The following is a 55,461-nucleotide window of genomic DNA, read 5'->3' as shown; positions in this document are numbered from 1 at the left end:
AGCGGCAGTTGCAGCAGGGCCTGGGTCAGGCCATAGATGCCCATGGCGATGCCGACCAGGGTGTGATTGTTCCCCCCGGGCAGCTTGGCCGCATACAGGGCGAACACCGGCAGCACCAGGAACATGCCAAGCATGCGCAGTGCGTAAAGGCCGGACAAGCCGGCAGAGGCGCGGAGTTCTAGCGGGGACATGGTGCTTGGGGGGCTGGAGGGTGTTGCCGGAATGCGAAAGGCGGGATTCTAGCAAATCTGTCGCGATATCCCCGCCTGGTGTGCTGATTTAACGATTTAACTGCCAGCAGGCGCTAACGCTCATGGCAGGAGGATGGGGCGGCGGCGGCGGGCTCGATGGGCGGCAAGCCTTGATGGCTGCGGTACTACCGGTGCGGCCTGGGGCGGGTTTGGCAGGAGCTTGCAGTAGTGCCGTGCGGCGGCAGAACTTTTGCCGTGTAACTCCGGTAAACTCGCGGATTGCCTTACCCGCCCAGTTAGAGCCCGGCCATGAGCTACCATCCTGTCGACCCGAACAATCTGATACGCATACGGGGTGCCCGCACCCATAACCTGAAGAATGTGAATCTGGATCTGCCGCGTCACCAACTGGTGGTGATTACCGGCTTGTCTGGCTCGGGCAAGTCGTCGCTGGCCTTTGATACGCTCTATGCGGAAGGGCAGCGGCGCTATGTGGAAAGCCTGTCGGCCTATGCCCGGCAGTTTCTGCAATTGATGGAAAAGCCGGATGTGGACCTGATCGAGGGGCTGTCGCCAGCGATCTCCATCGAGCAGAAGGCGACCAGCCACAATCCCCGTTCCACAGTGGGCACGGTGACCGAGATACATGACTACCTGCGTCTGTTGTATGCGCGGGTGGGTACGCCTTATTGCCCCGATCACAACCAGGCGCTGGAATCGCAGACTGTGAGCCAGATGGTGGACCATGTGCTAGCGCTACCCGAGGACACCAAGCTGATGATCATGGCGCCAGTGATCATGGGCAAGAAGGGTGAGAACCTGGACCTGTTCGACGAGCTGCGCGCCCAGGGCTTTGTACGGGTGCGGGTGGATGGCGAAGTGCATGAGATTGATGCCATACCCAAGCTGGACAAGAACAAGAAGCACACCATCGAGGTGGTGGTGGACAGGCTGAAGGTGCGGGCAGACCTGAAGCAGCGGCTGGCCGAGAGCTTTGAGACGGCGCTGCGCCATGCTGACGGCCGTGCCATTGCGGTGGAGATGGACAGCAACAAGGAACACTGGTTTTCGGCCAAATTTGCCTGCCCGGTCTGCAGCTACAGCCTGCCTGAGCTGGAGCCGCGCCTGTTCTCGTTCAACAACCCCATGGGCGCCTGCCCCAAGTGCGACGGCCTTGGGTCCATCCAGTTCTTCGACCAAAAGCGGGTGGTGGCCTTGCCTCACCTTAGCCTGGCGGCTGGCGCCATCAAGGGCTGGGACAAGCGCAATCAGTTCTATTTCCAGATGCTGCAGGCGCTGGCCGAGCACTATGGTTTTGATGTCGATGCGGAGTGGGATGCCCTGACGGCAGAAGTGCAGAAGGTGGTGCTGCATGGTTCGGGCAAGGAAGAGATACGCTTTATCTACCTGAACGAGCGGGGTACCAAGTTCGAGCGGGCGCACCCCTTCGAGGGCATCATCCCCAATCTGGAACGGCGCTACCGCGAGACCGATTCGGTCGCGGTGCGCGAGGAATTGTCGAAGTACCTGAACAACCAGCCTTGCCCCAGCTGCCATGGCGCCCGCCTGCGGTTGGAGGCACGGCATGTGCGCATTGCCGACAAGAATGTATTCGAGATCAGCCAACTGGCCTTGCGTGATTCCAGCAGGTTCTTTGCAGAGCTGACCCTGCAGGGCAACAAGGCGCAGATTGCCGAGAAGATCGTCAAGGAAATCGGTGACCGGCTGGGCTTCCTGGTCAATGTGGGGCTGGATTACCTCAGCCTGGATCGCTCGGCCGATACGCTGTCGGGCGGCGAGGCCCAGCGCATACGGCTGGCATCGCAGATAGGTTCGGGCCTGACTGGCGTCATGTATGTGCTGGATGAGCCTTCCATCGGCCTGCACCAACGCGATAACGACCGCCTGCTGGGCACGCTGATGCGCCTGCGCGACCTGGGTAATAGCGTGATCGTGGTGGAGCATGATGAGGATGCCATACGGGCTGCCGACTGCCTGGTGGATATGGGGCCGGGGGCTGGTGAGCACGGCGGCCAGGTGTTGGGGGTGGGCAGGCCGGAGGAAATCATGGCCAACCCGGATTCCATCACCGGCCAGTTTCTCTCTGGCGTGCGCAAGATCGCGGTGCCCACACAGCGGCGTCAGCCGCAGCCAGACCGTTGGCTGACCTTGAAAGGCGCCCGTGGCAACAACCTCAAGGGCGTGAACCTGGCCTTGCCGTTGGGCATGATGGTCTGCATCACCGGGGTGTCTGGCTCGGGTAAATCCACACTGATCAACGACACCCTGTATGCCGCTGCGGCCCGCGCCATCTATGGCAGCAACGAAGAGCCGGCGGCGCACGACGAGATAGTGGGGCTGAATCAGTTCGACAAGGTCATCAATGTGGACCAGTCGCCCATAGGCCGCACGCCGCGTTCCAACCCGGCGACCTATACCGGCCTGTTTACCCCCATACGCGATCTGTACGCTGGCGTGCCGATGTCGCGCGAGCGCGGTTACGGACCGGGGCGTTTCTCCTTCAACGTCAAGGGTGGCCGGTGCGAGGCCTGCCAGGGTGACGGCGTGATCAAGGTGGAAATGCACTTCCTGCCGGATGTGTATGTGCCCTGCGATGTCTGCCACGGCAAGCGCTACAACCGCGAGACGCTGGAAGTGCAGTACAAGGGCAAGAACATCACCGAGGTGCTGGAGATGACGGTGGAACAGGCGCGCGAATTCTTCGATGCCGTGCCCAGCATAGCCCGCAAGCTGCAGACCCTGATGGACGTGGGCTTGAGCTATATCCGGCTGGGGCAGAGCGCCACTACGCTGTCTGGGGGCGAGGCACAGCGGGTCAAGCTGGCCTTGGAGCTGTCCAAGCGCGATACCGGCCGCACGCTCTATATCCTGGATGAACCGACTACCGGCCTGCATTTCCATGATATCGACCTGTTGCTGACGGTGTTGCAGCGCCTGACCGAGCATGGCAACACGGTGGTGGTGATCGAGCACAACCTGGATGTGATCAAGGTGGCCGACTGGCTGGTAGACCTGGGCCCCGAGGGCGGGGCAGGTGGCGGCCAGATCATTGCAACCGGTACGCCCGAGGATGTGGCGGCCAACCCGGCCAGCCATACCGGCCACTATCTGAAAAAGCTGCTGGGCTGATCCCATGCCGGCGCCCCCCGGCTGTATCTATACAGCGGGGGCTGCGCTGCCTAAAGTGGCGCCGAATGCAGCACCCAATTCAGCGCCTATCGAATTGCTGTCGCGACCGGCTCAACAGGCCGGTCGTTTTCCTATCCCGTACAGGAATCGCCATGAACGCCTCCAGCCAGAATCCCGTCGTTGCCCGTATTGCTGCCCTGCGTAGCGCCATGCTGGCGCAAGGCCTTGCGGCCTATATCGTGCCCTCGGCCGACCCTCATCTGTCCGAGTACCTGCCGGGGCGTTGGCAGGGCAGGCGTTGGCTGACGGGTTTCCGTGGCTCGGTGGGCACGCTGGTGGTGACCGCCGATTTTTCCGGGCTGTGGGTGGATAGTCGCTACTGGACCCAAGCCGAGGCCGAGCTGGCGGGGTCGGGGATTGCGCTGATGAAGATTGCGGTGGCCAGTAGCCAGGCACATCTCGATTGGCTGGCGGGCAATGTGGCGGCGGGCGCCAGCGTGGGCGTCGATGGCGCCGTGCTGGGCCTGGCGGCAGCCCGTGCGCTGCAAGCTGCGCTGGATGCCCAGGGTATCGTGCTGCGCACTGAGTTGGACCTGCTGGAAGCGGTCTGGACCGATCGGCCCAGCCTGCCCGATGCCGCGATTTACCAGCATGAAGCCCCTTATGCCACGGTGAGCCGGGTCGACAAGCTCGCCCTGCTGCGTGGTGAGATGCAGCGCTTGGGCGCCGACTGGCACTTTGTCTCTACCCTTGATGACCTGGCCTGGCTGCTGAACCTGCGTGGGGCCGATGTGAACTACAACCCGGTGTTCGTCGGCCATGCCTTGATAGGCCAGCATGGCGCCACCCTGTTTGTGGCGGCCGGCAAGGTCGATGCGGCCCTGGCCGCCAAGCTGGCCGTGGATGGCGTGCAGGTGGCAGCTTATGCCGAGGCCGCCGCTGCCCTGGCGGCGCTGCCAGCAACCGCCAGTCTATTGATCGACCCGCGCCGCATCACGCTGGGCCTGCGCCAGGCCGTGCCGGCAGGTGTCAGGGTGATCGAGGCCATCAACCCCTCCACCTTTGCCAAGTCGCGCAAGAGCGAAGCCGAGGCCGGGTTTGTGCGCCAGGCCATGGAGCAGGACGGTGCTGCGCTGTGCGAGTTCTTCAGCTGGCTGGAGGGGGCGCTGGGGCGTGAGCGGGTGACCGAGCTGACCATAGACGAGCAGATCACCGCTGCGCGCCAGCGTCGTGCCGGTTTTGTCTGCCCGAGTTTTGCCACCATTGCCGGCTTCAACGGCAACGGCGCCATGCCGCATTACCGCGCTACCCGCGAAAGCCACGCCGCGATAGAGGGTGACGGCCTGCTGCTGATCGACTCCGGCGGCCAGTACCTGGGCGGCACCACTGATATCACTCGGGTGGTGGCGGTGGGCCAGGTCAGCCCGGCGCAGCAGCGGGATTTCACCCTGGTGCTTAAGGGCATGATTGCGCTGTCGATGGCGCGTTTCCCGCAAGGTACCCGCAGCCCGTTGCTGGATGCGCTGGCAAGGGCGCCCATCTGGGCGGCCAATATCGATTTCGGCCATGGCACCGGCCATGGTGTGGGTTACTTCCTCAATGTGCACGAGGGGCCGCAGTCCATCTCGCCCCATAGCCCGCCCGAGCCGCATACCGCCATGGAGTTGGGCATGATCACCTCCAATGAACCGGGTATCTACCGGCCGGGCCAGTGGGGTGTGCGTATCGAGAACCTGCTGCTGAATGTATCGGCCGGCGGTGGCAAGTTTGGCGAGTTCCTGGCCTTCGAGACGCTGACCCTGTGCCCTATCGACACCCGTTGTGTGGACAAGGCGCTGCTGCGTGCCGATGAACTGGCCTGGCTAAATGACTACCACGCCACCGTGCGCAACCGTTTGCTGCCACTGGTGGATGGTGCAGCGCGCGACTGGTTGCTGCAGCGTACCGAGGCAATCTGACACAGCTTGGGGGGTGATCTAGACTGGGTGCATGCCCAATGGAGACTCCCCATCCATGTACCAATGCCTGCTGGCCCTGTGCTTGCTTTGTGCCGCGCAGGCCGAGACCCTGGAGGTGGGGGCGTTTTCCGTCGCACCCTGGATCATTGCCACTGGTAACGACAAGGTGAGTGGGGCGCTGGTGGATTTCTACAACCAGGACGTGGCACCCCGTGCCGGTGTGACCTTGCGCTGGCATGGCGCGGTCACAGTCAGCCGGCTGGTGGAGGATCTGCGGTTGGGCAAGCTGCAGTTCTCCCCCATCCTGACCCGTACCCCGGAGCGCCTGCAGCAGCTACGATTCGGTAGTACCTTGGTCACCCGTTTCGAGCCTTGCCTGGCGGTGCTGCCATCATCGCCGCTCAAGCAGCTGAACCGGCCGGAGGATCTGGACGGCTTTACCATAGGCTGGACCGTGGGCGGCAAAAGCCCGGATTTTCTCGATAAGCCCAGCATCAATATGGACAGGACCGGGGTGCCCGAGTGGGAGCTGGCCAACCTGGGCAAGCTGCGGCTGGGCCGCATCGATGCGGCGTATTTTTCTAATCCCCTGACACCGCTTTTTTTCCGGCCCATTGCCTCGGTGCAGTATCGCCTGGTGAAAATACCGGTACCGCCGATCGCGCTCTACCCTGTCTATCCGCCGGACACCGACCCGGCACTGGTGGCACGGATGGATAAGGCTATCGCCAAGGCTTTGTCCGAGGGGCGGCTGGAGCGGCATCTGAGTAACTATCTGCCGACGGAGTAATATCTGGGCCAAGTTGCTGCTTGCGGTTTTGTTCCCGCCGTTGGGCCAATCGTGGGTCCTGTTCGGAATCACTCGCCTATTCCACGTCCCGGTTCTAAGATTGCGGCCGTTCATGACCGCTATCGAGAGCTGTAACCATGCAAAACCCGTTTGCCAATCTACGTTGGGGGCGCTGGCTGTTAGGCCTGCTGCTGCTGGCTGGGCTATTACTGGCCGGCTATCTCTGGGTGGTGACCAGCTGGAGCTATGCTGAGGGCGAGCGGGCAGGCTATGTGCGGAAGCTGTCCAAGCAGGGCTGGATCTGCAAGACCTGGGAGGGCGAGCTGGCCATGATCAATATCCCAGGTACCTTGACCGAGAAATTCACCTTTACCGTGCATGATGAAAAGCTGGTGCAGGCCATCAATGACAGCATGGACCAGAAGGTGACGCTCTACTATGAGCAGCATGTCGGGGTGCCGACCACCTGTTTTGGCGAGACCATGTATTACGTGACGCGGGTGCGTACGCTGGAGCGATAGCGCGGGCGCCTGGGCCGCACTGGATATTGGGTGCTTCGCCAGCAGGGACGCTGCTGGTGGCGTGGGCGACCATGGATAGGCGCAGCCACAAACGACAACGCCCTCCGGCATGGGAGGGCGTGGTTTTTACTTCGGCGCGGCAGCTTACTTCTTGCGGATGATCAGCTCGAGTATGCGGTCGGCCAGGTCGGATGGCGTGCCGCCGCCTTCCGGGCGATACCACATGATGGTCCAGTGCAGGCCGCCCAGCAGCACCTTGCGCAGCAGGCGGGTGTCTTCGTGCACCAGGCCGGCAGCGGCGGCTTCGTCCAGCACCTGTTGCCAGTCGCGCTCGTAGCTGTCGCGCAGCTTGATCAGCTCGGCGCGGGCCTTGTCCGACAGGCTGGGCCATTCGTACAGCAGTACCGACAGCGCGCCCTTGTCATCGCCTAGCAGCGTGTCGAGGTGGACACGGCAGACGGTGCGCAGTTTATCCATCGGCGTCTTGGCCTGGCCCAGTGCTTCTTCCAGGCGATCGGTCAGATCGCCTATGCCGGCAGCCATCACGGCGACCAGCATCTCTTCCTTGGTGCGGAAGTGATAGAACAGGCTGCCCGATTGCATGCCTACCGCCTGGGCCAGGTCACGCACGGTGGTGCGCTCATAACCTTGCTCCTTGAACAGCCGGCTGGCGGCTGCGATCAATTCGGCCCGTCGTGTCTTCTCTTCTTGTGTGGTCATGATGCTTTTCTAGTAGGTGCTGATGTGTCCAGACGATGCGGTATTTTATACGTAATCGTCCGGTCAAGCGCACGCTTGTCATCGGGCATTCCTACGGCATATGCGGGGCGGCCTGCTACCATGTAGCAAAATCAGAGCTACCCCGGAGGTCTACCCATGCGTCCAGCCTTGTTTGCCGCCCTGTTGTGCGGCCTGGCCACCGCTGCCGAAGTCGAATCATTTTCACCACAAGGTGCGGTACGTAACATCCGCCAGGCCAAGGCCATATTCAGCGATGCCATGGTGCGGTTTGGCGATCCACGCCTGCCCGACCCATTCAGTATTGCGTGTGGTGATGAGCAAGGCACAGGCCGCTGGATAGACGACAAGACCTGGGTCTATGACTTTGTGCGTGACCTGCCTGACGGCAAGCAATGCCAGTTCTCGCTCAAGCCGGGGACCAAGACCCTGAAGGGCGAGGCCTTGGCAGCCGTGCGCTATGACTTCAGCACCGGCGGGCCTGAACCGGGTGGCCGCTATGGCCGTACCTGGCCCAGCAGCGGTGATTGGGTGGCCGACAACCAGGTCTTTATCATTCCCTTTGATGTCGCCCCTACGCCGCAAAGCCTGCTGGCCAAGACCCGCTGTGAAGTTGCCGGCCTGCGCGAGCGCCTGCCTGTGGTGGTGCTGGCTGCGGCAGAGCGGGACAAGTTGTTCAAGGCGGTATTCGGCGCGCCAGCGGGCTGGCCCGACAATGGCGTGGCGCTGCGCTGCCAGCGCCCCTTGCCGGCGGATACAGCCATCAAGCTGGTGTTTGATGCCGGTCTTGCCACCGCAAACGGCTTGAGCCTGCGCGAGCCCATGAGCTTTGACTATCAGGTGCGCCCGCACTTTACCGCGACGCTGACCTGCGAGCGCACCCGTGCGACAGCAGGCTGTGTGCCGCTCAGTCCGATCGAGCTGTATTTCAGCGCTTCGGTCAGCGCGACTACGGCCCGTGCCATTGTATTGAGCAGCAGCGACGGCAAGCAGCGCTGGGCCGCCGAGCCCATCATCAACGAACCCGGCACGCTGGAGGACGAAGACGGCAAGCGTATGGAGCCGGTGCAGGGGGTGCGTTTCAAGCCCTTGTTCCCCGAAAGCGCCACTCTGCGCCTGAGCCTGCCGGCCAATCTGCGCGATGAGTTCAATCGGCCTTTGTCCAATGCCAAGGAGTTTCCGCTGGCCGTCAAACTCGACAGCTTCCCGCCACTGGCCAAGTTCGCGGCCAGCTTCGGCATTGTTGAGCGCTCGGTAGGGGCGCTGCCGGTGACGGTGCGCAATGTCGGCGAGGCAGCGCGCGCCAACGAGCCGGCTGCGGCGGGTGTGCTGGACAAGATCGTGGACCTGGCCAAGGCCGCCACCGGGAATGCTGCGCCCAACCAGGCCAGCCTGGGCTTGGTGTACCGGCAACTGACGCTGACCCGCGAGGCAGACATACTCAATTGGTACCTGCGCCTGCGCCGTGGTGCCAATGGCAGCGACAACCAGGACTACCGGGCAGCCTCGCTGCTCAAGGGGGTGGCCGATGTGAAGCGCTATCGCCTGCCGGCACCCAATGATGACAAGGCCGCCGAAGTGATAGGCATACCGCTGCCGCAATCGGGCCTGACTATCGTGGAAGTGGAGAGTACCCGCCTGGGGCAGCGCCTGTTGCAGCCGGTGGCGCCCATGCAGATAGCGGCAGGCGGCCTGGTGACCAATCTGGGCGTGCACTTCCGCCGTGGTTTCGATGATGCCCTGGTGTGGGTGACCACGCTGGACAAGGGCTGGCTGGTCAATGCGGCCAGTGTCAGCCTGCTCGATTGCAAGGGCAAGCTGCTGGCCAGCGGCAAGACCGACAAGCAGGGCGTATGGCGCCATGCCCAGCCGCTGCCGGGTTCACGCTATGACTGCCCTGTCTATGCCTTTGCCCGCCTGGGTGATGATGTCAGCTTTGTCTCATCGGACTGGGACCAAGGCATTGAGTCGTGGCGCTTTGGCCTGAACACGGAATACGACCGTGACTATCGCCGTACCTTTCATGCGGTGTTTGATCGCGGCCTCTATCGCGCCGGCGAAACGGTTGCCATCAAGGTGTTTGCCCGCGAGAAGACGGCGGGTGGCTTTGGTTGGTTGGCCGATGCCAAGCTGCCCAACCAGATCAAGCTGACACACCGTGGTTCGGACGACAGCGTGGTGCTACCGGTGAGCTGGAAGAACGGTGCCGCTACCCTGAGCTGGACGGTGCCGGAAGCGGCCAAGCTGGGCAGCTACGATGTGGTGATGGAGCGTAAGCGGGGCGAGCAGGTGGATAGCCTGGGCTCGGCCGGGGATTTCAATGTGGCGGAGTTCCGGGTGCCGTTGATGCGGGGCGCCCTGAAGTTGCCGGCCCATGCGGTGGCCAGCGACAAGGTCAATGCCGTGGCCCAGGTGCAATACCTGGCCGGCGGCCCTGCTGCGGGCGAAAAGGTGAAGTTGCGGGCATCGGTTGCGCCCATGGGCGGACGCAGCCTCGATGATTTCGAGGGTTTTTATTTCTCGCGCGGCGATGTATCGCCTGAAGTGCTGGGCCTGGCTGGCGAAGGAGAGGGCGGCGAGCAGGTGCTGAGCGTGCTGGACGCCACCCTGGATAAGGCGGGCGGTGCCAGCCTGGCGCTGAGTGGCTGGGCCATGCCCACGCGGCCGATGTGGCTGCGTGCAGAACTGGAATACCGTGACCCCAATGGCGAGGTACAGACGGCGGCCAATGCCACTGCGCTGTGGCCTGCGGCTTTGCAGCCTGGGCTTAAGGTAGAGGAAATGGGGGCCAACGGCACGCCCATGCAGCTGGCCCTGGCCAGCCTGGTGGGTAAGCCATTGGCTGGACGGCCGGTGAAGGCGGAGGCCTGGTTGCGGCAGGTGTTCAGCCACCGCAAGCGTCTGGTGGGGGGCTTCTACAGCTATGAGAGCACTACCCGCTACAAGGCGCTGGGCGAGCTGTGCAGTGGTCGGACCGATGCGCGTGGCCGTATGCCCTGCCTGTTGCCGGCCAAGCATGTAGGCGAGATCGTGGTGCGGGTAGCCGCCCAGGACGATGCGGGCAAGACGGCCTACACCTATGACGAGGTGTATGCCTACGGTGATGGGACGAGCTGGTCGGGTGGTAGTGACAGCGACCGCATTGACCTGATTGCCGACAAGAAAACCTATGAGCCGGGCGAAACGGCCACGCTGCGGGTGCAGATGCCGTTCCGCGAGGCGACGGCGCTGATTGCGGTTGAGCGGGAATCGGTGCTGGAGTGGCGCACCCAGAACCTGACTGCAGCCAACCCGGTGGTCAAGGTGCCGTTGAGAGCCAGCCATGGCCCCAATGTCTATGTCTCGGTGCTGGTGGTGCGCGGCCGGCTGATGGACCCCGCCGCCACGGCCATGGTTGACCTGGCCAAGCCGGCTTACAAGCTGGGCATCATCAAGCTGCCGGTGGGTATCAAGGGCTACAAGCTGGATGTGAAGGTGACGGCCGACAAGGCGCTGTACCAGGTCCGCGACAAGGCGATGGTGCGTATTGCGGTGAAGACGCCGGATGGCAAGCCAGCGGCCAAGGGCGCAGAGGTTGCCCTGGCGGCGGTGGATGAGGGTCTGCTGGCGCTGCGCGCCAATGATTCCTGGAAACTGCTGGAAGCCATGCTGGGTGAGCGGCCCTATGGCCTGAACACGGCGACAGCCCAGGGGCAGGTCATAGGCAAGCGCCACTATGGGCGCAAGGCCGTGGCTGCCGGCGGTGGCGGTGGCCGTAACGGCACTCGTGAGCTGTTCGATACGCTGCTGCTGTGGAAGGCCAGGGTGGTACTCGATGCCAAGGGTGAAGCCATGGTAGAGGTGCCGCTGAATGATTCGCTGACCAGCTTCCGCATTGTTGCCGTAGCCAATGCGGGTGCCGACCGGTTTGGCACAGGCTCGACCAGCATACGTGCCAGCAAGGATGTGATGCTGTTCTCCGGCCTGGCGCGTAGTGTGCGCCAGGGCGATCGCTTTGAAGCAGGTTTCACGGTGCGCAATACCACCAGCCAGGCACTCAAGCTGGTGGTCCGGCCCAAGGTGCAGGGCTTGGCGGCGCTGGCACCACAGCAGGTGGAACTGGCGGGCGGCGCCGCGCAGGAGCTGCTGTGGCCGGTTACGGTGCCGGGCGATGCCAATGAATTGAAGTGGACGGTGGAGGTGGCTGGCGACAGCGGCAAGCTGTACGACACCATCAGCCAGCCGCAGGCGGTGCTGGAAGCCGTGCCGGTGCGGGTGTTGCAAGCAACCCTGGCGCAGCTGACACCTGATTACAGCCTGCCGGTAGCGCGGCCTGCCGATGCCCTGCCGGGCCGTGGCGGCCTGGAGGTGACCTTGTCGCCCAGCTTGGCTGCAGCGCTGGACGGGGTGGAAGGCTATTTCCGGCGCTACCCCTATACCTGCCTGGAGCAGCAGACTTCCCGCGCCTTTGGCCTGAATGACCAGGCCGGCTGGCAGGCGGTAGTCGGCCAGTTGGATGCCTATCTCGATAGCGATGGGCTGGCGATGTACTTCCCTGGACTGTCGCGTGGCAGCCCTGTGTTGACCGCGCACTTGCTGACCCTGTCGGCCGAAAGCGGCTGGGCCTTGCCGGATGCTGGCCGGGAACGCATGAAATCCGCCCTGACCGCGTATGTGCAGGGGCGGTTGGCGATTACGCCTTCGGGCAGCAACAGTACCAACCGTGCGGCTTACAAGCTCGATGCCATTGCGGCGTTGGCACGCCACGGCGCGGCCCGCCCGGCCATGCTAGATGGCCTGGTGCTGGAGCCCAATCGCTGGTCTACCGCTACCTTGCTGGACTGGATGGCGGTGCTGGACAAGGTGACCGACCTGCCGCAGCGGGCCGAGCGTATCAAGGAGGCCAGGCAGATACTGAATGCCCGCCTGGATTTGTCCGGCACCACCCTGAATTTCTCGGGGACGGAACGCTGGGAAGGCTGGTGGATGATGGACAGCCAGGATGCCGATGCAGCGCGCATCCTGATTGCCGCGCTGGATCGCAAGGATAAGCAGGCCGATCTGGGCCGTATCGCCCGTGGTCTGGTAGGACGGCAACAGCGGGGCCACTGGGATACCACGGTCGCCAATGTCTGGGGGACGCTGGCACTACGGCGTTTTGCTGCCGAAGTGGAGGCTGGGCAGCCCACGGGCCGCACGGTGGCCAAGCTGGTTGGCGAGCAAAGCCTGGATTGGGACAAGTCGACCAAGGGCGGCAGTCTCAAGCTGGCCTGGCCAGATAAGTCTGGCAGCCTAGGTTTGAATCACCAGGGCAGCGGCAAGCCCTGGGCCGTGATACAGGCCCGCGCGGCCCTGCCACTGAAGGCGCCGCTGGCGTCGGGCTATCGGGTGGAGAAGCAGTGGACTGCAGTGGAGGCGCGCGGCAAGGGTCAGGCCAGGGGTGATGTCTGGCGCGTGCGCCTGACCATACACGCCCAGGCTGATATGAGCTGGGTTGCCATCAACGACCCGATACCGGCCGGTGCGCAACTGCTGGGCCGTGGTTTTGCCACTGATTCGAAGTTGCTGGCAAGCAACGAGGAAAGCTCGGGTGCCGGGCCGACCTTCGAGGAGAAGGGCGAAACCGCCTACAAGGCCTATTACGAGTGGCTGCCCAAGGGTAGCCATACGGTGGAATACACGGTGCGACTGAACACCCGTGGCGACTTTGCCCTGCCGCCTACGCGGGTCGAAGCGCTGTACGCGCCAGAAAGATTTGGCGAGATTCCCAACCCTGCCCTCAAGATAGAGTGAGTTACTGCCGATTAACCCTATGTGAGTAATGCCAGAATCTGGCTTACAATTCGTAAACAGGATTAATAAAGCGCCGGAACACAATGACAACACGCATGTTTTTGCTTGCCATGATGGTGTTGGGACTCTCCGGTTGTGAGCGCCTGACCGAGCTGGCCAACCAGGCCAAGCTCAATGGCCGGGCAATCGGTGCGGCCTGCCGGCATTCCGGTCGGGCGCTGGAGGACTGCTTCCAGCGCAACGTTCGTGTCTCAAAAGCCGATATTTTTGCCGGCTGGAAAGAGATGAACGAATATATGACCAAGAACAAGCTCGATGTCATCACGCCACCCCCCGACCAGCCGCCCAAAGGGCCGGTGACCTCGGTGGAGATAGGCGGGGGCACCGAGCCTGCGGATGAGGCGGCGAGCGAAACCAGCTCGACCCCTGTCACCGAGAAGCCGGCGGCGGCAACGACTGCTGCCGGCGCTTGAACAACACCGTATCAACCACTTGGTGTCGCATGATCGCCACGCTGAAGCAAATCCCGTTGTTCTACGGACTCTCCGATGAGGAGCTGTCCCATATCGAGGCATCCGCCGCTGCCAAGACCTACCCCAAGGGCGCCATCATCATCAACGAGGGGGACGCCGGCAGCTCGATGTTCCTGTTGATGCAGGGGCGGCTCAAGGTGTTCGTTAGCGACTCCAACGGCAAGGAATACGTGCTGGCCGTACTGGGGCCGGGCGAGTATGTGGGTGAACTGGCCCTGCTGGATGACGAGCCGCGCACGGCATCGGTGGAGACAGAGGAGCAGAGCACCTTCCTGGTGATCCAGAAGGAGGATTTCCTGGCGCTGCTGCACAACCATCCCAATATCCAGTTCAAGGTGCTGGTCAGTCTGGTCCGGCGTACCCGGCAATTGACCGAGGCAGTCAAGAACCTGGCGCTGAAGGATGTCTATAGCCGCGTCAGGTTGCTGTTTGAAGACCTGGCGGTGGAGCTGGAGGGCGTGCTGCAGATCGAGGGCCATATGACCCAGCAGGCCATTGCCGACCGGGTGGGCTCATCCCGCGAGATGGTGGCCCGTATCATGAAGGAGCTGGTGTTTGGCGGTTATGTGCGTATCGAGAACCGCCGGCTCATCATCCTGCAGAAGCTGCCAGAGGCATTCTGACCAGCCTGGCTGCCACGACAGCAGAAAAGACCAGCTCCGGCTGGTCTTTTTTTGCGTCAGGGCGAGGTGTGCAGCATTCAGCTTTGGTTCACTGCACCCGGCGCATAGTGCGTTCCATACCCCAACGTAAGGAGCACGCCATGAAACACCTTGCCCTCATCAGCCTGATTGCAACCAGCTTCGTGGCTGCCCACGCAGACAGCTTTAACGATACGGCCCGTGTGAAGAGTGTGGAGCCGCAATACGAGCGTTACAGCACGCCGCGCAAGGAGTGCAGCAGCGAATGGGTGACCGAGACCCGTCGCGTTGGTGGCGAGCGTCAGTATGGTGGCGCGGTGGTGGGCGGTATTGCCGGTGCGGTGATCGGCAACCAGGTAGGCAAGGGCCATGGCCGCGAGGCCGCGACCGCCCTGGGTGCCGTGGTCGGTGCGCTGGCCGGTGACCGTATCGATAACCGTGACAACCATGAGCGGTACGAGGAAGTCCCGCGCGAGATCAAGCGTTGCCGCACGGTGGAGGACTGGGAGAGCCGTATTACCGGCTACCGCGTCAACTACGAGTACCGTGGCCAGCAATACACCACCTTTACCCGCGACAATCCCGGCAAGACGATGTCTGTGCGAGTCTCGGTCGAACCGCTTGAGCCGTAATACAATACCGGGAACCCCCTGACAGGACACGCCATGATGAAACCCTATGCCTTGCTGTGCAGCCTGCTGCTAGCCTTCTCCCTGCCCGCCTGGGCCGATGTCAGCCGTGATGATGCCGCTGCCGCTGCGCAGCGCCAGAGCGGGGGGCGGGTCTTGTCGGTAGAGAAGGGCGAGCGTGACGGCAAGGCTGCCTGGCGCGTCAAGGTGGTGACGGCGCAAGGCGAAGTGAAGATCATCTATATCGACGTGGCCAGCGGCCGCACTTTGTGAGCAGACCATGCGCCTGTTGTTGATTGAAGACGAGACTGCCCTGCGGCAGAGCCTGAAGAAGCAGCTGGAAGCGGATGGCTACCGGGTGGATGAGGCGGCCGACGGCGAGGACGGCTTGTTCCAGGCCAGTGAATACCCCATAGACCTGGCCATCGTCGACCTGGGCCTGCCGCGCATGAACGGCCTGACTGTGGTGGAGAAGCTGCGCGCTGATGGCAGCACGCTGCCCATCCTGATACTGACCGCCCGTGGCAGTTGGCAGGACAAGGTCAAGGGCTTGGAGGCCGGTGCCGACGATTATCTGGTCAAGCCCTTCGAGTACCCGGAACTTGCGGCGCGGGTGAAAGCCTTGCTGCGCCGTGCCCTCAAGGCGACCTCGGATGTGCTGACCATAGGCCCGCTGTCGCTGGATTTTTCGGCCCAGCAGGCCAGCCTGGGTGACACGCCCATCGAACTGACCACCTTTGAATACCGCGTGCTGGAACTGCTGGTGCGTGAGCGGGCGCGGGTGGTGAGCAAGCAGGAGCTGTCCGATTATCTCTACCCGCACGATGAAGACCGCGACAGCAATGTGCTGGAGGTGTTGATAGGCCGGCTGCGCCGCAAGCTGGACCCGGACGGCAGCCTGGCACCGATAGAGACCTTGCGCGGACGTGGTTACCGCTTCGTCCTGGCATGACAACTAACCCGGCAGCGCCACCCGCTGTACGTCCGGCGGGCTCAATCCGTACCCGCTTGATACTGGGGGCTGCCGTGGTGCTGGTGGCTTTTCTGGTGGGGGCGGGCTGGGCGCTGGAGCGGGCACACGCCGACAGCGTGCGGCTGGCCCGCTACGACAGGCTGCAATCGACTATCTACCTGTTGCTGGCCCGTGCCGAGCTGGACCCTGATGGCGGCCTGATCATGCCTTATTCGCTGCCAGAGCCGCGCCTGGCACTGCCCTCGTCCGGCCTGTACGCCAATATCGCCAACCCCAATCACCGCGAAGAGTGGCAGTCGCCTTCCACCCTGGGGCTGTCGCCGCCTTTTCCGCGCCGGCTGGATGCGGGCGAGTGGCGTTATGAGGAACTGGAGCGTGGCAACAAGACCTATCTGGCGGCAGCCTATGGCGTGAAGTGGTCCGAAGGGCCGCGTGCCATGCCGCTGACCTTCTCGGTGCTGGAAGACACGGTGGCATTCCGCCGCGAACTGGCGAGCTTCCGCCGTACCCTGTGGACCTGGCTTGGTGGTGCCGGCGTGCTGCTGCTGCTGGCGCAGACCCTGCTGCTGGGCTGGGGCCTGGCACCGCTGCGGCGGGTGGCCAGAGAGATACGCCGGGTTGAAACCGGTGAGCAGGCCAGGGTGGAGGGGCGTTACCCGGCCGAGATCGCTGGCCTGACCGGCAACCTGAACACCCTGATCGAACAGGAACGCGCCCGGCAGACCCGCTACAAGGATGCACTGGGAGATCTAGCCCATAGCCTCAAGACCCCTTTGGCGGTATTGCGCGGCGCGCTGAACGAGCCGGCAGAGCTGGCGCAGACGGTGAGCCAGCAGGTGGCGCGTATGGATGGCATCGTCCAGCACCAACTGGGGCGTGCAGCCGCCAGCGGTGCGGCCCGGTTTGCGCCGCCGCTGCTGTTGCTGCCGGTATTCCAGCGGGTGGTGGATTCCCTGGCCAAGGTGTATGCCGACCGCCAGCTGCAATATGCCGTGGCATGCCCGGCCAAGCTCAGCTGGCGGCTGGATGAGGGTGACGCCTTCGAGGTGTTCGGCAATCTGCTGGACAATGCGGCCAAATGGGCCAAGGGCCGCGTGCGGGTGACGGCCGAGCAACAGGGCAACAAGCTGACCGTACGCATAGAGGATGACGGCCCCGGCTTCAGCGATGCGGATGCGGCCCTGCAACGTGGCGTGCGGCTGGATGAGCAGGTGCCTGGTCATGGCATAGGCCTGACCGTGGTGGCGGACATCGTTGCTGCCCATGGTGGGCAACTGACGCTGGGACGTGGCGAGTGGGGTGGCGGACTGGTCGAGATCGTCTTGCAATCGACCTAGGTGGCCGCTGGCACCATAATCTGGCCAGTTATCCGTGGAAAACCGCCATGAAGCAGCGCATACGTCTGTACCAGCAACCGGCCGGCGGCTGGGGCGCCCTCAAGAGTTCCTTGCAGCATTTGCGCGAGCAGCAGGTGGCAGGCTTGGGCCTGCCTACGCTGTTGCGCACCAACCAGCCCGATGGCTTTGATTGCCCAGGCTGTGCCTGGCCGGACAAGCAGCACCATTCCACCTTCGAGTTCTGCGAAAACGGCGTCAAGGCCGTGGCGGCCGAGGCGACTAGCCGGCGGCTGACGGCAGACTACCTGGGCCAGCACAGTGTCAGCCGCCTGGCCGAGCTGGATGACCATGCCCTGGAGGCCTTGGGCCGGCTGACCGAGCCCTTGCGCTACGATGCAGACACCGATTGCTACCTGCCGGTCAGCTGGGATGCGGCCTTTGCCCTGATAGGCCGCCATCTGCAGGCACTGGCCAGCCCGCATGAGGCGGCTTTCTATACCTCGGGCCGTACCTCCAACGAGGCGGCTTTCCTATACCAGCTGTTTGTGCGGGAGTTCGGTACCAACAACCTGCCGGATTGTTCCAATATGTGCCACGAGCCGTCGGGTGTGGCCATGGGCGAGCAGTTGGGCATAGGCAAGGGTACGGTCACGCTCGATGACTTTGAGCTGGCCGAGGCCATCTTTATCTTTGGGCAGAACCCCGGCACCAACCATCCCCGCATGCTGGAGACGTTGCGTGATGCGGCTCGCCGGGGCTGTCGCATTGTGGTGTTCAACCCCCTGCGCGAACGGGGGCTGGAGCGATTTACCCATCCGCAGGACGCCTGGCAGATGTTGAGCGGCGGCAGTACCGAGATTGCCAGCGCCTACTATCCCCTGCGCATAGGGGGCGACCTGGCAGCCGTGAAAGGCATGCTCAAGGCCTTGCTGGAGCAGGGCTACGGTGACCAGGCCTTTATTACCGACCATACCAGCGGCCATGCCGAGCTGGTGCGCGATATCACCGACACCAGCTGGCCGGCACTGGTGGAAGAATCCGGCCTGAGCGAGCAGCAGCTGCGCGAGGCGGCCGCCATCTATGCCGGCAGCCGCGCCACCATCTGCACCTGGGGCATGGGGATTACCCAGCACAAGCATTCGGTGGCCACCATACAGATGATAGGCAACCTGCTGCTGCTGGGGGGCCATGTGGGGCGGCCAGGTGCGGGCGCTTGCCCGGTGCGTGGGCATTCCAATGTGCAGGGTGACCGCACCATGGGGATCAACGAAAAGCCGACGGCGGCCTTTTTGGACAGGCTGGGGCAGGCCTTTGGCTTTGCCCCGCCACGTGCGCCAGGTTACGACGTGGTGGGCAGCATAGAGGCCATGCTGGCCGGCAAGGTGAAGGTGTTCCTGGCACTGGGGGGTAATTTCGCCGCTGCCACCCCGGATACGGCCTTGACCTGGCAGGCCCTGCGGCAATGCGACTTGACTGTGCATATCACCACCAAGCTCAACCGCTCCCACCTGGTGCATGGCCGCGAGGCGCTGATACTGCCTTGCCTGGGCCGCACCGAGATTGATCTGCAGGCCAGCGGCCCTCAGGCGGTGACAGTGGAGGACTCCATGAGCATGGTGCATGCCTCGCAGGGCATGAACCCACCTGCCAGCCCACAGTTGTTGGCTGAGCCCATGATTGTGGCCCGCATGGCAGTTGCCACCCTGCCGCAGAGCAAGACCCCCTGGCTGTGGCTGGTGCAGGACTACAGTCGGATACGCGACAAGATAGCCGAAGTGGTCGAGGGCTTTGCCGGCTTCAACCAACGGGTGCAGGCGCCGGGCGGCTTCTACCTGGGCAATAGTGCCCGTGAGCAGCGCTGGCGCACCGACGGTGGGCGGGCGCGGTTCATGGTGCATGCCTTGCCAGTTCGCCCGGCGGAGCCCACTGGCGAGACATTGTTCACGCTGATGACCGTACGGGCGCACGATCAGTACAACACCACCATCTACGGCCTGGATGATCGCTACCGGGGTGTCAGCGGGCATCGCCGGGTCTGCTTTATCAACCGTAACGATATGCAGCGCCTGCAGCTGCAAGCCGGACAGTGGGTGGACATTACCTCGGTCTGGCATGACGGTGAACGGGTGGCCAAGCGCTTTTTGCTGGTGGAATACGACATCCCGTCCGGCTGCCTGGCCAGCTATTTTCCGGAGACCAATACCCTGCTGCCGCTCGGCAGCTATGCCGACCGTGCCCGCACGCCGACGGCCAAATCCATCCGGGTGCGGCTGAGCCCGAGCGAGGCAGCCTGATGGCAGATGAAGAGGCGATGACGCTGGCCTTGCTGCAGCTGTTGCTGGAAGAGGATGGGCTATCCATCCACAAGGCCTGCAAGCGCCTGGGCTTGAGCCTGAGCGAACTCAAGCGCCTGTTGGCTGGCCTGGGTGACAGCCCGCAGCTGCAGGGGTTGGACCTGGTACGCAGCACCGAGGAGCGTGGCCGCTTGCGCCTGTGGCTGACAGACAAGGCGCGTGCGCTATGCCAGACCTGAACCAAGGTTGGGGCGATGTCCAGGCGCTGCAACTGCGAGGTGACGGCCGTGAGAGCGTGGCCGAGCAACTGGCTGAGGAGGTGCCGGTAGCGCTGGTCTACAACGGCTTGTCGCATGCGGTGATGATGGCCAGCCCGCTGGACCTGGCGGATTTTGCCCTGGGTTTCAGCCTGAGCGAGGGCATCGCTGACAAGCCGGCGGATATCCGTGCGGTGGAGATCGTGCCCGAAACCGACGGCCTGAGCCTGCAGATTGCCCTGGCCCAGGCCTGCTTCTGGCGCTTGAAAGCGCGGCGACGCCAACTGACCGGCCGAACCGGCTGCGGCTTGTGCGGGGCGGAGGCACTGAGCACCGCCATACGTCCGATTGCCCGTGTAGGAGGGGGCTTGCGCATGACGGCGGCCCAGTTGCACGCCGGCTTGCGGCAGTTGGCCAGCCTGCAGCCACTGAACCAGCGGACGGGGAGCGTACACGCGGCGGCACTGCTGGATACCAGTGGTGGACTGCTGGTGCGCGAGGACGTAGGCCGCCATAACGCGCTGGACAAGCTGATAGGCGCAATGCACCGGCAGACCCACCCTGGCGGGGCGGTGCTGCTGACGTCCAGGGCTTCTTATGAGCTGGTACACAAGGCGGCCAGCGCTGGCCTGGAGCTGGTGGTGGCGATCTCTGCCCCTACCGCCATGGCGGTGCAACTGGCCGGGGAGGCGGGTATCACCCTGGTGGGGTTTGCCCGTGAGGACAGGATGACGGTCTATACCCACCCTGAGCGCCTGCCTTGAGCGGCGCTAAGTCGCCGTCTTGGCGGGCTGGGGGCTACCCCAGGGCGTCAGCCAGCGTTCGGCGATCAGTACCCCGCCCAGTATCAATATGCCACCCAGCAGGTGGTGCAGGGCCAGGGCCTCGTGCAACGCCGCAGCAGCGATCAGGGCAGTGAAGAGTGGCAGCAGGTTGAAGAACAGGGCCGTGCGGCTGGGCCCCAGCCTCGCCACACCGTGCATCCAGGCCAGGGCGGCCAGCATGGAGGCAAATACGGCGGCAAATACGATCATGGGGATATTGGTGGCGGTCAGCCCGGTCTTGGGCGAAGCCAGGTACAGCGGCAGCAGGCCCACAATGGCAACCAGGATCTGGATATACAGCATCTGCAGCGGCGGCAGCTTGAGCTGCCATTTTTTCAGCAGCACGCTGTAGATGGCGTAGGCCAGGGTGGCGACCAGCATCATGGCGTCGCCACGGCCTATGCCATGAGACAGCAGGGTATCGGGCCGGCCATTGCTGATGACCAGCAGCACGCCTAGCAGCGAAACCACGGCACCGGCCAGGGCGCCCAGGGTCAGCTGCTGGCCCAGCATGGCGATGGACAGTGCCAATGCCATCAAGGGCATCAGCGACAGGATGATGCCCATATTGGTGGCGGTGGTAAGGTGGGCGGCGTAGTAGGCCAGGCTCTGATAGGTGGCCATGCCCAGTATGCCCAGCACCACCAGCTTGCCCAGGTGGGGGCGGATGGCGGGCCAGTTGCGCAGTACCGGGCGCAGCATGAAGGGGGTAAACAGCAGGCCGGCCAGCAGCCAGCGGTAGAAACCGATCTCGGCCGGGTAGATGGCTCCGGCGGCCAGCTTGTTGACGACAGTATTGCCGGCCCAGATCAGTACGGCCAGCAGGGGAAAAGCGTATTGCAGCATGGTAAGGCTCCTTCTATGCCGATATTGTCGCCTTGTCTGTCAGGGTGGATATAATGAATTTAAGACAAGCCATTCAGCAGGACAGACGTAATGAGCCGCCAGTATCTGCAGGTGCCGGATTTTGCTGAGTTGCCCGCAGCGGTTTACTTTCGCCATGATGAGTTCGGCGCCGATACCCACTCCGCCCCCCATAGCCATGCCTGGGGCCAGCTCAACTATGTGGCCCACGGGGTGATGCAGCTGGAGATTGCGGGCCGCCGCTTTCTCTCGCCTCCCCAGTACGCGGTCTGGATACCGCCAAATGCCCTGCATAGCTGCTACAACCGCTACGCTGTGGTCTACCGCTCGGTCTACCTGGCGCTGCCTCATTGCGTGGGCCTGCCCGAGCAGGCCTGTACTCTGATGATCAGCCCCATACTGAAGGCGATACTGGCCGATTTTGCCGAGCGCGATGTGAAGGTGCCGGTAGACGATGCCGACCTGCGGCTGGCCCAGGTGCTGGTAGACCAGTTGGCATTGGCGCGGTGCGAGGTGCGCTACCTGCCGTTTGCCGAAACGCCGGCGCTGGCGGCTGTGCTGGATGGCCTGCAGGCCGAGCCCGGCGATAACCGCTCATTGGCCGAATGGGCCCGCCAGGTGCATGCCACCGAGCGTACCCTGGCCCGGCATTGCCAGCGTGAGCTGGGCATGAGCTTGGGCGAATGGCGCCAGCGCCTGCGCTTTCTGCGGGCTATTGAGGCGCTGGAGGCCGGCCGCACCATACAGCAGATCGCATTCGATCTCGGCTACAGCACGGCTTCGGCCTTTATCGCCATGTTTCAGCGGTTGGCGGGGACGACGCCGGAGCAGTATCGGCGAGGGTTTCAACGGGGGTGATGAGGTGCTGTGATGACATTTAGTCCGCGATTCCGTTGAGCGGCTGTTGCTTCCATCTTGCGTATGACAGCGCGGCAATCAGCTTGTGCAGCATGCTTCTCTCGTCTGGATGGAGTTGCCCCAAGGCTAGCAAAGGCAACAGATGCGTCAGTGCTTGATCAACTTCTTCTGGCGAGAAGGATTGGTCTTCGAACAGGTTGGAAATGCGGTGCAGAAAGAAGGAGTCCACTCGAGACAAGAGTCGCGATATCGCGGGAAGCTCGTTGAACTCGATGCCGCCCACGATGACTGATGCCCCTTTGGGCTTGTTGCTCGTGCCTACGACAAGGTCGAATGCCATTGCTGGATCCTGATGTTTGATATGAGTGCTCGCAGCAGCACGTAGGACAATGGCTTGGGCGCTGCTGCAGGTTTACGTTGCATGAGCTCTGTAGAACCTGACGGCCATGCTACCCAGGTTGCCGTACTGGACGGTAATGGGTGTATCAAGGGGGACTGGCCAGGCGCCGGCATAGGCGCCGGTGATGATGGCTTCGCCGGCCTTCAGGCCATGCCCGCGGCTGCGTAGCCACTCTACCAGCCAATATAGGGGGGCCAAGGGGCTGCCGGCGGGGTGCTGGCCGGCATGGGCTTGCGGCGTGGCGTCGCCTACCTGTAGTTGCAGGGCCAGGGTACTGGCCTGATAGGCGCTTGCCAAGGGTAGGGCGGGGCCAAGCAGCAGGCCTTGGTTGAACAGGCCGTCGGCCAGTTGGTCCAGGTAGCTGGCGCCGCTGTCGGCGGTGTAGCGGGTGCCTATCAGCTCCAGCGCCAGGTGGGCGCTGCCGATGGCAGTGTCGATTTCGGCAGGGCCGTAGGGCTGGCTGCGGGCGGGCAGATCGGTGGCCAGTATAAAGGCCAGTTCGGCTTCTATCTTGAGCTGGCCTTGCTCGGCCCAGACGGGGCAGGGGGATGTCTGGTGTCGGCTGCTGCCCAGGATGGGGGCGACCACCAGCTTGTGCTCGCTGGGCATGCCGCATTTCCAGCCGCCCAGGGTATCGCCCAGCTCGGCAACCACGCCTGCCTGGATGGCGAGGGCGGTGTCGATGTCGCTGGGGCGGCAAGCTGCTGGCAGCACGCTGCCTTGGTGGCCGTGGCGACGGCGTTGAGCCAGCAGTTGTACAGCGGTGCGTAGGGGGGATTGAGGCATGCTGGGCTCCGTTGCGGCTATCTGGTGCGTGTGAGGATAGCCTGCCGTTCGGGCACCAGGGTAAGCGAGCCGGAGAGCGGCAGCAGAAAAAGCAAAAGGACATCCGAAGATGTCCTTTTGCTTGCCGTAGTGGCGTCCCCACGGGGATTCGAACCCCGGTAGTCACCGTGAAAGGGTGGTGTCCTAGGCCTCTAGACGATGGGGACTATGGCCGTTTGATTTGCCGGCGAACCGACGCATCGTATTTCTTGGTGGAGGTAAACGGGATCGAACCGATGACCTCTTGCATGCCATGCAAGCGCTCTCCCAGCTGAGCTATACCCCCAAGTTACTGCTGCTTACTGCTTTATACCGCATGCAACGCTGGCGTTGCGATCAGAAAGAACCTGGTGGATCAATCTGATCATGCCAACCTGGCTAACTAACGCCAAGCTGGTTTAGCTGGCGTCCCCACGGGGATTCGAACCCCGGTAGTCACCGTGAAAGGGTGGTGTCCTAGGCCTCTAGACGATGGGGACTTTGGCCGTTTGATCTGCTGGCGTACCAGCACATCGTATTCTTTGGTGGAGGTAAACGGGATCGAACCGATGACCTCTTGCATGCCATGCAAGCGCTCTCCCAGCTGAGCTATACCCCCACTTCTGGGCTTCGCTACGGTGTTGCCTGCAGCGAAGAGACGCGCATATTAAGGAGGTTCTTCCGACTTGTAAACCCCCTTTGTGCAATTACCAGAATTTCCACCAGGGTGTTTCGCCAAAAATCTGGTTTTCGGCCACTTTGCTGTTGGGGTAGTTCTTGGCCAGCACACGGCGGGCATCGTCGCGCAGCTCGGTCTGGCCCAGCTTGTCGTAGGCGGCTGCCAGCATGACCAAGGCTGTTTCGACCCGGTCGGTATTGGCATAGTTCTCGATGACGGATTTGGCGCGATTGGCGGCTGCCAGGTAGCCGCCACGATTGTAGTAATAGGTGGCGACCGAGAGGTCGTGGTCGGCGAGGGCGGTGACCAGGAAGGCCATGCGATCCTGTGCGTCGGCCACATAGCGGCTTTCGGGGAAGCGGGTAACCAGATCGCGGAAGGCCTCGAAGGATTCCTTGGCGGCCTTGGGGTCGCGCTCTGCCATGTTCTGTTGCGAGATGGAGGCAAACAGGCTGCGGTCTTCGATGAAGTTGACCAGGCCCTTCAGGTAGAGGGCGTAGTCCACGCTGGGATTGGCCGGGTATTGCTTGAGGAAGCGGTCTATCGCGGCCAGGGCCAGTTCGGGTTCCTGATCCTTGAAGTTGGCGTAGGCGATCTCCAGGCTGGCCTGCTGGGCATAGCGGCCATAGGGGTAGCGAGCCTGCAGGCTCTCGAATAATTGAACCGCACGCGTGTAGTTGCCAGCCGTCAGTTCGGTCTTGGCCTCGCTATACATGGCCTCTGCGGTGGGGCCGCTGTTTTCGGCTTCCGGCTTCTTGCCGAGCGAGCCACAGGCGGTCAGCAGAAAGGCTGCTGCGAGTAAAGGTAGAATGCGCTTCATGGAACACTCCGATATCGAAGCCGACGATTATAACGATTCGGCAGAAAGCATACGTCTTACTGTGCCGAAAGATGCGGCCGGTGGTCGCCTGGATGCCGTGCTGGCCAAACTGCTGCCGGATTACTCACGCAGCCGGCTGGCCCGCTGGATAGACGACGGCAGCATACTGCTGGATGGCAAGGCCGCTACCCCCAAGACCAAGCTGTGGGGCGGCGAAGCCGTGGTGCTGACACTGGATACAGACCCGCAGGAGTCCGCATTCCAGCCCGAGGCGCTGGATTTCCCCGTGGTCTACGAGGATGCCGCGCTCGTGGTCATCGACAAGCCGGCAGGCCTGGTGGTTCACCCGGCCGCCGGAAATTGGTCTGGCACCTTGCTCAATGGCCTGTTGCACCGCTATCCCGAACTGGCCGGCGTGCCGCGAGCCGGCATTGTGCACCGTCTGGACAAAGATACCAGCGGCTTGATGGTGGTGGCCCGCACGCTGAAGGCGCAGACCGAGCTGGTGCGGCAGTTGCAGGCGCGCACCGTCAAGCGGCACTACCTGGCCATCGCCCAGGGTGTGCTGCCCCGTGATGGTACGGTGGATGCCCCCATAGGTCGTGACCCGCGCAACCGCCTGAAGATGGCGGTGGTGGGCAGCGGCAAGCCGGCGGTAACGCATTACAGCGTGCTGGAGCGCTATGCCCGCCATACCCTGGTGGAGTGCCGGCTGGAGACCGGCCGCACCCATCAGATACGGGTGCATATGGCGTATCTGCATCACCCGCTGGCGGCCGACCCGGTCTACGGCGGCAAGCCGGGTAACCAGCCACCGGCCGTGACTGCTGCACTGGCTGCGCTGAACAGGCAGGCGCTGCATGCGGCGCGATTGTCGCTGGTTCACCCGGAGACAGGCACCAGCCCGGTGTGGGAGAGTCCGCTGCCCGATGATATGCAGCAACTGATACAACAACTACGTGAGCACACCGCATGAGTGACTGGATACGCCACGCAATGACGCCGGACTGGCCCTTGCCGCCGGGGGTGCACGCCTTGGTCACCACGCGGCAGGGGGGCGTGAGCCTGCCGCCATACGATAGCTTCAACCTGGGTGACCATGTTGCCGACACTCCTGCGGCCGTGGCGGCCAACCGTGCCCTGCTACGCACCGCCTTGCCGGCTGAGCCCGCCTGGCTGAACCAGGTGCATGGCACAGTCGTGGTGGATGCAGGCCATGCGGCCGCGCCCGCGCCGCAGGCCGATGCCTCGGTGGCATTTGATGCCGGCGCCGTGTGCCTGGTCATGACGGCCGATTGCCTGCCGGTACTGTTTGCCCGCGAGGATGGCACTGCGGTCGGGGCGGCCCATGCCGGTTGGCGCGGCCTGCATGATGGCGTGCTGGAGGCGACCATTGCCCGCCTGGGCGAGCCGGCGCGTTTGCTGGCCTGGCTGGGGCCGGCGATCGGGCCGGATGCCTTCGAGGTTGGGGATGAGGTGAGGCTGGCCTTTGTGGAGCACGACCCGGCAGCGGCGATGGCCTTCCGCCCTGGCGTGGCGCCCGGCAAGTGGTGGGCTGATATCTATACCTTGGCACGGCAGCGGCTGGCCGCGGCTGGCGTTAGCCGAGTCTATGGTGGCGGTCTGTGTACGGTGGCTGATGCACAGCGATTTTTTTCCTATCGCCGCGACAAGGTGACGGGCCGCATGGCATCGATGATCTGGATGGCACCGTGAGTGGTTTGGTGCTGGTGGACGGCGAGTTGCGCCTGGTGTGGCCAGCACGGGCGTATCTGCCGGGCTATATGGCGGCACTGGCGCAAGGCTGGTCGCCCAACAATGTGCCGGGGTCGAGTACCGGCGATACTCTGGCGCAGATAGAGCATGACCCCGACGCCTACCTGGCACGCATGGTGGACAGGGCGGCCCAGGGGCCAGCCATCACCTTGCCGGATGGCTCGGTGGTGGCGCGCCTGCCCGGATACCGGATGTGGCTGTGGGATGGTGAATTCTGTGGGGTGATGGATTTTCGCTGGCAACCGGGCACCGCCAGCCTGCCGGCCCATGTGCTGGGCCATGTGGGCTATGCCGTGATACCGGCCAAACGCGGCAAGGGCTATGCCACGCGCGGCCTGCGGCTGTTTTTGCGGGAGCTGGCCCGCGAAGGCTTGCCCTATGTGGAGCTGATCACCGACCCGGACAATATCGCATCGCAGAAGGTCATCACCAGCAACGGTGGTGTGCTGCTGGAACGATTCCGTAAGCCGGCGCAGTACGGCGAGGCAGAGGGCCTGCGTTACCGCATTGCCTTGCCGCCTGCTCAGGCTGTGGCGGGGCAATAACTGATCGCGACCACCGCCAGAGGATGGAGGAGGGAGTGGCTGAGCGAGACCGCTGATTCAGGCTGCGCTGAGGCACCACGCCAGGGGTGACCTGTCCTGGCGCCTCGGGGCTTACCCTCCATCAATCACCTAAGCTCAGCAACGGCCGCTCAGTCGAACAGCTCTTCCAGGAAGCTCTTCTTGCGATAGGGCTTCTGGCCGTAGTGCTTGTCGCCGTGGTACTTCTGCTCATGGTAGTGCGCTTGCTGCGGCGGCGGATAGGGCTGCTGTTGCTGTGGATAGGGTTGTTGTGCCGGCCTGGCCTGGGCAGGTGGTGCATCTGCTGCGCGGCTGCGCTCCAGTATCTTGTCCAGTTCGCCACGATCCAGCCATACGCCTCGGCATTGCGGGCAGTAGTCGATCTCGACGCCAGCACGTTCGCTCATTACCAGCGCAGTTTCTCTGCAAACAGGGCATTGCATGTCCGGGTTCTTTCTCAACGAGGGAAATGCACTACAGACCACGGCAGGGGCGGCTTGGTTCCGTAGTGCTGCATCCTATGCCGGCGCAGGTTTTGCCCGCCGGAGCCTGTCTGGGGCTTCAGTTCTGCTTCATGCCAGCCACCAGGGTGCTGATATTGTATTTCATCATGGCTACATAGTTGGGTGCGGGGCCGTCTGCCCGTGACAGAGCATCGGAATACAGCCGGCCGCCCAGGCTGGCGCCGGCTTCGCGGCCTATCTGTTCCAGCAGCTTGGGATTGCTGACGTTCTCCACGAAGATGGCCTTGATGCCCTCCTTGCGCGCCTGTTTGATCAGCATGCCGACACCGCGTGCCGAGGCTTCGGCTTCGGTATTGACGCCCTGGGGCGACAGGAACTGGATGCCGAAGCGGCGACCCAGGTAGCCGAAGGCGTCATGCGAGGTGATGACCCGGCGCTTGTTGGGGGTGACGCCGGCGACCTGCTCGGCGGCCCATTTTTCCAGCTCGAACAGCTGTTCGGTGTAGCTGTCGGCACGCTTGCGGTAGTAGCCAGCGTTGCTAGGGTCGGCGCTGGCCAGGCCTTCGGTGATATTGCTGACATAGCGGCGTACACGGGCCGGGTCTTGCCAGGCGTGGGGGTCGATGCGACCCTTGTCGTGGCCATGGTCATGCTGGTCACTGCCCATTTTATGGGTCACGATCTTCTCGGCTGCCGCCACCCGTATGCCTTGGTAACGGCTGGCCTTGACCAGCCTGTCCAGCCAGCCCTCAAAGCCCAGGCCGTTGACAACCAGCAGCTTGGCGGCCACCAGGGTTTTGCCGTCCTGCGGGCTGGGCTGGTAGACATGGGCATCACCATCAGGCCCTACCAGGGTGGTGACGCTGACTTTGTCGCCACCGACCTGTTGCACGATATCGCCTAGGATGCTGAACGAGGCCACCACCGGTAGTTTGTCGGCACTGGCGTGCAGGCTCAGGGCGGCCAATATGGCATAGAGGCAGCGTAAGGATTTCATGGGGTGGCTCCAGGGGTAGGTGGATCAGGCTTCCAGGTGCTCATGCCCCAGCCAGCGCCACAGCAGGCCGCCACGGCGGCCCAGCGCCAGTGAGGCAAAGTAGGCCAGGCCGGCGGTAAGGATGATGCTGGGGCCGGAAGGCAGGTCACCATGGTAGGAAATCAGCAGGCCGACATAGCCCGACACCAGGGCGATGCCCAGGGCCACGCACAGCATGGCGGGCAATTCCTTGGCCCACAGGCGGGCGCTGGCGGCGGGCAGCATCATCAGGCCCACGGCCATCAGGGTACCCAGGGCCTGGAAGCCGGCCACCAGGTTCAGCACCACCAGTATCAGGAAGGCAAAGTGCGCCCAGGCGCCGCGCCCGCCCATGCTCTGCAGGAATTCAGGGTCGAAGCTCTCCACTACCAGGGCGCGGTAGAACAGGGCCAGTACCACCAGGGTGGTGGTGGCAACGGCGGCAAGAAAGACCAGTGCGGTGGCATCGACGGCCAGTACTGTGCCGAACAGGATGTGCATGAGATCGACGTTGCTGCCCCATTTGGATACCAGCAACACCCCGCTGGCCAACGAGACCAGATAGAAGGCGGCGAAATTGGCGTCCTCCTTGAGCTGGGTGGCGCGGGTGACCATGCCGGCGGCCAGCACGACCACCAGGCCGGCAATCAGGCCGCCTATGCTCATGGCGGTAAGCGACAGGCCATAGGCGATGAAGGCAATGGCGGCACCGGGCAGGATGGCGTGGCTCATGGCGTCGCCCATCAGGCTCATGCGCCGTAGTACCAGGAACAGGCCTATGGGCGCGCAGCCCAGCGCCAGCGCCAGGCAGCCCACCAGGGCATGGCGCATGAAGGCAAAGTCGGCAAAGGGCTGCCAAAGGATTTCATAAGGCGTCATGGCAGCAATCAGTGGCTATGCAGGGTGTGGTCGTGCGCGGGCGGTGTGGTCGGCGCGCTGCTATCGTCGCGATGGCACACTGGTGCATCGTCATCCCAGTTTTGCGGCATGCCGTTGGCGCGTGCCAGGTTGGCGGGTGTGAGCACCTCGGTGGTTGGCCCCCAGGCTATGCATTCCTTGGCCAGCAGCAGGGTCTGCGGAAAATGGCTGCGAACCTGCTCGTAGTCGTGCAGCACGGCCACCACGGTGCGCCCTTCGCGGCGCCAGCCGGCGATCACCGCCAGCAGGTCGGCGGTGGTCTTGGCGTCTAGCGCGGTAAATGGCTCATCCAGCAGGATCAGCTGAGCATCCTGCAGCAGCAGGCGGGCGAACAGCACCCGCTGGAACTGGCCGGCAGACAGCTCATCGACTGGGCGGCTGCCAAAGCCGGCCATGCCCACACGCTCCAGCGCGGTATCTGCCCGCTGCCGAGCGGACCGGCTGATACGGCCAAACCAGCCCGAGTTGCGCCAATCGCCCAACAGGACGGCATCCTGCACCGAGAGCGGAAAATCCCTGTCTATGGCGGCCTGCTGGGGTAGATAGGCGATCTCGCGTGGCGCCAGTCCATGCCGCTCCACCTTGCCGTGGTTGGGCTTCATCAAGCCCATCATGGCCTTGAGTAAGGTGCTCTTGCCGGCGCCGTTGGGGCCGACGATGGCCGTCAGCTCACCTTGGGCAAAGCTGCCGGACACATGGTGAACGACTGGGTGGCGGTGGTAGGTCAGCGTCAGGTTGCTAAGCCTGATGGCACCGGCTGGATGGTGACCATGAGGGTGATCGTGGCCGTGGTGGTGGCTCATGCCTGGCCTCCTGTGGCCCACCAGACGGCTGCCCACAGCAGCCCTACCGCAGGCATCACCAGCAGCATGCGCTGCCAGGCCGATAGCGCAATCATCCGGCTGGCGCGCTTCATGCCGCCCCCTCGGTGTCGCCATCGCGGCAGTTGCGGCAGAGGCCACGCACCTCTATGTCCTGGGCGGCCACGCTAAAGCCATGGCTGGCGGCGTCCTCTGCCAGCCGCGCTGCCAGGCGCTCGTCGCTTAGCTCGGTCACCTTATGGCAGCGATCGCAGATCAGCATCAGGCCGTGGTGCGGGTGCTCAAAATCGCAGCAGGCGACAAAGGCGTTCTTGGATTCCAGCTTGTGTGCCAGACCGGCCGCCACCAGAAAATCCAGCGCGCGGTAAACCGTGGGCGGTGCGGCCGTGGGGCGCTGTTTTTGTATCTCGGCCAGCAGGTCGTAGGCTTTCATCGAGCCCTGTGCCGACAGCAGCAAGGCCAGCACCTCGCGGCGCTGGTCGGTCAGCTTCTCGCCGCGCTTGGCGCACCACTGTGCGGCGGCGAGCAGATCGTGCTCGAGATTATGGGTATGCGCATGCTTCATACAATAAATGTTATAACATAACATGCGGGGCGGCAAGGCTGGGCTGCCAGCCGGGCTCAGGATTCGCTGTTGGCGGGGGCCGCTGCTGACTGGGCTTCTGCCTGCTCTTGCAGCAGCGCACGATGGTTGATGCGCTTGCGCCGCAGTATGCTCAGCCACAGCCAAGTGGGCAGCAGGCCGGCGAACAGCAGGGTGAAGATGCCAGAGGCAATGTGGCCGCTGGCCAGCGCGACGACGCCGACGATGCCGACGACGTAGAGGTAGCCGATAACGACGATAAGCATAGGGGAAATCCTTGCGTGCCGAGCGGGTAAACCGCGATTGTGGCGATGACAGTCAGCTTGCACTATTGCTGCGTAAACAAGTGTTTACAAAACCAAGCAAGCGCTTGTTTAAAACGATAGAATCGACCCACATTGTCCCCTGAGCAAGGCTGCCATGCAAACCCGCATTACCCGACTTTTCGGCATAGACAAACCACTGATCTGCCCCGGCATGAGCTATATCGCCGTACCCGAGCTGGTTGCCGCAGTGGGAAACGCGGGCGGCCTGGGCATCCTGGCGACAGGGCCGCTCAGTGCAGAGGAGACACGTGCGGCCATACGGCGGATACGGGCGCTGAGCGACAAGCCATTTGGCGTGGGGGTCACCCTGCTGATGCCTGGCGCTGCCGACAATGCCAGGGTGGCGCTGGAAGAAAAAGTGCCGGTGATCAATTTCTCGCTGGGCAAGGGCGACTGGATAGTGGAAGGCGCCCGCCGCTACGGTGGCAAGGTAGTGGCCACGGTGACGACAGAGAAGCATGCCCGCGCCGCCGAGAAGATAGGGGTGGATGCCCTGCTGGTGACCGGGCATGAGGCGGCAGCGCATGGCGGTGCCGTGACCTCCTTGACCCTGATACCGGCCATACGCGATGCGGTGAAGCTGCCCATTATTGCGGCTGGCGGTTTTGCCGATGGCCGCGGCCTGCTGGCGGCGCTGGCGCTGGGGGCAGACGCGGTGGCCATGGGCACCCGCCTGGCGGCAACGCGAGAGAGCCCGGTACATGCCGCCACCAAGGGCATGATTGTGGCCAAGGCGGTAAACGACACCATCTACAGTGCCAAATTCGATGGCATACCCTGCCGTATGATGGACACCCCCACGGCCCGCCGCAAGGCCGGCCGCGCACTGACCATTTTTGAGGCTGTGCCACGTGCCATGCTGGCAGCCAGACGTATGGGCATGTCGGCCGGCAAGGTGCTGGCAGGGGCGTTTGCCCAGCCTGCCGCCATCAAGCAGTTGGCCCAGTTTGGCGCGGCAACCGAGTCTATCCGCCTAGCCATCGAGGAGGGGGACCACAACCAGGGTGTGCAGCTGATAGGCCAGGCCCAGGGGCTGGTGCGCGATGTGCCTGCGGTGGCGGACCTGTTCGAACGTATCCTGCGTGAAGCCCGTGGTGTCAGGACGGGGTTACCGGACTGAGTCGCGACGAAGTGGGCGTACCTGGCCCGCGCCACATATTGAGACTGTAAGGCGCAAAACCGCAGCGCTGGAAGAAGGCGTGGACATCCTGGTTGAACGCCAGGCTATCCAGCGTGATCTGCGCTATGGCCTGCTCGGCCGGTGGTCTTGCGACTGGCTTGATCAAGGCTTTGACGCTACATCAGGCTCTTAGTAAAACATGCCGCTTTTGCAGGTTGATATCCCCATGGCTGGTGCTATTCGGCGTGGGCAATCATGGGCGTCGGCGGACTACGAATCCTTGCACCGTGATTATGGCCTTGGCGCTACCGAGCCTCGTCGTCCTCGCTCGGCTTATTAACATTAGAGAATAATTATTTAAGGTGTGCCCAATGACATTTGCAGCGGTTACCAGCGTGCGGTTGCTTTTTCGGCGCATGGTCGATGTGGCTGTGTTGAATTTGCCCGGGCATGCGGCATCTGCATGGCATTGAGTCATCAGGTCTTTTCTGCAGCGAGGTGCTGAGCGGCTGTGACTTGTGGCGATTTCATGCGTATGTACTATGCTGTCGGCATGAGCTTGGTGTAAGGTAATACCGTGCAACCGTAATACGACCATGTTCGCGTACTGAATATTGCGGCGTGGCGTCGATGTTTTATCGCTGGCATCAGGGTAGGCATGGTTATTACATCTGGTGTGGCTGGTTTGGCGACAATCAGAGTTACTAGTTCATAAACGGAAGATAACTGGCAATACTTCACAACACGCAGTAGAGCATTCCACCTAATCTGGTGTCTGGATACATCAACCGCTTTTTATTAAGGGCAGGGCATGCAAAACGCGAAGCGCTGGAGTAGCTTGGAAGATGAAATCCTGTTGGCGGGTTTCCGTGACAACCTTGAACTGCGCGATATCGCCGCCCGGCTTGGGCGCCGCGAAGGAGCTGTGCTGGAGCGTGCGCAGGACCTGGGCCTGGGCAATGCACAGTCGCAGCCTGATTGGCGCATGGCAGCCTGAGTGGTGCGCTGTCGCCGCTATCTGAGTTGGCTTGTAGCCGGCTGAGTAGGGCGTTCATAGCGGTGCTGCCTGCAGCACAAGGTTGATGCAGGTGCAACTGGCTGCGTTAGGGCAGTTTGGCTGGCGCGATATCGCTGGGGCTGCCTGCCGTGGCAACAGGTGCACTGCTGCCTGTATCGAGTTTTTCTGCGTTCGTTCTTTTCCCGCCTGCCCGCCGCTAGCCTTGCCAGACGGCTGTTCAGCCCGCTGCCTGGGAGCCCATACCATGTCGATTACCATACGCGCGTGGTGTGACGCATCGCCGCTGGTAATAGGTCCGCTTTACATCCGGGGCCTGGACCGCTAAAAATCGAATTGAACAAGCCATATAACATAGTCATAAGTAGCACACGATGCTGCAAAGCTGGTGCCCTGGTCATGGGCACGAGGAGGACACATGAATGATCTCGCCGCTGCAAGGGTGCTTGCTGGCAAGCCTATGCCAGGCCTACCTTGCGTCATCTGCCATCCCATCATTGGGTTTACCCCACGTCATCGCTCACGGGCGGGCGCATGATGGACCTGCATGGCAGTACCACGGATTTTCAGGAGCGCCTGCTGGCGACATTCTGGCGTGAGGCCCAGGGCCATATCGACGCCATGACGCCGCTATTGGCATGGCTGGAGCCTGCTGCATCGGGGGATAACCAGGCGCGTGCGCTGGAGCGGCTGTTTCGCGAAGCGCATGGGCTGAAAGGTGCAGCCCAGGTGGTGGACCGTCCGGAAATCGCAGCACAGAGCAGGCAGCTTGAACGCCTGGTCATGTCGGTGCGGCAGTGTGAGCAGCCGATAACGTCTGCGCAGGCCGCCGCCTTGGTCGATGCCGTCGCTGCCACCCAGCATGTGGTGCTGCGCGACAAGCAAGGCTAGGTTGACTGGGTAGTCGCTGCATCGGCATTCGGTGTGCTGCACTGGCGGGTGGCACTCCTTCCTGGAGCAATGCATGGACGCGTCTTCTTCCTACGACAGGTCGGCGATCACCATACTAGTGGTAGAGGATAGCTCTACCCAGGCAGCGCAGTTGCGCATGGTGCTGGAAGCGGAGCAGTTCACCGTATTGATGGCTGAGAATGGCCGCGCGGCGCTGGCGGTGCTGCGGGAAACCCTGCCAACGATGGTCATCACCGATGTCGTCATGCCCGAGATGGATGGCTACCAGCTTTGCGATACCATCAAGAAGGATCCGGCGCTGCACGACATACCGGTCATCATGATGACGTCGCTGGTGAGCTGGGACGATATCACCCGTAGCCTGGAGTGTGGCGCCACGCACTTCTTGCGCAAGCCTTATGACCCGGTCGCGCTGATTTCACGCATCAATTACATCCTGCTGAACCTGGAGTTGCGCCATGGCAGGAAAGTACAGATGGGCCTGGAAATCATTCTGGCCGGCAAGAAGGTGTTCGTGAATTCGGATCGTCAGCAGATCCTGGATATGCTGATCTCGACCTATGACGAAGCCTTGCGCCTGAATGAGGAGCTGCAGCAGCAACAGGCGGCGATAGCGCAGTCCAACCGTATATTGCGCAGCCTTTATGCCCTGGCTGGCTCATTGAGCAATGCGGCAACACCTGGGGATGCCTGCCAGATTGCGCTGCAGGGCATGACCGAGCTGTTGGGCTATAGGGCGGCCTGGGTGCTACTGCCCGATGGCAAGGCGGGGCTGCAAACCCTTTGCAGCAAAAGCCTGTTGCCCATACCGCCACGTAGCGAGGTATGCCTGGGGGCATCGCTGCTGCTACCTGATGGGCACAATGCACCGGTGCATATTGCCGACTGCACCTGCCTGCACGGCACAGGTGAGGCGGCTTTGCCGCGACCCCATGTGATTGCACCCCTGTCGACGGCGCAGGGCATGGCCGGTGTGATCAATGCGCTGCCGCGACATGGCGCAGTGTTCGATGGTGAGGACCTGAAGGTCATCGGCATGGTGGCGCGTCAGTTAAGCGAGGCACTGGAACGTTTGCAACTGGTCGAGAGCCTGAACCAGCGGGCAGTGCAGCTGGAGGAGGCCAACAAGGAACTAGAGAGCTTCAGCTACTCGGTCTCGCACGACTTGCGTGCCCCCTTGCGGGCGATAGAGGGGTTTTCACAGTTGTTGCAACGCCATCTGGGAGGTGGTCTGGATGCGGAGGCCTTGCGGCTGCTGACGGTGATTCGCGAAGGCAGCATGAAGATGGACGGGCTGATCATCAGCCTGATGGAGCTTTCCCGGGTGGGCAAGGTGCCTCTGCGGGTGCGGCAGGTGGATATGACTCAGCTGGCTCAGGGCGTCTGGCTGGAGCTGCAATCCGACAACCGGGACCATGAGGTGGTGTACCAGATGGCCAGCTTGCCGCCTGCGCTGGGTGACCCGGTGTTACTCAGGCAGGTCTGGGCCAATCTGCTGTCGAATGCACTCAAGTATTCTCGGGGTCGTCCGCGTCAGGTGATAGAAGTGGCCGGCAGGCTGGATGGGGCGCTGGCGGTGTATTCGGTCAGGGATAATGGCGCGGGCTTCAATATGGCGTATTACGACAAGTTGTTCGGCGTATTCCAGCGCTTGCACGGCGAGCAAGAGTTTCCCGGTACGGGCATAGGCCTGGCAAATGTAAAGCGTATCGTGACCCGCCACGGTGGCGAGGTTTGGGCTGAAGGGAAGGAGGGCGAGGGGGCGGTTTTCTACTTTTCGCTGCCCCTTGCCGCGCCTGAAGGCTGACGGAAAGACAAATGGCCCGGAGGATATCCGGGCCATTGCTGTAACAGATGGCGTGGTCAGCTAGCTGACTCGTGCGCGGGCGATCAACCCAGGCGGGCGGCCACGACGTCCCAGTCCACCAGCTTCCAGAAGGCTTCCAGGTAGTTGGGGCGGCTGTTGCGATAGTCGATGTAGTAGGCGTGTTCCCAGACATCGGCGGTCAGCAGGGCGGTGTCCGCTGTGGTCAGCGGCGTGGCGGCGGCGGAGGTGTTGACGATGTCCAGGCTGCCGTCAGCCTTCTTGACCAGCCAGGTCCAGCCCGAACCGAAGTTGCCGGCTGCGGCGGTGTTGAAGGCCTTCTTGAATTCGTCCAGCGAACCCCACTTGGCATTGATGGCATCGGCCAGCTTGCCCGTGGGTTGGCGTGCGTCGCCTGCATTGGGCTTGAAGCCCAGCCAGAAGAAGGTGTGGTTCCAGACCTGGGCGGCGTTGTTGAACAGACCACCGGCCGGTGCCTTTTTCACGATCTCTTCCAGGGTGGCATTCTCGTGCTCGGTGCCCTTGATGAGGTTATTCAGATTGGTGATATAGGTCTGGTGATGCTTGCCGTAGTGGTACTCCAGCGTCTCTTTGGACATGTGCGGCGCGAGCGCATCGATGGCATAGGGCAGTTCGGGAAGCTTGTGTTCCATAGGGTTCTCCAGGACGGTTGACAGCCGGGCCGTGTGCAGCCGGCTCTTGGTATGCGGCTGAATGATAGCGTGTGCTGCGCTGCACGCCAATGGTTGACTAAATTACTAAGTTATTCCCTGCCTGCCTATGGGCACGTGGGCAAGGCGGCTTGCCCCAGCGGCGAAGGCTGGAGCTTTTGCGCTATTATGCGTCGATCGCCCATCCCCAGACTCTGACCTATGACCTGGCTAGCCCTCGTCCTTGCCCTGCTGCTGGAACAATTCCATCCGGTTGGCCGTGGCAACCTTTTCTATTGCGGTTACCGTGGTTTTGCCGACAGCGTGGAGCGCAATTTCAACGCCGGTGAGTATCATCACGGCGTGGTCGGCTGGATGATAGCCGTGCTGGTGCCCAGCGTGCTGGTGCTGCTGGTGGCCGGCCTGCTGTACCTGGTGCACTGGTCGCTGTATTGGCTGTTTGGCCTGGCGGTGCTGTATGTCACCATGGGTTTCAGGCAGTTCAGCCCGGCCTTTACCGGGGTGGCCGACGCGCTGAAGGAGGGTGATCTGGCAACGGCACGTACCCTGCTGGGTGGCTGGACGCGTGAGCCGGCCAGCGAGCTGCACGAGGCCGAAGTGGCGCGGGTGGCGATCGAGCAAGGGTTGATCGATGCTTATCGCCATGTATTTGGCCCCATGTTCTGGTTTATCGTGCTGGGCCCGTTCGGTGCGGTTGCCTATCGCGCCGCCACCATATTGCAGCTCAAATGGGGTACGCGGGATCGCCGGCGTGGCGAGCGCTTCGGCAATTTCGCCGACAAGGCGGCCTATGTGATCGACTGGCTGCCCATTCGTGCCACGGCGGCCAGCTTTGCCGTGGTCGGGGATTTCGAAGACGCCGTATTCTGCTGGCGCCAGCAGGCCGAACGCTGGATCAGCGAGACCTATGGCATCTTGTTGGCGGCGGGTGCTGGTGCCATAGGCGTGCGCCTGGGCATGCCGCTGCACCAGGAGCATACCGTACGCTTTCGCCCCGAGTTGGGGCTGGGCGAGGAGGCGGATGCCAATATGCTGGCCAGCGCGGTGGGCCTGGTCTGGCGCACACTGTTGTTCTGGCTGGCGCTGATACTGCTGGTGACCCTGGTCCGTTATCTTTGATCCCCTACTCGGTGCATGGCATGCCTACCATCCGCTTTACTGACGGCAGCCAGCTGGCTGTCGCCAATATCTACTGCATAGGTCGTAACTATGCGGCCCATGCAGCTGAACTGGGCAACACGCTGGAGCCTGAGCCAGTGGTGTTTCTCAAGCCGACCTCGGCTTTGCTGCATGAGGGTTCGACTATTACCTTGCCGGACTACTCGAACGATGTGCATCACGAGGCTGAGCTGGTACTGGCGATAGGGCAGGGGGGCAAGCATATCGCCCGCGATGCGGCCATGAGCCATGTGGCCGGCTATGCGCTGGGGCTGGATTTGACCGCGCGGGATCTGCAGACCCAGGCCAAGAACAAGGGCCTGCCCTGGGCGGTGGCCAAGGGGTTTGATGGATCGGCCTGCCTGTCGCGCTTTATTGCGCCGGCACAGTTGCCCGCGCCTGAAGCAGCCCGCTTCAGCCTGCAGGTGAACGGCCAGATTCGGCAGGTGGGGGATTGCAGCCTGATGATCCATGATCTGCCCGCCATTATTGCCTACCTCTCCAGCCGCTTTACCTTGCAGCCGGGCGATCTGATCTATACCGGCACGCCGGCAGGGGTGGCTGCCATCCAGGCCGGTGATGTGCTGGAACTGGCCTTGGGCGATGTGTTGAAGGCGCGTTTCGAGGTCGCATGAAACGGCGCATGCGCATCCAGGTCAAGGCCCGCTGGGCTGAGGAGGAGGTACGGGTGCGCATACACCCGCCCACACCTGTGCCACAGGCGTTCAAGATGCTCGCCGTGCTGGGCATACTGCTGTTCTGGTGCTACTACCTGGGCTGGTTTGGCCGGGGTGGGCAGGATGGCCTGGAGACGGGGTTCCTGCTTTTCGGTATCTGCCAGATGCCCATGCTGTGGTGGTGGGTACGCGGGCAGATGCGGCGCTGGCACTAGGCTGCCGGCAGGCTGGCCAGATCCCAGCGCGGACGCACAGCAAACGGCCCGGCCTCACGCGCATGCAGCAGCCGTTGGGCGCCAGCATAGGCAATCATGGCGCCGTTATCGGTGCATAAATCCAGCGGCGGGTAATAGACCTTGAGCTTGCGCTTTGCGGCCATGGCATCCAACCCGGCCCTGAGCTGGCGATTGGCGCCAACCCCGCCTGCAACCACCAACTGCTTGAGGCCCGTCTGCTTGAGTGCGGCCCAGCATTTGCTGGTCATCAGCTCCACCACGGCTGCCTGGAAGGCGGCGCAGATATCGGCACGTGTGGCATCGTCGATCTCGCCCTGTTTCTTTACCAGGGTCAATACTGCTGTCTTGAGGCCGGCAAAGCTGAAATCCAGATCGCCCGAATGCAGCATGGGGCGGGGCAGGGTAAAGCGGCTGGGGTCGCCCTGGTCGGCCAGCCTGGACAGTGCGGGGCCACCAGGGTAGCCCAGGCCCAATAGCTTGGCAGTCTTGTCGAAGGCTTCGCCTGCTGCATCGTCCAGCGTCTCGCCCAACAACTGGTAATGGCCCACGCCATGCACCGCCATCAGCTGGGTATGGCCGCCCGATACCAGCAAGGCCACAAACGGAAAACTGGGGGCCGGTTGCGCCAGCAAGGGTGAAAGCAGGTGGCCCTCAAGGTGGTGTACGCCGATGACGGGCTTGCCCAGCGCCACGCCCAGGCCATTGGCCACGGCCGCTGCCGTCAGTAGGGCGCCGGCAAGGCCGGGGCCCTCGGTAAAGGCGATGGCATCGATATCCGCACGCACCTTGCCGGCATCGTGCAGGCAGGCCTCGGTCAGTGGCAGCACGCGCCGGATATGGTCGCGCGAGGCGAGCTCCGGCACCACGCCACCGTACTCGGCATGCATGGCCATCTGGGTATGGATGTGATGGGCCAGCAGGCCGCGCTCGGTGTCGTACAGGGCTACACCGGTTTCATCGCAGGAGGATTCGAGGCCGAGTACCAGCATGGGCATTACCTTGGAGTATCGTAAGTTGCCGGGGCCATGGCGCTATCGGCCCAACCCCGGATTGTCGCTCAGTCCAGGGTGACTGTCAGATCGCTCCGCTCGGTGGAGACAATGTTGAGCACGTCCATGATGCGCAGGAACCAGTCACCCAGGGCCACGCGCGAGAAGCCGGCATCGTGCCAGACGATCTCGACCGTGCCTTCCACATCATTGGACAGTACGTCATACAGGCCATCCAGGTTGTGGCCCATCTCGTAATCGAGTTCCAGCTGGCCTTCCAACTGCTCGTAGAAATCCTCTACCTGGGAAACATTGACGAATTCGATACGGGTCAGCGGCATGGGGATATCTCGGTAAATTGCTCGTAGTGATCGATGGTGACATAGCGGCGGCCATCCCGGCTGGGTTCGAATACCAGTCGCTTGGCATTGCGTTTGCCGCCACGGTAGTCCAGGTCGGCCTCACGCCAGTTGCCGCGAGGCAGGCGCTTTTCGCGGTTGCCGAAATGATCGCCACCCAGACTCTTGCCTTGCAGCTCCGGGCTACGCCACAAGGGGCGACCAGGCTGCCAGCCGGCTTGGCGGGCTTGCTTCTTGGTGACGAACTGGGCCGGCAACTGGCCGGTCTGGTTGAGCTGGCTAAGGCTTTGCGCCAGTTCGGTGGTGTTGAGCTGGCCTTGCAGCTTGGCGTTGAGCGACTGCGCCACCTGGCGGCAGTCGGGCAAGGGCGCTGCCAGGGTGTTCAGGCAGATCAAGAGGGCAGCCAGGGCGCGCATTGTAATGTCTTGTGCTGGGCAAAGTCCGAATTATCGGTTTGCCGGCGGCTGCGGTCAAAGCCGGGTAAGCCTGTATCCAATTGTAAAAAAGCGCCACCGGGCAGGGTGGAGTGGAACCAGCTTGCCTGCATGCCTATCATAGCCCCCATGAAACGATATTCTGCTTTGACAATTGCCGTGCTGCTGGGCCTGGCCGGTGTGGCCCGTGCCAATGAACTGCCCGACCTGGGCGATTCGGCGCTGGCCAACCTGCCGCCGCATGAGGAGCGCTATATTGCCGACATGACGGTGCGCGAGTTGCGCCGTTCCGGCATGGTGCTGGACGACGTGGAGGTGACGGAGTACCTGGAGCGCCTGGGCTACCGGCTGGTGGCGGCCAGCAATGAGAATCGGGTCAATTTCCGCTTCTTTCCCATCGCTGAAAACACCATCAATGCCTGGGCCGTACCGGGGGGCGTCATCGGCATCAATACCGGCCTGATGGTGCTGTCGCAGCACGAGTCTGAGCTGGCGGCAGTCATGGCGCATGAAATTGCCCATGTGACCCAGCATCACTATGCCCGTATGGTGGAGTCGCAAAAGGGTGCCGGCCTGATGACGCTGGGCACCCTGGCCTTGGCCATCCTGGCGGCGTCGCAAAGCCGTGGCGGCGATGCGCCCATGGCGGCCATTGCGGCCAGCGAGGGCTACCAGGCGCAGCGCTATCTGGATTTCTCCCGCGATCTGGAGCGTGAGGCCGACCGGGTAGGCATGACCACCCTCAAAGGGGCAGGCTTTGACATGCACGCCATGCCCAATTTCTTCGACCGCATGCAGAAGCACTACCGCAATGTGGATAACGGGGCTTTTGCCTTTTTGCGTACCCACCCGGTTACCGGCGAGCGCATCAGTGACAGCCAGTCGCGCGCGGCCGAGCAGGCTTACCGGCAGTGGCCGGACAGCGTGGATTACCTGCTGGTGCGGGAAAAGGCGCGGGGCTTGCAGCTGGGGCCGCGTGCTGCGCTGGACTACTACCAGGGCACCACGGGGCAGAAGAAGTACACCAGCGAGGCGGCGCAGCAATACGGCTATGCCCATGCCCTGCTGCTGGCCGGACGGGCCGATGCCGCCTGGGCGCGCCTGCAGCAGGCGCAGCAGGCCTTGCCTGGCGGCCATGCCATGTTTGAATCATTGGCTGGCAGCATACGTTTGCAGCAGGGCCGGCTGGCGGATGCCGCTGCCTTGCTGGCAGCCGGGCGGGAGCGCTTTCCTGGTGCCCAGGCGCTGGTCTATGGCGAGATTGATGTAAAGATGAGACAGAATGAGGGCAAGCAGGCCATTGCCCTGCTGGAGGGGGCGCTGGCCGAGCGAGGGGGAGACCCAGGGCTGCATAAACGCCTCGCCCAGGCCTATGCCCTGCAAGGTATGCAAGGCCCGTCGCACCGCGCCATGGCTGAGTATTACGCGCTTCTGGACGAACCCAGTACGGCCATAGAGCAACTGAATATTGCCCGCCGCAGCGGCGGCGATTTCTATCAGATGTCGGCTATTGAGGCCCGTATCAAGGAGCTGCGCAGCCGGCTGGATGGCAGGAAATTCAAGGAAGATCCTGCTACGCGAAATCCCTCCTGACATTGCGCCGGATTTGCTGCCTAGAATGAGAAACAAGGGTCAATATAAAAAGGTGCGTTCCATGCTGCGCCATTTCGTAGGGTGTGTGGCGGTCTGTCTCGCTTCGTCGGCTTGGGCCGGCGAATTCACGCTGAGCAGCGGCCTGAGTTTCAGTGAGTACGACAATCCGCGCGTACTGGAGACCGGCATGCCCTTGTCGCTCGGCTATCGCAGTGGCGACTGGAGACTGGACGCCAGCGGCAACTGGCGGGATCAGCGCAGCGCTGCCACCACCACCAGCCCTGCCATCAAGGGTTATCGTCCCTTGCGTTTGGCCGGCCGCACCATCTGGGTACCGGTGACTGGCCCGAGGCCGGATGGCAGTGCTGCCCGCGTCAGCGGTTGGGGTGACCTTAATCTGGGCCTGGGCCGTAGCTTTATGCTGGGCGAGCTGGAGGAGGGCGGTAGCCTGGATCTGCGCGCCGTGGTCAAGCTGCCCACCGGTAGCCAGGCCAAGGGCTTCTCTACCGGCAAGACAGACTGGTCGCTGGGTGGCAGCTACAGCCGCAGCATGGGGCCTTACAGCCTCAGTTGGACCTCGGGCTATAACTGGATAGGCAAGCAAAGCGGCTATGCCACGCGCAATACCTGGAGTAGTGATCTCTACCTGGGCTATGGCCTTGGCGATGGGCTGGATCTGGGGCTGGACTATGCCTGGTCGCAAAGTGCCACACCAGGCGGCGAGGCGTCGCGCACGCTGACCTTGTCTACCGGCCTGCCTTTGGGTGAGGGTGGCTACTTTACCTTCAGCTATCTGCGCGGCTTCTCTGACGCTGACCCGCAGCAGGATTTCAACTTCAGCTACAACTACAGCTTCCGCTGACATGGCCATGCGATTGTTCTGGTGGGCCTTGCTGTTTTGCCTGGCGACGGCGCAGGCTGCCGTGGTGGGCCGCATAGAAGCCGCCGGTGGGCAGTACGGCCGGCAGGACGATGCGGGCACCAGCAAGCCGGCCATGCTCAACGGTGTGGTCGAGGCCGGAGACACCTTGATCACCGGCCATGGTGGCTGGATGGTGCTGGCCATGAGCGATGGCGCCAGCCTGACCTTGCGACCCAATACCCAGTTGCGTATTGATGAATACCGCTACCAGGCTGAGCAGGCCAGTGAGTCGCGGGCGTGGTTGCGGCTGGTTCGTGGGGCGTTGCGATCGGTTACCGGTTTGATAGGCCAAAGTAATCGACCGTCCTATCGTCTTGCCACCCCAACCATGACCATAGGCATACGCGGTACCGATCACGAGACCGTGCTGCAGGATCATTTGGCTGACGCCGATACGCCGGCTGGAGTGTATGAATGGGTGCACGATGGCGAGAGCGTCATGCAGGTTGCAGGCCAGGAATTGGCTGTGCGGCCCGGCGAGAGCGGCTACCTACCGGTGGGGGACGGTGCCTTGCCGCGCCTGTTGGCGCAGCGCCCACGGCTGTTCGAGCGCTTGCAGCAGTTTGGCCGGGAGCAGGGGCTGGACCAGGTACTGGAGCGGCTGCACGACAGGGGTGAGGGCGGCTTCCGTGCCCGGCCATTGTCGCCTGAGCAGCGCGAGCAACTGATCGAGCAGGGCAGGCAAGCGGTGCGCGAGCGCATGGAGGCATTGCCGCCTGGTCAGAAGCCGGATAGGGAGCAGGTGCAGAAAGCGGTGAAGCAGCGGCTGCAGAAGCTCGAACGCCCCCCGACTTTGCCGCGCAAACGGGTAGGCGGCTAGCCTGCCATGGGGTCGGGCATGCCGGCCTTGCCGCGCATGCAGGCCAGATAAAGCCCGCCATCCGGCCCCGTGCCGCTGCGCTGGGCCTGCCATATCATCTCCGCCAGGCAATCCATCATTTCATGCTGGGCACGATGCTCATCACCTGTCTGCTGACAGAGTGCTTGGTAGAGCTCGCGCACGCCATGGGGCTGGTTGATCGACAATTGCTCCTCAATGGCGAGGTGCATATTCATATGCAGGAAGGGATTGGTCTCGCCAAACTCGGGCAGGTAATCCAGGTCGGCGTAGCGCTCGGGGGCGTCGACGATGGCATGATACTCGGGATGGCGTACCAGTACGGCCAGGGCGATTTTCTCCAGGTCGGTGAGGGGAGCGGACTGTTTCTGCTTGGCCCAGGTGTCGAACAGGAATCGGCGGGCTTGGTCGCGGGTGGGATTGAACATCGGTGTGGCCGTAAGGGAAGCAGGGGGTATTTTCCGCTGCCCGCGGTCGTCAGTCCAGCTTTGCCAGCACAAGGCTTTGATGCAAAAGGCGATTGGCACCATCCAGCCGGGCAATCTGGCCGTTGCCGTAGAAGCCGGCCAGGGGCGTGCCTGGCCAGGCGCGTACCAGGGTCTGCCATTCCCTATCCTGACCATCGTGCAGTGCCGGGCCACGGCCGGCGCAGGAGAACAGCAGGCCGGCTGCTGGTGCAGGCTGGCTGGCCATGGTTTGGACTTCGGCCAGGGCGGTGGCGGCGGTGCGGCGCATCCATACTACCCGCTCGCCGGGGAACAGCCGGGCAGCCACGGTGACGCTGCCATCGGGGTTGAGCGACACCAGCGGCCAGCATTGGCTGGGTTGGCTGTCTTCATCCAGGGTGGCCAGGGCCAGTTCATGCAGTTCCGGCAGGCTGACCATGCTGCGTCTGAGCGTGGCGGCAGCCATGCGGCCATCCAGGCTTTGTAGCTCGAAGCCGGCAATGCCTGTGACCGTGAAGGCTGGGCTGACCGGTGACAGGCCTCGGGAAACCAGTACATCGCTGGCCGGCAAGGCCAGTTCAGCCTTGCCATCTGCTGCAATCTGGCTCTGGCGCCAGACCTTGTAGGGGCCGACGCCAGTGGCATCGCCAGCAATACCGCCATAGCGCGCCCAACCGGTTTCCAGCCAGGCCAGGTCCAGGGTGTTGGGGGCGGCCAGGGTCAGTCTCGGTGTGTCGGCCTGGGCCGGTGGCAACTGCTGTATCAGCAGGGCGGCGGCGGCTGGTGTGTCTACCAGCCAGTCATCTTCGTTCATTACCCCCAGTGCGGTGCAGCCTGCCACGGCCAGTGTCTGGGCAGCGCGGGCGGCTGCCACCAGGGCAGGGCGTGGGTCGTGGGCAAAATCGGCAGAGAGGAAAAGCAGCACGGCGGCGGCTCTTTGCTCCCCCAATTTGGACAGCGCCTGCTCTACTGCGTCGGCAGCGAGCCTGGGGGAAGGGCGGGAAGCATGGGCGAGGCCAGAAGCGTAGCGGGTGGACATGCTGCCATTATCCTTCATCGCCGCTGGCTTCGCTGGCGCGCTATGATGTATTCATCATTTCTTCCGGAGGCCTTGGTTCATGTCTGCTCCCATCTATGATTTTGCCGCCAAACGACTGGACGGTACGCCTGAGAACCTGGACGCCTACAAGGGCAAGGTGCTGCTGATCGTCAATACCGCCAGCGAATGTGGTTTTACCCCTCAGTTCACGGGGCTGCAGTCTGTGTACGAGCAGTTCAAGGACAGGGGGTTTGAGGTGCTGGGTTTCCCCTGCAACCAGTTTGGTGGGCAGGAGCCTGGTGATGCCGAGCAGATAGGGGCGTTTTGCCAGAAAAACTTCGGGGTGGGCTTTCCCATGTTCGAGAAGATAGATGTCAATGGTGACGACACCCACCCGCTGTACAAATACCTCAAGACCTCGGCCAAGGGCTTGTTGGGCACCGAGGCTATCAAGTGGAACTTCACCAAGTTTCTGGTGGATCGCGAGGGCAAGGTGATAGATCGGTTTGCGCCATCGACCAAGCCCGAGGAGTTGGTCAGCAAGATAGAGGCATTGCTCTAAAGTGGGCCGCCGGCAAAACCTTCGCGGCAGAGGTGAGCCGGCTTACCATGCCCAGGTGCTGACTGCGCATGGGGGCCAGGTGGTAGCCGCTACAACAGATTTTGTTGAAGGGCTTGGACACGGGTTATCCGCAATCTTGCAAACTGCTTGCGAGGCCCGCTTGCGGATTGCCGGGCGGGGGCATTTCGGCTAGAATTCGCCCTGAAAATCACGGAATTATCAGAGGGAACGGGATAGGCACGCCTATCCCGTTTTCTTACGTCTAGAGCGCGTAATGCGTCCTGACAACCGCAATTCAGGAGTCGCCGGTGTCCCAACAACGTTCCAAAGCCTTGCTCGCCCTTGCCGATGGCACGCTCTTCCACGGCACGTCCATCGGTGCCGATGGCCATACGGTTGGTGAAGTGGTGTTCAACACCGCGCTGACCGGTTACCAGGAAATCCTTACCGATCCGTCTTATTGCAAGCAGATCGTCACGCTGACCTATCCGCATATTGGGAATGTGGGCGTGAATCGCGAGGATGCGGAATCGAATGGGGTATTTGCCGCCGGCCTGATCGTGCGCGATCTGCCCCTGCGTGCCTCCAACTTCCGCATGGAAGAGACACTGGACGCTTACCTGCGTCGCAACAACACGGTGGCGATTGCCGATATCGACACCCGCAAGCTGACCCGCATCCTGCGGGAAAAGGGCGCGCAGTCGGGCTGTATCATGGCGGGCGAGGTGGATGCGGACCGTGCCATCGAACTGGCCCGTGGCTTTGGTTCCATGGCCGGGCAGGATCTGGCGCGGGTGGTGAGCTGTACCGAGGCCTATCGCTGGGATACCCGTGAGTGGCAGTTGGGCATGGGCTACGCCGCCCAGGTCAATGCGCGCTTTCATGTGGTGGCCTACGATTTCGGCGTCAAGCACAATATCCTGCGCATGCTGGCCGAGCGTGGCTGCAGGCTGACCGTGGTGCCGGCCCAGACCTCGGCCGAGGATGTGCTCAAGCTCAATCCCGATGGCGTGTTCCTCAGCAATGGCCCTGGCGATCCGGAGCCTTGCGACTACGCGATTGCGGCCATCCGTACCTTCCTCGACAAGAAACTGCCGGTGTTTGGCATCTGCCTGGGTCACCAGTTGCTGGCGCTGGCCGCCGGTGGCAAGACCAGCAAGATGAAGTTTGGCCACCACGGTGCCAACCATCCGGTGCAGGATCTGGATGACCGTCGCGTGCTGATTACCAGCCAGAATCATGGCTTCCAGGCCGATGAGAGCACCCTGCCGGCCAATGTGCGCATTACCCATCGCTCGCTGTTTGACGGCACGGTACAGGGTATCGCCCTGACCGATCGCCCGGCCTTCAGCTTCCAGGGTCACCCCGAAGCCAGCCCAGGTCCGCACGACGTCGCCTACCTGTTCGATCGCTTTACCGCCGCCATGGCGCAACACAAGCAATAAGGACACGCCATGCCCAAGCGTACAGACATCAAATCCATCCTGATCATCGGTGCCGGCCCCATCGTCATCGGTCAGGCTTGTGAATTCGACTATTCCGGTGCTCAGGCCTGCAAGGCCCTGCGCGAAGAAGGCTACAAGGTCATCCTGGTCAACTCCAACCCGGCCACCATCATGACCGACCCGGAGATGGCCGATGTGACCTACATCGAACCCATTACCTGGGAGGTGGTCGCCAAGATCGTCGAAAAGGAACGTCCGGATGCCATCCTGCCCACCATGGGTGGCCAGACGGCGCTGAACTGTGCGCTGGATCTGTGGCGCAATGGCGTGCTGGACAAGTACAAGGTCGAGTTGATTGGAGCTACGCCCGAGGCCATCGACAAGGCGGAAGACCGTCAGAAATTCAAGCTGGCCATGGACAAGATCGGCCTGGGCTCGGCCCGTTCCGGTATTGCCCATACGCTGGACGAGGCCTTGGCAGTGCAATCCAAGCTGGGCTTCCCGGCCATTATCCGTCCCAGCTTTACCATGGGTGGTACGGGCGGCGGCATCGCCTACAATATCGAAGAGTTCATCGAGATCTGTACCCGGGGCCTCGATCTTTCCCCTACCCATGAGCTGCTGATCGAAGAGTCGCTGCTGGGCTGGAAAGAGTATGAGATGGAAGTCGTGCGCGACCGCAACGACAACTGCATCATTGTCTGCTCCATCGAGAACTTCGATCCCATGGGTGTGCATACCGGTGACTCCATCACCGTGGCACCGGCGCAGACGCTGACCGACAAGGAATACCAGATCATGCGTAACGCCTCCTTGGCGGTACTGCGTGAAATCGGTGTCGATACCGGTGGCTCCAATGTGCAGTTCTCGGTCAATCCCAAGGATGGCCGGCTGATCGTCATCGAGATGAATCCGCGCGTATCGCGTTCGTCTGCGCTGGCGTCCAAGGCAACCGGTTTCCCCATTGCCAAGGTGGCGGCCAAGCTGGCCGTGGGCTTTACCCTGGATGAGCTCAAGAACGACATTACCGGTGGCCTGACCCCGGCTTCGTTCGAGCCTTCCATCGACTACGTGGTCACCAAGATCCCGCGTTTCGCTTTCGAGAAGTTCCCTCAGGCCAATGATCGCCTGACCACCCAGATGAAGTCGGTGGGTGAGGTAATGGCCATAGGCCGTTCGCTGCAGGAATCCATGCAGAAGGCCTTGCGTGGCCTGGAGACCGGCTTGGCTGGCTTTGACGAGCGCACCACCGATGTGGACAAGCTGGCGGCTGAGCTGGGCGCGCCGGGGCCTGAGCGTATTCTCTATGTGGCGGACGCTTTCCGTCTGGGCATGAGCCTGGATGAGGTGTTCAGCCATACCAAGATCGACCCCTGGTTCCTGGCGCAGATCGAAGACCTGATCCTGGACGAGAAGGCCTTGGCCCAATGCAGCCTGGACAGCCTGGATGGCGCCGAACTGCGCCGCCTCAAGCGCAAGGGCTTCTCCGACCGCCGCCTGGCCATCCTGCTGGGTGCCGAAGCGGCTGCTGTGCGTGCGCGCCGCCATAGCTTTGGTGTGCGCCCTGTCTACAAGCGGGTGGATACCTGCGCGGCGGAATTTGCCACCAATACGGCCTATATGTACTCGACCTATGAGGAAGAGTGCGAGGCACAGCCGACCAATGCCAAGAAGATCATGGTACTGGGTGGTGGGCCCAACCGCATCGGCCAGGGTATCGAGTTCGATTACTGCTGCGTGCATGCCGCCCTGGCGCTGCGCGATGATGGCTACGAGACCATCATGGTCAACTGCAACCCGGAAACCGTGTCTACGGATTACGATACCTCGGACCGCCTGTACTTCGAGCCGCTGACGCTGGAAGACGTGCTGGAAATCGTACATGTGGAAAAGCCGGCTGGCGTGATCGTGCAGTATGGTGGCCAGACGCCGCTGAAGTTGGCGCGGGCGCTGGAAGCCAATGGCGTGCCCATCGTCGGCACCAGCCCGGACATGATAGATGCCGCCGAGGACCGTGAGCGCTTTCAGAAGCTGCTGCACGACCTGGGCCTGAAGCAGCCGCCCAATGCAACAGCCCGCAACGAGAAGGATGCGCTGGTGCTGGCCGCTGAAATCGGCTACCCGCTGGTGGTACGCCCCTCCTATGTGCTGGGTGGCCGTGCCATGCAGATCGTCCATAGCGAGGATGACCTGACGCGCTATATGCGTGAGGCGGTAAAGGTCTCCAATGACAGCCCGGTGCTGCTGGATCGCTTCCTCAACGATGCCATCGAAGTGGATGTGGATGCCATCAGCGACGGCCAGGCTGTGGTGATAGGCGGCATCATGGAGCATATCGAGCAGGCTGGTGTGCACTCGGGCGACTCGGCCTGTTCGCTGCCACCCTATTCGCTCAGCCAGGAGATGCAGGACGAGCTGCGTCGCCAGACTGTTGCCATGGCGCGCGCCCTGAATGTGATCGGCCTGATGAACGTGCAGTTTGCCATCCAGGGCGAGACGGTTTTTGTGCTGGAAGTGAACCCACGGGCATCGCGTACCGTGCCTTATGTGTCCAAGGCTACCAGCCGGCCGCTGGCCAAGATCGCTGCTCGTTGCATGGTGGGGCAGACGCTGGAAGCACAGGGCGTGCACGGCGAGGTGATCCCGCCGTATTATTCGGTCAAGGAAGCCGTCTTCCCCTTCATCAAGTTCCCCGGTGTGGATAGCATACTCGGGCCGGAAATGAAGTCGACCGGCGAGGTCATGGGTGTGGGCGATACGTTCGCGGAAGCCTATGTGAAATCACAGCTGGGTGCCGGTGAAAAGCTGCCGACCTCGGGCCGGGTGTTCCTGTCGGTACGCGATGCCGACAAGCCGCAGCTGGCTGAGATGGGCCGTATGCTGGTGGACGCCGGGCTGGAGCTGGTGGCGACCCGTGGTACCGCTGCCGTGTTGCATGCTGCTGGTATTCCGGTGCAGGAAGTGAACAAGGTCAAGGAAGGTCGCCCCCATATCGTGGACATGATCAAGAACGGCGAAATTGCCCTGATCGTGAATACGGTTGACGAGCGACGTGCCTCGATTCAGGATTCCTATTCCATACGCTTTGAGGCACTCAAGGGCCGCGTGCCTATCTACACCACGGTGGCAGGTGGCCGTGCTGCGGCCTATGGCATCAAGCACATGCGGGAATGGACTGTCTATTCGGTGCAGGGTCTGCACGAGCGTCTCAAGACGGCCTGATCTGTCATATTGTTAGCCGGCCGCCGCGCCTGGGCGCGGCGGCTCTGTTTTTGTCCCGATGGCGTTGCCATCGGGTTTGTTTTTAGCACCCGGCCAGAAAGGTGGCCGGCACGGAGAAGCACGAAATGATCAAGGTACCTCTTACCGTTTTGGGCGCGGAATTGCTCAGGGCCGAGTTGCAGCAGCTGAAGAGCGTTGAGCGCCCTTCGGTGATTGCCGCCATTGCTGAAGCACGCTCGCATGGCGATCTGTCGGAAAACGCCGAATACGATGCGGCCAAGGAGCGGCAGGGCTTTGTGGAAGGACGTATTGCTGATCTGGAAGGCAAGTTGTCCAATGCCGTGATCATCAACCCGGCCGAGATCGATGCCGAAGGTCGTATCGTATTTGGTACCACCGTGGATCTGGAAGACCTGGAATCCGGCGACAATGTGACCTACCAGATCGTGGGTGACGACGAGGCAGACATCAAGCTGGGCAAGATTTCCGTTTCCAGCCCCATCGCCCGCGCCCTGATCGGCAAGTCGGCCGGTGATGTGGCCGAGGTGCAGGCGCCTGGCGGTATCCGCGAGTATGAAGTGCTGGACGTGAAGTACATCTGATCCGGCTCACCGGCTCCCACGAAAGGTAGCGATGCAAACGTTTCCGAATGCGCTGCGTTCCATCCTGACGGTGTTCTGGATAGGTGGGCTGTGGGTCATAGGCCTGCTGGTGGGGCCCTTGCTGTTTCAGCAGCTGGACAACAACCTGGCCTATCGCATGGTGGCGGTGATGTTCCGCGCCATGGCCTGGGTCGGCATCGTGGCGGGTATCTATATCGTCTTCCACATACTGTGGGATGAGGGCCTGCGGGCTTTCCAGACGCTGGAATTCTGGTTGATCCTGGGCATGCTGATACTGACCCTGGTGAATCATTTTGCGGTGTTTCCGGTGATCTCCGAGGTCAAGCCGCAAATGCACACCGCCGCTGAGGGCGTGTTCGGCGGGGGCTTCCAGAGCTGGCAAACCATCTCCAGCCTGATCTACCTGATACAAAGCGTGCTGGGACTTGTCTATGTAACGCGCGGCGCTGTCAAGTAGGGGTTGTCGCATTCTGGCGACGACATATAGCATAATTTCCAGTTTTTTCTGACGCTATCATCAGTAGGCGCTAATCTACTCCCCTGCATCCGTAAAAATCCAAGCGCGGAGCTATCAGGGGAGTTGTAAGCAATGTCCAGTCCAAATCTGCTGGCGGTGTACGCCCGCACGCCTACTGGTGATAGCGAGCTTGCTGCACCAGCCAATGGTCTTAGTATCAACCAGCGCAAGTTCCTGCAGTGGAGCGATGGTCAGCTGTCTGTCGCCGAAATGGCCGAGCGCATGGCTGCCGGTCACTCGGTGGATACCGCCCAGGTTGTCCGTGATATGGAGCGCCTGGAAAAACTGGGGCTGCTCAAACCCCTGGGGGCCGGTATCAATGTGGCGTCGGCTGCCGCAGCGCCTGCGGCCAGCGGCGGCAAGAAAAAACTGCCCTGGTGGCTGGCGGGTGCCGGTGCCGTGGCGGTAGTCGGTAGCCTGGTAGCCTTTTCCCAGCAATCGCCCCAGCCGGTGGCACAGCAGCGTGCCGCCGATGGCACGCCGGTTGCCCAGCTGGCACCAGAAGAAACCGAACAGCAGATATTTGGCGTGATGCCCAACCCGGCGCGCTGGTTTTCGCCTGGCCCCAAGCCGGCGCCAGAAGAGATCAAGCCGACCGCATTGCCGGTCAAGCCCGTCGAACCCAAGCTGGCGGCAGCACCGCTGCCCAAGCCTGTGGCGCTGCAGCCTGTAGCCGCCGCCCCACAGGCCGCGCCGACCGCAGCTGCGGTCCCTCCGGTAGCGCCTGCCCCGGTACCGCTGGCCGTAGACCCTACACCCAAGGCTGAGCCTGCGCCGTCGGTGCAGGTGGCAAGTGCCCAGCCCATGCTGGCCAAACCGGAGCCGCCTGCGCCGAACCGCAAGCCTATCTACCGCGAGCAGCCGGAGTTTCCGGTTGAGGCGGCACGTAATGGCGTGGACGGTGGCAGTGTCAGGGCGCGTATGACCGTCAATGAAACGGGCAAGGTGGTGAAGGTCGATATCCTGGACGCCAAGCCACGCCGGGTTTTTGATCGTGCCGTGGTGGCTGCGCTGAGCAAGTGGAAGTTCCAGCAGGCTGCTGCTGGCTTTACGGTGGATACGGACGTGGTATTCAAGCAGGACTGATCGTTGCCCGGTGCTTTGCGCCAATGCCAAAACAAGAAGCCGGCGTAAGCCGGCTTCTTGTTTGTGGGCGGTAGTGCTACAGACTTACTTGGCCTTGATCCGGGTGGCAGGCTTGCCCTTGCTGTTGGCCATCTTGCCGGCGCGGCCGGTAGCCACCGTAGGCTTGGCAGCCGCCTTCTTGCTGGTGGCTTCCAGCGCCTTGGCGCTGGGTTGCTTCTGACCGGGCTTGGGCAGCTGAATCTTTGGTTTGCCTTCCTGAGTAGGGCGGTACAATACCAATAGTTTGCCGATGTGTTGCACGGGGGCACAGCCCAGCACCGAGCATATCTCGGCATACCAGGTCTCGCGTGCTTCGCGATCGTCACCCTGTACGCGAACCTTGATCAGTTCATGGGCGTCGAGGTTGAGCGCGATTTCACGCATGACTGCATCGGTCAGGCCATTATTGCCTATCATCACTACCGGATTAAGGCCGTGGGCTTGAGCGCGCAGGTACAGGCGCTCGTCTCTGCTCAGTTCCATTCATGTAACTCCGCGAAAAAGCGACGAATTCTAGCTGAATCCTCTTCGGAACGTAGCGACTATTAGATAGCGTGGCAAGAAGATTCCGGAATGTTTCAATAATAGGCAGCAAAGTTTATGACAAGAAGCAAAACCAGCAAGGCGTGGTTGCAGGAGCACGTCAACGATCAATATGTGCAAAGGGCACAGAAGGATGGCTATCGTGCGCGGGCTGCCTACAAGCTGTTGGAGATAGATGAGAAGGACAAATTGCTCAAGCCCGGCCTGTGGGTGGCGGATCTGGGTGCGGCACCCGGCAGTTGGTCGCAGGTGGCACGCCGGCGTATGGGCGACCATGGTCGCGTGTTTGCGCTGGATATCCTGCCCATGGACCCCTTGCATGGGGTGGAGTTCATCCAGGGCGATTTTCGCGAAGACGCGGTGCTGAAGCAGTTCACCGAATTGCTGGGCGGTCGTCTGGTAGACCTTGTGATCTGCGATATCGCCCCCAATATGAGCGGTATGGCGGTGACAGACCAGGCCCGCAGTTTCTATCTTTGTGAGCTGGCATTGGAATTTTGCCGCGATTGGTTGAAACCTGGCGGCCATTTTCTGGTCAAGACCTTCCAGGGCTCGGGTTACACCGAGTACATGCAAGCCATGCGCGCTACCTTTCAGACGGTGGTAACGCGCAAGCCGGACGCCTCGCGCGACCGTTCTACAGAAATCTACCTGTTGGGTAGGGGAAAAAAGCCCTGACGGGCTGGCCCCTTGCCGATAGAATCCGTATGTAATGATGGCCGCTGCCGGCGTGGCCGTTTCGAAATCGCCGGTAAATAGGAGCGTCCCGTGAATAATCTGGGCAAGAATATCGCAATCTGGGTGATCATCGGTCTGGTGCTGATGACTGTGTTCAACCAGTTCTCCAAGGGCCAGGAACAGAAAACCCAGGTCCCTTACTCGCAGTTCATGAGCGAGGTGCAGGAAGGCCGCATTGCCAGCATCGAGATCGAGGGCGATCTGCTGCGTGGCCAGTGGATACGTGGCAAGCGCAACGATGGCACCAGTTTCTCCAGCTTTGCGCCATTTGACTTCCGCCTGGTCGACACCCTGATCAAGCACAACGTCAAGTTCGGCGGCAAGCCGCAGGACGAGCCCAGCCTGCTGATGAGCATCTTCATCAACTGGTTCCCCATGCTGTTGCTGATCGGTGTCTGGATATTCTTCATGCGCCAGATGCAGGGTGGCGGCAAGGGTGGGGCTTTCAGCTTCGGCAAGAGCCGTGCCCGTATGCTGGACGAAACCAACAACCCCATCACTTTCGCTGATGTGGCCGGTTGCGATGAAGCCAAGGAAGAGGTCACCGAGATCGTCGACTTCCTGCGCGACCCCAGCAAGTTCCAGAAGCTGGGAGGTCGCATTCCGCGCGGCATCCTGATGGTGGGCTCGCCCGGTACCGGTAAGACCCTGCTGGCTCGCGCCATTGCTGGCGAGGCCAAGGTGCCGTTCTTCAGCATCTCCGGTTCGGATTTCGTGGAAATGTTTGTCGGTGTTGGTGCCGCCCGTGTCCGCGACATGTTTGAAAACGCCAAGAAGAACGCGCCCTGCATCATCTTTATCGATGAAATCGATGCGGTGGGTCGCCAGCGTGGGGCGGGTCTCGGCGGTGGCAATGACGAGCGTGAGCAGACACTCAACCAGATGCTGGTGGAGATGGATGGCTTTGAGGGCAATTCCGGCGTGATCGTGATTGCCGCGACCAACCGACCCGA

General features: G+C 62.4%; 56 protein-coding genes and 4 tRNA genes (2 of these 60 running past the window's edge). 36 read left to right on the top strand and 24 right to left on the bottom strand.

The window, feature by feature from the left end; translation table 11 throughout:
• Positions 1-191 carry the start of an MFS transporter gene (locus tag V7714_RS03515; protein WP_335388171.1) on the bottom strand. The gene continues 1,168 nt to the left of window position 1, outside the view, so the window shows 191 of its 1,359 coding nt (coding positions 1-191); its start codon is at positions 189-191; the stop codon falls past the left edge of the window.
• 309 nt (positions 192-500) lie between these two features.
• Between V7714_RS03515 and uvrA the strand changes: the two genes are divergently transcribed.
• The 4 genes from uvrA (at position 501) to V7714_RS03495 (ending at position 6,610) form a co-directional block, all read left to right on the top strand.
• Positions 501-3,341, top strand: a complete 2,841-nt coding sequence (uvrA, locus tag V7714_RS03510; RefSeq protein ID WP_335388168.1) for an excinuclease ABC subunit UvrA — start codon at positions 501-503, stop codon at positions 3,339-3,341.
• A 152-nt stretch (positions 3,342-3,493) separates the two neighbouring features.
• Positions 3,494-5,299, top strand: a complete 1,806-nt coding sequence (locus tag V7714_RS03505; protein WP_335388166.1) for an aminopeptidase P family protein — start codon at positions 3,494-3,496, stop codon at positions 5,297-5,299.
• A gap of 55 nt (positions 5,300-5,354) precedes the next feature.
• Positions 5,355-6,089: a substrate-binding periplasmic protein gene (locus tag V7714_RS03500; protein WP_335388164.1), complete on the top strand. Its 735-nt coding sequence runs from the start codon at positions 5,355-5,357 to the stop codon at positions 6,087-6,089.
• Positions 6,090-6,226: 137 nt separating this feature from the next.
• Positions 6,227-6,610: a hypothetical protein gene (locus tag V7714_RS03495; protein ID WP_335388162.1), complete on the top strand. Its 384-nt coding sequence runs from the start codon at positions 6,227-6,229 to the stop codon at positions 6,608-6,610.
• Positions 6,611-6,754: 144 nt separating this feature from the next.
• Here the strand turns inward: V7714_RS03495 and V7714_RS03490 are convergent, their stop codons facing one another.
• Positions 6,755-7,330, bottom strand: coding sequence for a TetR/AcrR family transcriptional regulator (locus V7714_RS03490; RefSeq protein ID WP_290332212.1), 576 nt, complete (start codon positions 7,328-7,330; stop codon positions 6,755-6,757).
• Between the two features lie 156 nt (positions 7,331-7,486).
• Here V7714_RS03490 and V7714_RS03485 point away from each other — a divergent pair, with 156 nt between their 5' ends.
• The 10 genes from V7714_RS03485 to fdhD all read left to right on the top strand — a co-directional run bounded on the left by V7714_RS03485 (position 7,487) and on the right by fdhD (position 20,548).
• The gene (locus V7714_RS03485) at positions 7,487-13,120 is read left to right on the top strand and encodes an alpha-2-macroglobulin family protein (protein WP_335388160.1); all 5,634 of its coding nucleotides are present in this window, start codon (positions 7,487-7,489) and stop codon (positions 13,118-13,120) included.
• A 95-nt stretch (positions 13,121-13,215) separates the two neighbouring features.
• Positions 13,216-13,593: a hypothetical protein gene (locus V7714_RS03480; RefSeq protein WP_290332210.1), complete on the top strand. Its 378-nt coding sequence runs from the start codon at positions 13,216-13,218 to the stop codon at positions 13,591-13,593.
• 29 nt (positions 13,594-13,622) lie between these two features.
• Entirely contained in the window at positions 13,623-14,276 is a 654-nt protein-coding gene (locus tag V7714_RS03475; protein ID WP_290332209.1) for a Crp/Fnr family transcriptional regulator, read from the top strand.
• A gap of 140 nt (positions 14,277-14,416) precedes the next feature.
• Positions 14,417-14,926: a glycine zipper 2TM domain-containing protein gene (locus tag V7714_RS03470; protein ID WP_335388157.1), complete on the top strand. Its 510-nt coding sequence runs from the start codon at positions 14,417-14,419 to the stop codon at positions 14,924-14,926.
• A 33-nt stretch (positions 14,927-14,959) separates the two neighbouring features.
• Entirely contained in the window at positions 14,960-15,196 is a 237-nt protein-coding gene (locus V7714_RS03465; RefSeq protein WP_335388156.1) for a PepSY domain-containing protein, read from the top strand.
• A gap of 7 nt (positions 15,197-15,203) precedes the next feature.
• On the top strand, positions 15,204-15,875 hold the full coding sequence (locus V7714_RS03460; RefSeq protein ID WP_335388154.1) for a response regulator transcription factor: 672 nt from the start codon (positions 15,204-15,206) through the stop codon (positions 15,873-15,875).
• Positions 15,872-17,233, top strand: coding sequence for an ATP-binding protein (locus tag V7714_RS03455; RefSeq protein WP_335388152.1), 1,362 nt, complete (start codon positions 15,872-15,874; stop codon positions 17,231-17,233). Before V7714_RS03460 ends, V7714_RS03455 begins: the two co-directional genes overlap by 4 nt.
• Before the next feature lie 47 nt (positions 17,234-17,280).
• A complete protein-coding gene (locus V7714_RS03450; RefSeq protein WP_335388150.1) occupies positions 17,281-19,527 on the top strand; it encodes an FdhF/YdeP family oxidoreductase in 2,247 nt (748 codons plus the stop codon).
• On the top strand, positions 19,527-19,766 hold the full coding sequence (locus V7714_RS03445; RefSeq protein WP_335388148.1) for a hypothetical protein: 240 nt from the start codon (positions 19,527-19,529) through the stop codon (positions 19,764-19,766). The genes V7714_RS03450 and V7714_RS03445 overlap by 1 nt, the downstream gene beginning before the upstream one ends.
• Positions 19,754-20,548, top strand: a complete 795-nt coding sequence (fdhD, locus tag V7714_RS03440; protein ID WP_335388146.1) for a formate dehydrogenase accessory sulfurtransferase FdhD — start codon at positions 19,754-19,756, stop codon at positions 20,546-20,548. Before V7714_RS03445 ends, fdhD begins: the two co-directional genes overlap by 13 nt.
• Before the next feature lie 6 nt (positions 20,549-20,554).
• On the opposite strand, the gene V7714_RS03435 is transcribed toward fdhD, so the two are convergent.
• Positions 20,555-21,454, bottom strand: coding sequence for a DMT family transporter (locus V7714_RS03435; protein ID WP_335388144.1), 900 nt, complete (start codon positions 21,452-21,454; stop codon positions 20,555-20,557).
• A 90-nt stretch (positions 21,455-21,544) separates the two neighbouring features.
• Between V7714_RS03435 and V7714_RS03430 the strand changes: the two genes are divergently transcribed.
• Positions 21,545-22,330 (top strand): AraC family transcriptional regulator, encoded by a 786-nt coding sequence (locus tag V7714_RS03430; protein ID WP_335388142.1) that lies wholly within the window; start codon positions 21,545-21,547, stop codon positions 22,328-22,330.
• Between the two features lie 19 nt (positions 22,331-22,349).
• Here V7714_RS03430 and V7714_RS03425 read toward each other — a convergent pair whose 3' ends face one another.
• The 7 genes from V7714_RS03425 to V7714_RS03395 all read right to left on the bottom strand — a co-directional run bounded on the left by V7714_RS03425 (position 22,350) and on the right by V7714_RS03395 (position 25,033).
• On the bottom strand, positions 22,350-22,670 hold the full coding sequence (locus V7714_RS03425) for a hypothetical protein (protein ID WP_335388140.1): 321 nt from the start codon (positions 22,668-22,670) through the stop codon (positions 22,350-22,352).
• 72 nt (positions 22,671-22,742) lie between these two features.
• Positions 22,743-23,516 (bottom strand): fumarylacetoacetate hydrolase family protein, encoded by a 774-nt coding sequence (locus V7714_RS03420; RefSeq protein ID WP_335388138.1) that lies wholly within the window; start codon positions 23,514-23,516, stop codon positions 22,743-22,745.
• A 130-nt stretch (positions 23,517-23,646) separates the two neighbouring features.
• A tRNA-Glu gene (locus tag V7714_RS03415) sits at positions 23,647-23,722 on the bottom strand.
• A gap of 43 nt (positions 23,723-23,765) precedes the next feature.
• Positions 23,766-23,841 (bottom strand) — tRNA-Ala (locus V7714_RS03410).
• A gap of 117 nt (positions 23,842-23,958) precedes the next feature.
• A tRNA-Glu gene (locus V7714_RS03405) sits at positions 23,959-24,034 on the bottom strand.
• A 43-nt stretch (positions 24,035-24,077) separates the two neighbouring features.
• Positions 24,078-24,153, bottom strand: a tRNA-Ala gene (locus tag V7714_RS03400).
• 88 nt (positions 24,154-24,241) lie between these two features.
• Positions 24,242-25,033: an outer membrane protein assembly factor BamD gene (locus V7714_RS03395; protein WP_335388136.1), complete on the bottom strand. Its 792-nt coding sequence runs from the start codon at positions 25,031-25,033 to the stop codon at positions 24,242-24,244.
• Here V7714_RS03395 and rluD point away from each other — a divergent pair.
• The 3 genes from rluD to V7714_RS03380 are packed head-to-tail and all read left to right on the top strand — an operon-like array spanning position 25,032 to position 27,354.
• Positions 25,032-26,009 carry a 23S rRNA pseudouridine(1911/1915/1917) synthase RluD gene (gene rluD, locus V7714_RS03390; protein ID WP_335388133.1) on the top strand — a complete coding sequence of 326 codons (978 nt, stop codon included), beginning with the start codon at positions 25,032-25,034 and terminating at the stop codon, positions 26,007-26,009. The genes V7714_RS03395 and rluD overlap by 2 nt on opposite strands.
• Positions 26,006-26,749, top strand: coding sequence for a peptidoglycan editing factor PgeF (pgeF, locus tag V7714_RS03385; RefSeq protein ID WP_335388130.1), 744 nt, complete (start codon positions 26,006-26,008; stop codon positions 26,747-26,749). The genes rluD and pgeF overlap by 4 nt, the downstream gene beginning before the upstream one ends.
• Complete coding sequence (locus tag V7714_RS03380) at positions 26,746-27,354, top strand: GNAT family N-acetyltransferase (protein WP_335388128.1); 609 nt, start codon at positions 26,746-26,748, stop codon at positions 27,352-27,354. The genes pgeF and V7714_RS03380 overlap by 4 nt, the downstream gene beginning before the upstream one ends.
• A gap of 149 nt (positions 27,355-27,503) precedes the next feature.
• Here the strand turns inward: V7714_RS03380 and V7714_RS03375 are convergent, their stop codons facing one another.
• From V7714_RS03375 to V7714_RS03350, 6 genes are all read right to left on the bottom strand, one after another.
• Positions 27,504-27,815 (bottom strand): TFIIB-type zinc ribbon-containing protein, encoded by a 312-nt coding sequence (locus V7714_RS03375; RefSeq protein ID WP_335388126.1) that lies wholly within the window; start codon positions 27,813-27,815, stop codon positions 27,504-27,506.
• A gap of 118 nt (positions 27,816-27,933) precedes the next feature.
• The gene (locus V7714_RS03370; protein ID WP_335388124.1) at positions 27,934-28,833 is read right to left on the bottom strand and encodes a metal ABC transporter substrate-binding protein; all 900 of its coding nucleotides are present in this window, start codon (positions 28,831-28,833) and stop codon (positions 27,934-27,936) included.
• A 24-nt stretch (positions 28,834-28,857) separates the two neighbouring features.
• A complete protein-coding gene (locus V7714_RS03365) occupies positions 28,858-29,730 on the bottom strand; it encodes a metal ABC transporter permease (protein WP_335388122.1) in 873 nt (290 codons plus the stop codon).
• Between the two features lie 8 nt (positions 29,731-29,738).
• A complete protein-coding gene (gene aztA, locus V7714_RS03360) occupies positions 29,739-30,572 on the bottom strand; it encodes a zinc ABC transporter ATP-binding protein AztA (RefSeq protein ID WP_335388120.1) in 834 nt (277 codons plus the stop codon).
• Between the two features lie 109 nt (positions 30,573-30,681).
• Complete coding sequence (locus V7714_RS03355; RefSeq protein ID WP_335388117.1) at positions 30,682-31,155, bottom strand: Fur family transcriptional regulator; 474 nt, start codon at positions 31,153-31,155, stop codon at positions 30,682-30,684.
• A gap of 56 nt (positions 31,156-31,211) precedes the next feature.
• Positions 31,212-31,439 carry a hypothetical protein gene (locus V7714_RS03350; RefSeq protein WP_335388115.1) on the bottom strand — a complete coding sequence of 76 codons (228 nt, stop codon included), beginning with the start codon at positions 31,437-31,439 and terminating at the stop codon, positions 31,212-31,214.
• Between the two features lie 154 nt (positions 31,440-31,593).
• Here V7714_RS03350 and V7714_RS03345 point away from each other — a divergent pair, with 154 nt between their 5' ends.
• Positions 31,594-32,619 carry an NAD(P)H-dependent flavin oxidoreductase gene (locus V7714_RS03345; protein WP_335388112.1) on the top strand — a complete coding sequence of 342 codons (1,026 nt, stop codon included), beginning with the start codon at positions 31,594-31,596 and terminating at the stop codon, positions 32,617-32,619.
• Here V7714_RS03345 and V7714_RS03340 read toward each other — a convergent pair.
• Positions 32,597-32,785 (bottom strand): hypothetical protein, encoded by a 189-nt coding sequence (locus V7714_RS03340; protein WP_335388108.1) that lies wholly within the window; start codon positions 32,783-32,785, stop codon positions 32,597-32,599. The genes V7714_RS03345 and V7714_RS03340 overlap by 23 nt on opposite strands.
• 645 nt (positions 32,786-33,430) lie before the next feature.
• Here V7714_RS03340 and V7714_RS03335 point away from each other — a divergent pair.
• The 3 genes from V7714_RS03335 (at position 33,431) to V7714_RS03325 (ending at position 36,353) form a co-directional block, all read left to right on the top strand.
• Entirely contained in the window at positions 33,431-33,616 is a 186-nt protein-coding gene (locus V7714_RS03335; RefSeq protein WP_335388105.1) for a hypothetical protein, read from the top strand.
• Between the two features lie 552 nt (positions 33,617-34,168).
• The gene (locus V7714_RS03330) at positions 34,169-34,525 is read left to right on the top strand and encodes an Hpt domain-containing protein (RefSeq protein WP_335388102.1); all 357 of its coding nucleotides are present in this window, start codon (positions 34,169-34,171) and stop codon (positions 34,523-34,525) included.
• Positions 34,526-34,598: 73 nt separating this feature from the next.
• Positions 34,599-36,353, top strand: a complete 1,755-nt coding sequence (locus tag V7714_RS03325) for a response regulator (RefSeq protein WP_335388099.1) — start codon at positions 34,599-34,601, stop codon at positions 36,351-36,353.
• Between the two features lie 83 nt (positions 36,354-36,436).
• On the opposite strand, the gene V7714_RS03320 is transcribed toward V7714_RS03325, so the two are convergent.
• A complete protein-coding gene (locus tag V7714_RS03320) occupies positions 36,437-37,024 on the bottom strand; it encodes a superoxide dismutase (RefSeq protein ID WP_335388097.1) in 588 nt (195 codons plus the stop codon).
• Positions 37,025-37,243: 219 nt separating this feature from the next.
• On the opposite strand from V7714_RS03320, the gene V7714_RS03315 reads away from it, so the two are divergent.
• Genes V7714_RS03315 through V7714_RS03305 form a run of 3 tightly spaced genes read left to right on the top strand, consistent with a single transcriptional unit; the run spans position 37,244 to position 39,092 of the window.
• Positions 37,244-38,161, top strand: coding sequence for a CobD/CbiB family protein (locus V7714_RS03315; protein WP_335388094.1), 918 nt, complete (start codon positions 37,244-37,246; stop codon positions 38,159-38,161).
• A 20-nt stretch (positions 38,162-38,181) separates the two neighbouring features.
• Complete coding sequence (locus V7714_RS03310) at positions 38,182-38,835, top strand: fumarylacetoacetate hydrolase family protein (RefSeq protein ID WP_335388092.1); 654 nt, start codon at positions 38,182-38,184, stop codon at positions 38,833-38,835.
• Positions 38,832-39,092, top strand: a complete 261-nt coding sequence (locus V7714_RS03305) for a hypothetical protein (protein ID WP_335388089.1) — start codon at positions 38,832-38,834, stop codon at positions 39,090-39,092. Before V7714_RS03310 ends, V7714_RS03305 begins: the two co-directional genes overlap by 4 nt.
• Here V7714_RS03305 and tsaD read toward each other — a convergent pair.
• From tsaD to V7714_RS03290, 3 genes are all read right to left on the bottom strand, one after another.
• The gene (gene tsaD, locus V7714_RS03300) at positions 39,089-40,102 is read right to left on the bottom strand and encodes a tRNA (adenosine(37)-N6)-threonylcarbamoyltransferase complex transferase subunit TsaD (protein WP_335388086.1); all 1,014 of its coding nucleotides are present in this window, start codon (positions 40,100-40,102) and stop codon (positions 39,089-39,091) included. The genes V7714_RS03305 and tsaD overlap by 4 nt on opposite strands.
• Before the next feature lie 68 nt (positions 40,103-40,170).
• Complete coding sequence (locus tag V7714_RS03295; protein ID WP_284194722.1) at positions 40,171-40,443, bottom strand: barstar family protein; 273 nt, start codon at positions 40,441-40,443, stop codon at positions 40,171-40,173.
• On the bottom strand, positions 40,434-40,877 hold the full coding sequence (locus V7714_RS03290; protein ID WP_335388083.1) for a ribonuclease domain-containing protein: 444 nt from the start codon (positions 40,875-40,877) through the stop codon (positions 40,434-40,436). The genes V7714_RS03295 and V7714_RS03290 overlap by 10 nt, the downstream gene beginning before the upstream one ends.
• A 147-nt stretch (positions 40,878-41,024) precedes the next feature.
• On the opposite strand from V7714_RS03290, the gene V7714_RS03285 reads away from it, so the two are divergent.
• The 3 genes from V7714_RS03285 (at position 41,025) to V7714_RS03275 (ending at position 44,230) form a co-directional block, all read left to right on the top strand.
• Positions 41,025-42,488, top strand: a complete 1,464-nt coding sequence (locus V7714_RS03285) for a M48 family metalloprotease (protein ID WP_335388081.1) — start codon at positions 41,025-41,027, stop codon at positions 42,486-42,488.
• Positions 42,489-42,549: 61 nt separating this feature from the next.
• Positions 42,550-43,350 (top strand): hypothetical protein, encoded by an 801-nt coding sequence (locus V7714_RS03280; RefSeq protein ID WP_335388079.1) that lies wholly within the window; start codon positions 42,550-42,552, stop codon positions 43,348-43,350.
• Positions 43,351-43,357: 7 nt separating this feature from the next.
• Positions 43,358-44,230 (top strand): FecR family protein, encoded by an 873-nt coding sequence (locus V7714_RS03275; protein ID WP_335388077.1) that lies wholly within the window; start codon positions 43,358-43,360, stop codon positions 44,228-44,230.
• On the opposite strand, the gene V7714_RS03270 is transcribed toward V7714_RS03275, so the two are convergent.
• Both V7714_RS03270 and V7714_RS03265 read right to left on the bottom strand, forming a co-directional pair.
• Complete coding sequence (locus V7714_RS03270) at positions 44,227-44,676, bottom strand: DUF1841 family protein (RefSeq protein WP_290332160.1); 450 nt, start codon at positions 44,674-44,676, stop codon at positions 44,227-44,229. The genes V7714_RS03275 and V7714_RS03270 overlap by 4 nt on opposite strands.
• Before the next feature lie 49 nt (positions 44,677-44,725).
• Entirely contained in the window at positions 44,726-45,733 is a 1,008-nt protein-coding gene (locus V7714_RS03265; protein WP_335388074.1) for an FIST C-terminal domain-containing protein, read from the bottom strand.
• Positions 45,734-45,812: 79 nt separating this feature from the next.
• Between V7714_RS03265 and V7714_RS03260 the strand changes: the two genes are divergently transcribed.
• From V7714_RS03260 to V7714_RS03235, 6 genes are all read left to right on the top strand, one after another.
• Entirely contained in the window at positions 45,813-46,295 is a 483-nt protein-coding gene (locus V7714_RS03260; RefSeq protein ID WP_290332158.1) for a glutathione peroxidase, read from the top strand.
• A 308-nt stretch (positions 46,296-46,603) separates the two neighbouring features.
• Positions 46,604-47,740, top strand: coding sequence for a glutamine-hydrolyzing carbamoyl-phosphate synthase small subunit (gene carA, locus V7714_RS03255; RefSeq protein ID WP_335388072.1), 1,137 nt, complete (start codon positions 46,604-46,606; stop codon positions 47,738-47,740).
• Positions 47,741-47,749: 9 nt separating this feature from the next.
• Positions 47,750-50,962: a carbamoyl-phosphate synthase large subunit gene (gene carB / locus V7714_RS03250; RefSeq protein ID WP_335388070.1), complete on the top strand. Its 3,213-nt coding sequence runs from the start codon at positions 47,750-47,752 to the stop codon at positions 50,960-50,962.
• A gap of 125 nt (positions 50,963-51,087) precedes the next feature.
• On the top strand, positions 51,088-51,564 hold the full coding sequence (greA, locus tag V7714_RS03245; protein ID WP_284194712.1) for a transcription elongation factor GreA: 477 nt from the start codon (positions 51,088-51,090) through the stop codon (positions 51,562-51,564).
• Positions 51,565-51,595: 31 nt separating this feature from the next.
• A complete protein-coding gene (locus V7714_RS03240) occupies positions 51,596-52,042 on the top strand; it encodes a DUF4149 domain-containing protein (protein WP_284194711.1) in 447 nt (148 codons plus the stop codon).
• 132 nt (positions 52,043-52,174) lie between these two features.
• Positions 52,175-53,188: a TonB family protein gene (locus V7714_RS03235; RefSeq protein ID WP_335388068.1), complete on the top strand. Its 1,014-nt coding sequence runs from the start codon at positions 52,175-52,177 to the stop codon at positions 53,186-53,188.
• An 84-nt stretch (positions 53,189-53,272) separates the two neighbouring features.
• On the opposite strand, the gene V7714_RS03230 is transcribed toward V7714_RS03235, so the two are convergent.
• Complete coding sequence (locus V7714_RS03230; protein WP_335388066.1) at positions 53,273-53,710, bottom strand: YhbY family RNA-binding protein; 438 nt, start codon at positions 53,708-53,710, stop codon at positions 53,273-53,275.
• 117 nt (positions 53,711-53,827) lie between these two features.
• On the opposite strand from V7714_RS03230, the gene rlmE reads away from it, so the two are divergent.
• Both rlmE and ftsH read left to right on the top strand, forming a co-directional pair.
• Positions 53,828-54,448, top strand: a complete 621-nt coding sequence (rlmE, locus tag V7714_RS03225) for a 23S rRNA (uridine(2552)-2'-O)-methyltransferase RlmE (RefSeq protein ID WP_284194708.1) — start codon at positions 53,828-53,830, stop codon at positions 54,446-54,448.
• 90 nt (positions 54,449-54,538) lie between these two features.
• Positions 54,539-55,461: the 5' end (the start) of an ATP-dependent zinc metalloprotease FtsH gene (ftsH, locus tag V7714_RS03220; RefSeq protein WP_335388063.1), read on the top strand. 985 nt of this gene lie beyond the right edge of the window; the window shows 923 of its 1,908 coding nt (coding positions 1-923); it begins with the start codon at positions 54,539-54,541; its stop codon lies beyond the right edge, outside the window.

Source organism: Chitinimonas sp. JJ19 (assembly GCF_036961565.1).
Taxonomy (GTDB): Bacteria; Pseudomonadota; Gammaproteobacteria; order Burkholderiales; family Chitinimonadaceae; genus Chitinimonas.
This window is presented reverse-complemented; position numbering and strand designations above follow the sequence as displayed.

Coding starts and splice junctions, on each gene's coding strand:
- uvrA (WP_335388168.1), top strand. CDS start 501: ATGAGCTACCATCCTGTCGACCCGAACAATCTGATACGCATACGGGGT.
- V7714_RS03505 (WP_335388166.1), top strand. CDS start 3,494: ATGAACGCCTCCAGCCAGAATCCCGTCGTTGCCCGTATTGCTGCCCTG.
- V7714_RS03500 (WP_335388164.1), top strand. CDS start 5,355: ATGTACCAATGCCTGCTGGCCCTGTGCTTGCTTTGTGCCGCGCAGGCC.
- V7714_RS03495 (WP_335388162.1), top strand. CDS start 6,227: ATGCAAAACCCGTTTGCCAATCTACGTTGGGGGCGCTGGCTGTTAGGC.
- V7714_RS03490 (WP_290332212.1), bottom strand. CDS start 7,330: ATGACCACACAAGAAGAGAAGACACGACGGGCCGAATTGATCGCAGCC.
- V7714_RS03485 (WP_335388160.1), top strand. CDS start 7,487: ATGCGTCCAGCCTTGTTTGCCGCCCTGTTGTGCGGCCTGGCCACCGCT.
- V7714_RS03480 (WP_290332210.1), top strand. CDS start 13,216: ATGTTTTTGCTTGCCATGATGGTGTTGGGACTCTCCGGTTGTGAGCGC.
- V7714_RS03475 (WP_290332209.1), top strand. CDS start 13,623: ATGATCGCCACGCTGAAGCAAATCCCGTTGTTCTACGGACTCTCCGAT.
- V7714_RS03470 (WP_335388157.1), top strand. CDS start 14,417: ATGAAACACCTTGCCCTCATCAGCCTGATTGCAACCAGCTTCGTGGCT.
- V7714_RS03465 (WP_335388156.1), top strand. CDS start 14,960: ATGATGAAACCCTATGCCTTGCTGTGCAGCCTGCTGCTAGCCTTCTCC.
- V7714_RS03460 (WP_335388154.1), top strand. CDS start 15,204: ATGCGCCTGTTGTTGATTGAAGACGAGACTGCCCTGCGGCAGAGCCTG.
- V7714_RS03455 (WP_335388152.1), top strand. CDS start 15,872: ATGACAACTAACCCGGCAGCGCCACCCGCTGTACGTCCGGCGGGCTCA.
- V7714_RS03450 (WP_335388150.1), top strand. CDS start 17,281: ATGAAGCAGCGCATACGTCTGTACCAGCAACCGGCCGGCGGCTGGGGC.
- V7714_RS03445 (WP_335388148.1), top strand. CDS start 19,527: ATGGCAGATGAAGAGGCGATGACGCTGGCCTTGCTGCAGCTGTTGCTG.
- fdhD (WP_335388146.1), top strand. CDS start 19,754: ATGCCAGACCTGAACCAAGGTTGGGGCGATGTCCAGGCGCTGCAACTG.
- V7714_RS03435 (WP_335388144.1), bottom strand. CDS start 21,454: ATGCTGCAATACGCTTTTCCCCTGCTGGCCGTACTGATCTGGGCCGGC.
- V7714_RS03430 (WP_335388142.1), top strand. CDS start 21,545: ATGAGCCGCCAGTATCTGCAGGTGCCGGATTTTGCTGAGTTGCCCGCA.
- V7714_RS03425 (WP_335388140.1), bottom strand. CDS start 22,670: ATGGCATTCGACCTTGTCGTAGGCACGAGCAACAAGCCCAAAGGGGCA.
- V7714_RS03420 (WP_335388138.1), bottom strand. CDS start 23,516: ATGCCTCAATCCCCCCTACGCACCGCTGTACAACTGCTGGCTCAACGC.
- rluD (WP_335388133.1), top strand. CDS start 25,032: ATGGAACACTCCGATATCGAAGCCGACGATTATAACGATTCGGCAGAA.
- V7714_RS03395 (WP_335388136.1), bottom strand. CDS start 25,033: ATGAAGCGCATTCTACCTTTACTCGCAGCAGCCTTTCTGCTGACCGCC.
- pgeF (WP_335388130.1), top strand. CDS start 26,006: ATGAGTGACTGGATACGCCACGCAATGACGCCGGACTGGCCCTTGCCG.
- V7714_RS03375 (WP_335388126.1), bottom strand. CDS start 27,815: ATGCAATGCCCTGTTTGCAGAGAAACTGCGCTGGTAATGAGCGAACGT.
- V7714_RS03370 (WP_335388124.1), bottom strand. CDS start 28,833: ATGAAATCCTTACGCTGCCTCTATGCCATATTGGCCGCCCTGAGCCTG.
- V7714_RS03365 (WP_335388122.1), bottom strand. CDS start 29,730: ATGACGCCTTATGAAATCCTTTGGCAGCCCTTTGCCGACTTTGCCTTC.
- aztA (WP_335388120.1), bottom strand. CDS start 30,572: ATGAGCCACCACCACGGCCACGATCACCCTCATGGTCACCATCCAGCC.
- V7714_RS03355 (WP_335388117.1), bottom strand. CDS start 31,155: ATGAAGCATGCGCATACCCATAATCTCGAGCACGATCTGCTCGCCGCC.
- V7714_RS03350 (WP_335388115.1), bottom strand. CDS start 31,439: ATGCTTATCGTCGTTATCGGCTACCTCTACGTCGTCGGCATCGTCGGC.
- V7714_RS03345 (WP_335388112.1), top strand. CDS start 31,594: ATGCAAACCCGCATTACCCGACTTTTCGGCATAGACAAACCACTGATC.
- V7714_RS03335 (WP_335388105.1), top strand. CDS start 33,431: ATGCAAAACGCGAAGCGCTGGAGTAGCTTGGAAGATGAAATCCTGTTG.
- V7714_RS03330 (WP_335388102.1), top strand. CDS start 34,169: ATGATGGACCTGCATGGCAGTACCACGGATTTTCAGGAGCGCCTGCTG.
- V7714_RS03325 (WP_335388099.1), top strand. CDS start 34,599: ATGGACGCGTCTTCTTCCTACGACAGGTCGGCGATCACCATACTAGTG.
- V7714_RS03320 (WP_335388097.1), bottom strand. CDS start 37,024: ATGGAACACAAGCTTCCCGAACTGCCCTATGCCATCGATGCGCTCGCG.
- V7714_RS03315 (WP_335388094.1), top strand. CDS start 37,244: ATGACCTGGCTAGCCCTCGTCCTTGCCCTGCTGCTGGAACAATTCCAT.
- V7714_RS03310 (WP_335388092.1), top strand. CDS start 38,182: ATGCCTACCATCCGCTTTACTGACGGCAGCCAGCTGGCTGTCGCCAAT.
- V7714_RS03305 (WP_335388089.1), top strand. CDS start 38,832: ATGAAACGGCGCATGCGCATCCAGGTCAAGGCCCGCTGGGCTGAGGAG.
- tsaD (WP_335388086.1), bottom strand. CDS start 40,102: ATGCTGGTACTCGGCCTCGAATCCTCCTGCGATGAAACCGGTGTAGCC.
- V7714_RS03295 (WP_284194722.1), bottom strand. CDS start 40,443: ATGCCGCTGACCCGTATCGAATTCGTCAATGTTTCCCAGGTAGAGGAT.
- V7714_RS03290 (WP_335388083.1), bottom strand. CDS start 40,877: ATGCGCGCCCTGGCTGCCCTCTTGATCTGCCTGAACACCCTGGCAGCG.
- V7714_RS03285 (WP_335388081.1), top strand. CDS start 41,025: ATGAAACGATATTCTGCTTTGACAATTGCCGTGCTGCTGGGCCTGGCC.
- V7714_RS03280 (WP_335388079.1), top strand. CDS start 42,550: ATGCTGCGCCATTTCGTAGGGTGTGTGGCGGTCTGTCTCGCTTCGTCG.
- V7714_RS03275 (WP_335388077.1), top strand. CDS start 43,358: ATGCGATTGTTCTGGTGGGCCTTGCTGTTTTGCCTGGCGACGGCGCAG.
- V7714_RS03270 (WP_290332160.1), bottom strand. CDS start 44,676: ATGTTCAATCCCACCCGCGACCAAGCCCGCCGATTCCTGTTCGACACC.
- V7714_RS03265 (WP_335388074.1), bottom strand. CDS start 45,733: ATGTCCACCCGCTACGCTTCTGGCCTCGCCCATGCTTCCCGCCCTTCC.
- V7714_RS03260 (WP_290332158.1), top strand. CDS start 45,813: ATGTCTGCTCCCATCTATGATTTTGCCGCCAAACGACTGGACGGTACG.
- carB (WP_335388070.1), top strand. CDS start 47,750: ATGCCCAAGCGTACAGACATCAAATCCATCCTGATCATCGGTGCCGGC.
- greA (WP_284194712.1), top strand. CDS start 51,088: ATGATCAAGGTACCTCTTACCGTTTTGGGCGCGGAATTGCTCAGGGCC.
- V7714_RS03240 (WP_284194711.1), top strand. CDS start 51,596: ATGCAAACGTTTCCGAATGCGCTGCGTTCCATCCTGACGGTGTTCTGG.
- V7714_RS03235 (WP_335388068.1), top strand. CDS start 52,175: ATGTCCAGTCCAAATCTGCTGGCGGTGTACGCCCGCACGCCTACTGGT.
- V7714_RS03230 (WP_335388066.1), bottom strand. CDS start 53,710: ATGGAACTGAGCAGAGACGAGCGCCTGTACCTGCGCGCTCAAGCCCAC.
- rlmE (WP_284194708.1), top strand. CDS start 53,828: ATGACAAGAAGCAAAACCAGCAAGGCGTGGTTGCAGGAGCACGTCAAC.